The following is a 57671-nucleotide window of genomic DNA, read 5'->3' as shown; positions in this document are numbered from 1 at the left end:
GGCTGACGCCCACGTCCGGCGCTGGTCCGGCCTCTCCGTCCTTCAATCCGGGACAGACCTCGACGGAGTGGAGCCAGGATCGTCCTGGCTCCACTCCGTGGTGCGGGCGTGTCACTGGAACTGTGCGAAGAACCTCCAGATCTCCGCTTTGGTCCAGGTGGCGACACCGCTCTCGCCGGGGGAGCCGTCGACCGGACCGGGTATGTGGCCTCCGTCGAACGCCGCCCATTGGACCGGGTATCCGGCACGGCAGCCCGAGTAGACGGTGGTGATGTGCGTTCGACTGCCCGGTGCGGGCTCGCGCGGGCTCTGAGGGGTGCAGCCGTTGTTGCCGACGAATCTGTCGCGCAGGGACCGTCCTTGAGCGATGTCGAGGACGGAGTCGCTGACGCCGTGGATTCCGAAGTAGGCGATGGGCTGGGTGCCACCGCTGCACCCGCTGATCTGGGCGCCGGACATGACCGCGACGGCCCTGAAGGCGTTCGCCCGGCTGCATGCGAGTGCGTAGCTCATACCGCCGCCCCAGCTGAAGCCCGTGGCGAAACGCTGTGCCGGGTTGACACAGAGGCCGCCCTCGATTCGCCGGATCATGTCGTCGACGAAGGTGACGTCCTCACCGTTCGCATTGGACCAGCCGTTGCCCAGGCCCTGGGGGGCGACGAGGATGGCGCCGTTGTTCGACTGTTCCTGTTGGCCGTAGTAGGACCAGGCGTTCCCGCTCGTGCCGCCCGAGGCGACGTCGCCGGCGGTTCCGCCCCGCCAGTGGAACGCGAAGATCAGCCGGTAGGGGTGGCTGTTGTCGTAGTTGGCGGGAACCCTGAGGATGAAGCTGCGGCTCTTGCCGCCGCTCTGGATCGTGTGCGTACCGCTCGCCAGAGTCGGAGCGCCGCCGCATCCGGAGCCGCCGCCGGACGACAGCTTGACCAGCTGCCATTGCTGGTTGGCGCCGCCCCAGTCGGCGTACTGGACGACGTTGCCGCCGTCGGTGGTGGAGGCGCCCTGCACCTCCACCGCCTTGCCGCTGGTGCGGTTGATCAGCCGGACGTGGCCCGCGTCCGAGTCGGCCAGGCGGAACTGCTGGTTGGCCCCGTTGTGGTCGGCCCACTGCTGGATGGCGGCACCGTCCGCGGTCGAGGCGCCGGCGACGTCGAGAACCTTGTCCGAATGCCTGGCCTTGAGCCGGTAGAAGCCGTCGCCGGAGTCTACGAACTGCCACTGCTGGTTGGCTCCGTCGTTGCGCGTCCACTGGCCGGCCCGCGCGCCGTCGGCGGTGGAGGCGCCAGAGACGTCCAGCGCCTTGCCGCTGTTGCGATTGACCAGGACATACCAGGCATTGGTGTCCACCGTCGCCGCCTCGGCGGGCACCGGATTCACCGCGGCGAGCACGCCGATCGCAAGGGCCGCCGCCACCACGGCGGCGACCCGGGACCACCAGCGATGTTTGCGTGGAGGGGCGGGGGAAGCCGCACCGTGGGTCTTCATCGATTCACCCTTTCGTTCGCGGCAGGTCCCATCAGGTGCGGGTCCACCGTTGGTTGCTGCCGTTCGAGCACGAGTAGAGTTGGATCAGGGTGCCGTTGACGGTGCCGCCCGCGACGGCGTCGAGGCAGAGGCCGGACTGGACGCCGACGATGGATCCGTCGGAGTTGAGGCGCCATTTCTGGTTGTCGGCGCCCCAGCAGCTGTAGATCTGGACTTTGGCGCCGTTGCCGGTGCCGCCGGCGTCCAGGCACTTGTTGCCGTAGACCCTGAGCTCACCGGCGGCGGTGTACGTCCACTGCTGGTTGGTGCCGTTGTTGCAGTCCCACAGTTGGAGCTGGGTGCCGTCGGTGGTACTGCTGCTGGGCACGTCCAGGCAGCGAACCGACCCGACGCCCTTGATCGGTCCGGAATCCGAAGGGGGCGTGGAGGTACCGCCGTTGAGCGCGTTGAGGACGGCGGTGTAGGCGGGCTTCTTGCTCCCGTCGCCGTTGAACAGCAGCGGCGTCTGCTCCGATCGCCAGGAGTCGGTGTCGCGCACACCCCAGACGGTGATGCCGAGGCAGCGCGGGACGGCCAGGCAGTCGTTGGCCACATTGGCGTAGGTCGTGGCCGGGGCGCCCTGGATGTCGAGTTCGGTGACGGCCACGTCGACGCCGAGGGCGGCGAAGTTCTGCAGCGTGGTACGGAAGTTGCTGTTGTAGGGGCTGCCGCTGTTGAAGTGCGACTGGAAACCGACGCAGTCGATCGGCACGCCGCGCTGCTTGAAGTCTCGGACCATGGCGTACATGGCCTGGGTTTTGGCCCAGCTCCAGTCCTCGACGTTGTAGTCGTTGTAGCAGAGCTTGGCCGCCGGGTCGGCGGCGCGCGCGGTGCGGAAGGCGACCTCGATCCAGTCGTTGCCCGTGCGTTGCAGGTTGGAGTCGCGCCGGGCTCCCGAACTGCCGTCGGCGAAAGCCTCGTTCACGACGTCCCACTGGGCGATCTTGCCCTTGTAGTGGGCCATCACGCCGTTGATGTGGCCGATCATGGCCTGGCGCAGCGTGCTTCCGCTGAGGCTCTGCATCCAGCCGGGCTGCTGGGAGTGCCAGGCCAGGGTGTGGCCGCGCACCTGCTTGCCGTTCTGCACCGCCCAGTTGTAGACGCGGTCACCGGCGGTGAAGTTGAACTGGCCCCGCTGCGGTTCGGTGGCGTCGATCTTCATCTCGTTCTCGGCCGTCACCGAGTTGAACTCACGGCCCGCGATCGTCGTGTACGCCGAGTCGCCCAGCCTGCCCGAGGCGATGGCGGTGCCGAAGTAGCGGCCGCTCTGCGCCGCCGCGGCGCCGAGCGTGTTCTCGGCGGCGTGTGCGGTCGGCGGCTCCACCAGTGTGGCGGACGCACCGAGTACGCCGACGACCAGCGCCAACAGCACGCCGCGGATCTTCCGGCGGACGAAGGGTCCGGGAAGGGCATACGAGCCCATGACTGTGCCTCCAAGGTAGAAATCGCGGTAGGACCAAGCGCGGGGGAATGCGTCGTCCGCTCCCACTCGACAGACGGACGGGGCAGGCCGGAACCCGGGCAGCCCAACCCGAACGAGACGGGGTGGCGCAGGTGCTTCGGTGCCCGGATCTGCCGTACAGCCGTGCGCGGATCTGTCGTGCAGCTGTGCGGATCTGCCGTGCAGAACAGATTGCCCAGGGACGATGCGGTTCGACATCTCGAACCGTGGTCAGGTTCTCAGACAGGGATGATTGAGGTGTTGACGATGGTCGTCAATACTCCTCGCCGAACAAGTTTCGGTTCCTCACCCGAAACTTCCGGAATCCCCCGAGCCGGACGACGAACCCTCCGGCACCACCGTCGGCGGATGCCATAGGGCCAGGGCCGGGACGAGTACAGGGCCGCTGCTTGCTCGGCTTCTCCCCTCCGCGCGGACACTTTGACCGGCGAGCTGTATCCACCAGCTCCGGAGCGGTTCCGGTCGGCGCGACGGCGTGTCAGTCCAAGGGGAGGCGCTGTTTGTGGACAGATCGGCGACAGGCCTTGACCAGAGCGCCCCGCATTCCTAGCTTGTGGCGTCGAAGTATCCGGGAATTCTTCGAAACTTTCGAGGTTGCCCCTGTCCCCCGACACGTCCGCTCCGTGGTGCATCGGGGTCACCTCACCCGCCCCCCAAAGGAGGCCCACTGATGTGGTTCCGCCACCGGTCCCCGGTCCGTCCAGGACGCTTACTCGCCGTCCTCGCGCCCTTGCTGCTCGTGGCCACCTTCCTCGGCGCCCAGCCCGCCGCCGCCGCGACCGTAGACCCCAACGCCTCGTATGTGCTGGTCAACCGCAACAGCGGCAAGGCCCTGGACGTCTACAACCTGGCGACCGACGACGGCGCCCGCATCACCCAGTGGTCCAGGAACGATCAGGCCCAACAGCAGTGGCAGTTCGTCGATTCGGGGGGCGGCTACTACCGCATCAAGTCCCGCCACTCGGGCAAGGTGCTGGACATCTACAACTGGTCCACCGCGAACGGCGGCGCGATCGTCCAGTGGACCGACCTGAACGCCACCAACCAGCAGTGGCGGCTGGCCGACAGCTCGGACGGCTACGTGAGGCTCATCTCGCGCCACAGCAACAAGGCTCTCGAAGTGCAAGGCGCCTCCACCGCCGACAGCGCGAACGTCGTCCAGTACGACGACTGGGGCGGCACCAACCAGCAGTGGCAGCTCGTCAAGGTCGGCGGCGACACCTCCGGCCCGTGCGATCTTCCGTCGACCTATCGCTGGACATCGACGGGCGCGCTGGCGCAGCCCAAGCCCGGATGGGTCTCACTCAAGGACTTCACGGTCGTCCCTTACAACGGCAAGCAACTCGTCTATGCGACGACGCACGACACGGGGACGAGCTGGGGTTCGATGAACTTCGGCCTGTTCACCAATTGGTCGGAGATGGCCTCGGCCGGCCAGAACACGATGTCGGCTTCCACCGTCGCACCCACGCTCTTCTACTTCGCGCCGAAGAACATCTGGGTGCTCGCCTACCAGTGGGGGGGAACCGCCTTCTCCTACCGGACGTCGAGCGACCCGACCAACCCGAACGGCTGGTCGGCCCAGCAGGTGCTCTTCTCCGGAAGCATCCCCGGCTCCGGAACAGGACCCATCGACCAGACGCTCATCGGTGACGGGACGAACATGTACCTGTTCTTCGCCGGCGACAACGGCAAGATCTACCGGGCCAGTATGCCGATCGGGAACTTCCCGGGCAGCTTCGGTACGACCTCGACTGTGATCATGAGCGATACGACGAACAACCTGTTCGAAGCCCCGCAGGTCTACAAGCTCCAGGGCCAGAACCGCTACCTGATGATCGTCGAGGCGATCGGCTCCCAGGGCCGCTACTTCCGCTCGTTCACGGCCACCAGTCTGAACGGCTCATGGGCACCCCAGGCCGCGACCGAGAACAATCCCTTCGCCGGCAAGGCCAACAGTGGCGCCACGTGGACCAACGACATCAGCCATGGCGAACTGATCCGCACCAGCCCCGATCAGACCATGACCGTCGATCCCTGCAATCTGCAGTTGCTCTACCAGGGGCGCAGCCCCGACTCCGGCGGCGACTACGGCCTCCTGCCCTACCGTCCGGGTCTGCTGACGCTGCAGCGCTGACAGCGCGACACGAGCCCGGCTCCGGTAGGAAGCCGGCGTGGCGGGCTCGGCGGAAGGCCGAGCCCGCCGGGTCACGCGACCACGTCAGCGCTCATACGGCGACTGTGCGAGACGGTGAACACTGTGGAAGCCGACCTGGTCCGCCACACCGGCGACATCGCGGACGGCACGGCCGAACGCCGCCGCGCCCAGGCCGTCCCCCCGCCGCCCGGGCTGGGCATGGGGAACGCGCTGGTGGTGACGCTGGCTGGTGCAGCTCGGGGTGGTGGCGGTGACGGGGCTGCTGCATCTGCGGCTGCCCCGGTGGGTCGGCTGAGACGCGGGTGCTCGGCCGAGAGCTGAGCGGAGCAGGCCGCCCCGGTACGGCAGCAGGGCCCGAACCGCGGTGTCGCGGTCCGGGCCCTGCCCCCTGCGGTGGCGATGCGTCACCTCTGTGCGGTGTCGTCGCCCGTCTGTGCGGCGCCCTCGGCTGCGGCTGCTTTCTCGCGCATCTTGCGCACCAGCTCCGCCTTCTGGTCGGCGGCACCCTGGCGGTCGAGGTTGCGGTGCGGACCGTTGTTCTGCCGTTCGGCGCGGGACAGCTTCTTGCGCTTGCCGCCGCCCATGCCCACTGGGTTGTTGATGTTCTTGCTCACGGGTTCTCCCGGAATGATGTGAAGTGATCTACGGATTCATCGGTGGGGGACGGGCGCGGCTGCGTCGAAGGACGTCAGCAGGGGCCCATCACGCTCTCACTCGTAAATCTGCGTCTGGAAGAACATGACCAAGACGTTACCTGGTCCCGTCGGCTCCCCCTACCAAGTTTTCGCCGTCCCGGCAGCGCAGCCGGCGGGCGGTGTCCGACTCGGTCGTCGCAACCCGATGCCGGACACCCTCCCCTGACCTGGTTTCTCACCCGTCAGGCGCCTTTCGCTCGGCCCTTGCCCCGTCCCGGCGGCCCCTCCCCCCACCCCCGTCCCACACAAGCCGGCCGACAGCGCAGAGAACTGTCAGTTTCCACGCGGCGAGGGGCAGGACCGGCCGGAAGGCACCCCAGACAACTGGGATGTCCGAGGGCCGGGGGCCTCGTACAGAATCGGTCCGCGGGCGCCGCTCAGTTGTTCGACAGCGGGACGGTCCGGCAGTCCGACGGTTCGGTATCGCGCCGTCCGAGAGAGCCACCAGTGACCGGAAGGCTCCATTGACCACTACAGCGTTTCGTCGAGCAACGATCCGATTCGCCCACATGAACGCCGGGGAACTCGTCGACCGGTCGTTCGTCGCGGCCTCCACGGCGGTGGACCGGGAATGGGCCTGGGGTGGGTCGCGCGGTGCGGGAATCCGGATCTGCGTCATCGACAGCGGAGTCACGCCGGAACATCCCGAGATCGGCCCCCTGGAGGGGTCGTTCGCGGTGGAACGCGTCGAGCAGGACGCCGCGGGCGACGGCCCGCCGAGCTACCGGATCGTCCCGGACGGCGAGGGCGACGCCGCCGGTCACGGCACCGCGTGCGCGGCGATCATCCGGCGGATCGCGCCGGACGTGAGCCTGACGAGCGTACGGATCCTGGGGCCGCGGCTCGCGGGCGACGGCAACGCGCTGCTGGCGGCCCTGCGCTGGGCGGTGGCGGAGCGCTTCCACGTCGTCAACCTCAGCCTCTCCTCACGCAAGGGCGACTTCAAGGCCTCGCTGCACGACATCGCGGACGAGGCGTACTTCAACCGGGTGGCGATCGTGGCCTCGGCGCACAACAGCCCGGTCCGCAGCTATCCCTGGATCTTTCCCTCGGTGATTTCCGTCGGGTCGCACGAGGTCGCCGACGCCGAGCGCATCGAGGTCAGTCCACAGCCCCCGGTCGAATTCTTCGCGGCCGGTGTCGGCATCGAGGTCCCCTGGGTGGGCGGCGGCCGTTCGTTCCTCTCCGGGAACAGTTTCGCGACGCCGCATGTCAGCGGATTCGTGGCCCGCATCCTCGGAAAGCATCCGGATCTTCCGGTGAGCGAGGTCAAGCACGTCCTCGCCGCCCTCTCGGACAACTTCACCGACGCGTCCGACCCGCCCCGCGCTCCCACTCCCCCGGTCGCTCCGGTCGCTCCGGTCACCGCTTCCGCCGTACCCGTCTTGTCCGCCACATCCGACACATCCACCCCATCCGCCACATCCGCCGAAGGAGCCGGCCATGACGAATCCGGCGCATGACGCCCCCCTCAGCGGCCCTCCGTTGTCCCGGCGCGACGAGGTGCTGCGCTCGACCGTACGGCTGGCCCGACTGATCTTCAGCGCTCCCGCCTCGTCGGTCTTCCTGCACGACGCGGCGGGCGAGGCACTCGTCCTGGAGGCGATCTCCGACCCCCGGGAGGACAGCCTGGTGGGCTGGACGATCCCCGACTACAGCGGCATCGCCGGGTGGGTCTTCCAGAGCGGGGAGGCGGTGATCGCCGACGACCTCGACAACCACCCGCAGTTCAACCGGGACTTCGCGGCCTCCACCGGCCGGATACCGAAAGCCATCATCGCCGCGCCGCTGGACACCGGCGGGTCCGTGTTCGGCGTTCTGGAGGTGCTCGACCCGGTGCTGGGCCCGCGCAGCACGACCTCCGGCCTGGAGCTGGTCTCGGAGCTGGCGCGCCAGTGCGCGGCGGCCCTGGCGCTGGCGGGCCCGCTGCCCGGCCCGGCGGGACGGCACGCGGCCGCCGCCGAGCGGCTGACCACCCTGGTGGCCGACCTGGCCAGCACCGACGATCCGAACGCCGCGCGGACGCTCGCCTCGCTCGAGGAGATCGCCAGCGCCCTGTCATCGAGAAGGGGGTGATCCCGTGCACCTGCTGGAAATCGGCGCCATCCGCAACAAGCCCGCCGCCGGCCTCTATCTGGCCCTGACCCGCCGCTGCCCGCTGTCGTGCGCCCACTGCTCCACCGACTCCTCCAGCACCAGCGAACAGCATCCCGAGACGCCGTTCCGCCGCCTCGTGGAGTCCTTCGACCGAGAGACCCGTCCGGACCTGCTGCTGATGTCCGGAGGTGAGGCGCTGCTGCGGGCCGCGCTCGTCGCCGACCTGGCGCGCACCGCCCGGTCCGCGGGCTCCCGTTCATACGTCCTGTCGGGCATGTGGTTCGCCCGGGAGGACCGGCGGCTGCCGGCCCCGGTGGCCGCGGCGATCCGCGAGGTGGACCACTTCGCGGCCAGCCTCGACGAGTTCCACGAGCGCGAGGTGGGCCGGGCCGACGTCTTCCGGGCGATGCACCGCATCCGCCAGTTGGTGCCGCAGGTCAGTTTCCAGCTCACCGGGCGCGGGGACGACGACCCCTACCTCCAAGGCCTGATCGACGATGTGCGCCGTGAGTTCGACGACCAAGTGCCCATCCTGGTGGGCACCTTGAGTCCGATCGGCCGCGGCCGTCAGCTCGGCGGGCTGACCGCCACGCCCTCCTCCGGCGTCCCGGTCGCGCCCGTCGACCCGTGCGACCGGATCACCTGGCCGCTGGTCACCTACGACGGCACCGTCTACGCCTGCTGCAACCAGGACCTGGTGGAGCGGCGTGTGCCGGAGCACCTGATCCTCGGCCACGCGGCCCGCCAGTCGTGGCCCGAGCTGCGCGAGGAGTTCCTGCGCCGGGAGCTGTACCGGGCGCTGCGCGTCCTCGGGCCCAGCTTCGTGGCGAGCCGGTTCTCGGACGGACCGTGCGACAAGGGCATGTGCGGCAACTGCGTCGCGCTCTCCGGCGACGCCGAGGCCGAGCGGCGGGTGACGGAGTACCTGCGCACCGACTCCGGCCGGCAGGTGGAGGCCGCCGCCCGCCGTCTGGTCGAGCAGGTGGACGGGACCGCCTTCTCGGACCGACGCTCCGGCCGCTACGGGGGCCTGGTGTCCCTGGGATGGGAGGCGGGCCGTGAACAGCCGTCCTACGCCGGCTGACGCCGAGGCGGTGCGCGGCCGCCCCACGCTGGCCGACACCGAGGCGATGCGCCGTCGTCGCGGTGAGTCGGTCCTGCTGTACATCACCGACCAGTGCCCGGTCGGCTGTGCCCACTGCTCGGTGGACGCCCGCGCGGACGGCGGCAGGGTCACCGACTGGGAGGCCTTCCACGACGTCGTCGCCGGCATCGTCGCGCTGCCCGGTCTGCGGTCGGTGGCGGTCTCCGGCGGCGAGCCCTTCGCCGAGCAGCGGGCGCTGCCGTACGCGATCGGGGCGTTCGCCGACGCCGGGCTGGACACCATCGTCTTCACCAGCGGGTACTGGGCGCGCGAGAGCGGCTCCGCGCCCGGCTGGGTGCGGCGGCTGCTGCCGCGGATCTCCACGCTCTTCCTGAGCACGGACGGCTTCCACCAGGGCGGCGTGTCGAGCCAGCGGTTCGTCGGCGCGCTGCGCGCGGCCCACCGGGCGGGCTGCCGCATCGTCGTGCAGGAACTGGACACGGGCGACGGCGCGCGGGTGGCCGAGGGGCTGCTGCTGGAGGCGCTCGGCCCGCGGTGGGCCGACGAGGCGGAGACCAAGCTGATCACCCCCCTGCGGTACGGGCGGGGCTCGGGGGTCTTCGCCCTCCAGAGCCGGCACGAGGTGGGGGCGCTGGCGGCGTGCACGCTGCTCGGCTCGCCCACGGTCCGCTACGACGGGGTGGTGATCCCCTGCTGCAACGAGGGGCTGATCACGGGGCACGGGCCGTCCGCGCTGCGTGCCCCGACCCGGCGGCCCGAGGGCGTGGCGCGGGCGCTGACCGGGTTCCGGGACGACCCGCTGCTGAGGGTGGTGGGGCAGCTCGGCCCGGGGGCGGCGGCCGATCTGCCCGGCTTCGAGGCCCTGCGCGAGGAACGTTTCGAGAACGTCTGCGGCGGCTGCTGGAAGGCGTACGACATCGCGGGCCGCCCGGGGCGGGCCGCGGACTCCGTGACAGCACTGGGCGTGGCCCTGACGGAAGGCGGATGACGGTGGAGGAGCAGACGAGATCGCGGGCGCTGCGCCACAAGATCGGGCTGCTGATGCCGGCGGTGGACGCCGCGTCCCGGCAGATGTGGACCCATCCGCACAGCGACCAGGTCTACCTGGAGTGGCTCAAGGCGCTGCACGGGACGATCCGGGCCACGGTGCCGCTGATGCTGGCGGCCGTCGAGCAGTGCACGGTCCGTCAGGGCGACCCGGTGGCCGATCTGGTGGGCCGCTACCTGGCCAAGCACGTCCGTGAGGAGTACGGGCACGACCAGTGGGTGGCCGACGACTACGTGGTGGCCGGGGGTGATCCCGAGGCGCTGCACACGACCCTGCCGGGGGCGGCCATCGCCTCGCTGGTCGGCTCGCAGTACTACTGGCTGCGCCATGTGCATCCGGTGGCGCTCGTGGGGCACATCGCGGTGCTGGAGGGCAACCCGCCCAGTCCCGGTCTGGCCGGTGACCTGGCGGCCCGGACCGGGCTGCCGGACGAGTCGTTCCGCACCATAGCCCGGCACGCCCAGCTGGACGTGCAGCACCGCGACGACGTGCACCGGCTGATCGACCGGCTGCCGCTCGACCCGGCGCAGGAGGAACTGCTCGGGGTGAGCGCGCTGCACTCCCTGAGGGGGCTGATCGAGGTGATGGAGGACGTCCTCGGCCGGGTCCACCGGCGCTCCCCGGTGGCCCTGGCCGGATGAGCCGCGCGCGGGTTCCGGGCCCGCTGGCGGGCCGCGACTTCCGGCTGCTGTACACCAGCACGGTGGTCTCCGGTCTGGGCGACTGGCTGGACCAGGTGGCGCTGTTGGTGCTGGTCACCACGGTCTGGCACGGTGGCGCGGGCGACCTGGCGCTGGTGGTGGCCGCGAGCATGCTGCCGCTGCTGGCGACCCCGTTCCTGGCGGTGCTGGTGGACCGTCGGCAGTCGCGCCGGGTGCTGATCCTCACCGACCTCGTGCAGGCAGGGCTCACCCTGGGCCTGGTGGTCGCCCCCGGGGTGTACTGGGCGGCCGGGCTGGTGCTGGTCCGTTCGGCGCTGGGCTCGGTCGGCGGGCTCGCGGGCCAGATCCAGCTACGGGTCTCGGTGCCGCCCGGCGGGGTCCAGGCCGCCACCGTGCTGCTCCAGACCGCGATGCAGTCGGTCAAGATCCTCGGTCCCGCGCTCGGTGGGCTGCTGGTCGCCCTCATGTCGCCCCGGGCCGTGTTCGCGGCCAACGCGTGCACGTTTCTCGCCGGGGTGATCGCCGCCCGCGCCCTGCGCACCACGTCGTCGCCTTCCCGGAATACGGATCTGCACTATGCAAAAGAGCTGAGAGAAGGATTCCAGCACGTTTTCGGATCACGCCTTCTGCGGTCCCTGCTGTTCGTCATGTGCAGCCTGATGTTCGTCGTCTTCCTTTACGATTCGATGGCCGCTCTGATCGTGCCGGCACTCGGAATGGGCACGTCCTACATCGGCTACATGGTGTCCGCCGTCGGGTTGGGCGGGGTGGCGGGTTCGCTGCTCATGGGCCGTTTCGCGGCACGACTGCGGCCTTTCCTCACCATGGCGGGGTCGGTCCTGGTGATCGGCTGCATCATCGTCGTCATCGGATTCACCATTGTCCAAGAAATACGTATTGACTCCGCCATATGGCTGTGTGTTATTTTCCTTCTGGGAATCGCGAGTGCCGGAATTCTGGTGACTTTCCCCAGCGTCGTACATTCCGAGACGCCGGTCGAACTGACCGGCCGGGTATGGGCGCTCATGAATTCGGTGCCGGCCGTGCTGAACGTGCTGGCCCCCGCGCTGGCGGCGGCCCTGGTCATGTGGACCGGGCTCGGAAGCCTGCTGCTGATGGCGGGTGCCGCCCTGCTGCTCACCGCTGTCGTGGTCGCCGTCCGGCTCGGCGGCGTACCGCACACCGATCCGTCGTCCGGCGCGGACGACGGTGCCGGCCGGGCCGAGGAACCGACGCCCGGCCCGGCCCCCCTGAACTCCGGTGCGCCGCACCGGGAAAGCAGAGCCCCGTGCGTGGAACGCGCAGGCTCGTCAACCGAGGAGATCACCATGGCAGACAAGATCGACAAGCTGGCCGAGGCCGGTTTCTCCCTGACCGACGCCAACGACGCCCAGCAGGCGGTGCTCAAGTCCCTCACCGAGGACGAGGTCAACGTCCTGCTGAGCGTCAAGTCCCGGGTCGAGGCCGCGGGTTCGGACGTGGAGGGCCACTCCGTCTCCGACCCCAGCGGCGGCTACCTCTGGTAGTGCCGACCCTCGTCCGGGAATCGGCCCCGGGCCGGGTCACCCACCCGGACCGGTGACGTCCGGGCCGTAGCACAGACCGGGTGGTTCACGACGGGGCAAGCGTCGTGAACCACCCGGCTGCCGCTCAGTGAACGGGGAGGACAGCATGAGCAAGCCCACCGGTCCCATCGTAACCACCGCGAGCCTGTGCACCGGCTGCGGTGTCGACAACCCGTCGGCTGCCCGCTTCTGCATGGCCTGCGGGGCCGAGATCGGCCCACCCGGCACTCCCGCCAGCGGTCTGCGCTTCGTCTCCGTCATCTTCTGCGACGTGGTCGGCTCCACCGCACTGGCCACCTCGCTCGCACCCGACCGGTGGGCCGCCGTCCTGGACGGCTACTTCTCCCTGGTCGGCTCACTGGTCGAGCAGTACGGCGGCAAGGTGGAGAAGTTCATCGGCGACGCGGTCGTCGCCGTGTTCGGCGTCGAGGGGCACGGCGAGTCGGCCGCCGCCACCGCCGTCTCCGCCGCCACCGCCATCGCGCACCGGACCGGCGAGTACGCGCGGGGCTTGGGCGAGCTCCTGCTGGACGACTTCCCGGTGCGGTGCGCGGTCGCCTCCGGCCATGTCGCGGTCAGCGGGCGGACGTCGAGCTTCGTGATCGGCTCGGTGCTCAACCGGGCCGCCCGGCTCCAGCAGTACGCCCCCGACGACGGGGTGATCGTGGATCTGGCCACCCGGCTCCAACTCCAGGACCATTTCCCGCTGCGGGCGATCGAGCCGGTCACGGCCAAGGGCTTCGCCCGGTCCGTCCCGGCCTGGATCGTCGGTCCGGCCGGCCCCCCGGCCCCCGGGACGGGCACCGTCGGACGGGCCGACCTGGTCGGTGAGCTGGCCGCCCGGATCGGCGCGGCCGCCACCGCCACCGGCCCGACCCTGATCCTGATCGGGGGTCCCTCCGGGGTGGGCAAGTCCCGGCTGGTCGCCGAGGCGCTCGACCACTGCACGGGCCTGGCCACAGCCGTCCTGCGCTGCCCGCCCGCCGGGACCGGACTCGGCCTGCTGGCCTGCTGTCTGTTCCTGGAGGAGATCGAGAACGCCGCACGGCAGGGCCGCGACACGGTGGACGTGACGGTGCAGCTGACCGGCGCCTCCACCCGCGCCGAGCAGGCCCCGGCCCAGGACCGCGGCGAGCTGGGCCGCGCGCTCACCGCGGCACTGGACCGCCTGCGGGGCCCGCGGCCCCTGCTGCTGGTGGTCGAGCACAGCGAGTGGACCCCGGGGGCACTGGCCGACCTGCTGGACGAGCTGACCGCCGCACCGGGACGGCCGGTGGTGGTGCTGCTGGTCGGGGTCTCCGCCCCCGAGGCGCTGGCCGACCGGGGGGACCACCGGCTCACCGTGCCGCCGCTCGGACGGCCCGACGCGCGGCGGCTGGCCCACCGGCTGCTCACCGCGCAGCACGACCCGTCCGCCGCCGACCCCTCCCGGTCCCGGCCCGCCGACACCGCGGCCCCTGGGCACGACCCGGCCCCTCCCGCCCCTCCCGCCCCCCTCGCTCCCGACTCCGCCGCCGAGGAGATCGCCCTGCGGGCCGGCGGCATCCCCCGCTACATCGAACAGATGGTCGTCCTGCGGCGCTTCGCCCAGCCCGGCGACGACTGGGCGCCGCCCAGCGCGCACGCCGCGCTCGGTGCCCGGCTGGACCGGCTGGACTCCGACTCACGGGAACTGCTGGTGCTGCTCGCCGCCGCCGGCCGGGACCTGTCCCTGGAGGACCTGGGCGCCCTGATGCCCGCCGACAGGGTCGCCGTGGCCGCGGCCGACCTCCTCGAAGCCGGGCTGGTGGAGTCGGCCGACGCCCACAAGGGCCGCCTGGCCCCCGCCTTCCCGGTGGTGGCCGAGGTGGCACTGCGGCGGCTGACGCTCTCCGAGACCGCCGACGTGCACGCCAGGCTCGCGCGCTCCCTGGAACCGGTGGCCGAACGGCGCCCCGCCGTCGCCGAGTTGCTGGCCGGGCACTGGGAGGCGGCGCACAGCGCGTTGCGCGGGGTGGAGCCCGGCTCCGACCGGACGGCCCGGGCCGCCGGGTCCGCGGTCACCGCGTTCGGCGTCGCCGCCCGCTTCGCCCTCTCCCGCGGGCGACCCGAACTGGTGCTGACGCACACCGGACGCGCCCGCGCACTGGCGGAGGCGGACCGCGCGCAGGGCCACGACCTGGACGTCCTGGAGGCGTACGCCCTCGGCGGCCAGGGAATGCCGCAGGCCGCCCTCGAACGCGTCGAACGCGTGCTGTCGGACCCGGACCGGGCCGCCCCGGCCGCCCGGATCCACGCCCGCCTCAACTCGCTCTACTCCCGTACCTATCTGACCGGCGACGCGCCCGCCGTACCCGACGATCCGCACTACCTCGCCGCGGTCGCCTCCCCGGAGCCCGAGGCCCGGGTCGGGGCGCACCTGTACGCCGGGCTCCAGTCCCTGCGGGCGGGCGACCACCCCGCCGCCGAGCGGGCACTGCGCTCCGCGCTGCGGTCGGCCGCCGGCGCCGGGACCTGTCTGGGCCTGACCGAGGTCTACGCCAACCTGGCGATGGCCCTGGTCAACGGCGACACCCCGGTCCCCGCCGCACTCGCCGACTGCGAGCGGCTGCACCAGGAGGTCGCCGGATCCCGGCTGCTGAGCTCGGCCACCGGAGTCGCGCTGGCGCTGGTGCGCCACATGTCCGGCGACCGGGCGGCGGCCGACTCCGCGATGGACAGGGCCGAGGGGGTACTGCGCGATCTGGGGCAGGGCACCGGGGCCGCGACCATCGCGGGCTGGCGTGCCGTCCTGGCGGCCCGGTCCGGCGACTGGGGTGCCGCGGCCGACTGGTGGACCACCCAGGGCGACCGCTGCGCCGCGCTCGGCATGGTCCGCCAGGCGTCGCTGTCCGGCCTCCAGGCCGAGCTGGCCCGGGAGGCGTCCGGCGAGGGGCGGTCCGGCGGCGCGCGGGGCGGGCCGGCGCTCGACGAGGTGGCCGTTCCACCGTCCGAGGCCTGGGCGGAGCACACCGTCGCCCTGCAGGCCCGCGCCGTACGGGCGTTGCGGGCCGACGACCCGGAGCTGGCCGCGACGCACCTGGACGCCGTGGTCCGTCATCTGGGCACGGTGCGCGGCAGCGGCGCGGTGATCACACCGCTGCTGTGCAGCGCCGTCCTCGCCCGCCGTACCGGCCTCCCGGTGGCCGGGCGGGCGCTGACCGCGCTGGGGCGGGCGATCGAGGCCAAGCAGGACCTGGGCGTGCGCGCCCCGCAGACATAGCGGTACACACCGCGCCGCACCACCGCCGCACCGCCCCACCGCACGACCCGTCCCCCGCGAGCGAACTCCGAGAAAGCAGTCACCCGTGCGCGTCCTCCTGCTCTACGCCAACCCCCACCAGGTCCTGCCGGTCGGCCCGTACGGCCTGGAGATCCTGCGGGCCGCGGTCGCCGAAAGCGGACTGCCGGTCGAGGTGTCCGTGTGCAACCCGTTCCTCGAATCGCTCGACCACACCGGCCTGTTGACCGAGGTGCTCGACCGGACCAGGCCCGACCTCGTCGCCCTGTCGATCCGCAACATCGACAACGCCGTGGTCGCCTGCGACACGGCGCCCGGCGCGGACGGGCGGTGGATCGACGTGGTGGACTACCTGGCGCCGATCGCCGAGCTGACCGGGACGCTGCGCGCCTGGGACCCGGGACTGCCGGTGGTGGCGGGCGGCGCGGCGTTCACCGCCTGCCCGGTGGAGGTGATGGACCGGCTCGGCCTGGACCTCGGCCTCGCCGGTCCCGGTGAGGCCGCGTTCACCGCCCTGCTGGCGCGCGTGGTCGCCGACGGAGGCGTCCGGGGCGTGCGGCAGGTGGTCGCCGAGACGCTGTCCACGCTCCCCGGCGGGCTGGTGCGCTCCGCCGACGGCGTTCTGGGACCCGGCCTGCGGCCGCGGCCCGACGTGGTGTCCCGGCCCACCACCGCGCTGCCGCGGATCGCACCGGAGTACGTGCTGTTCGCCAAGGCCCGGGGCATCCCCACCGCGCTGCGCAGCCACGCGGGCTGCCCGCTGCGCTGCTCGTACTGCGTCGATCCGCTGAACGTCGGCAGGGTGGACGCGCGTCCCGCCCGGGCCGTCGCCGCCGAGGCGGAGCACTACGTCGAGCGGTACGGGCTGACCCACTTCCACCTGGCGGCCCCGGAGGTCAACCTGCCCTACGAGGGGGCGCTGACCGAGGTGTGCGAGGCACTGGCCACAAGCCGCCACGGGGAGAAGATCAGCTGGCACGGCTACTTCAACGTCAGGCCGTTCTCCGAGCGGCTGATGGACGCCCTGATCCGGTCCCGCTGCGTGCGTCCGAGTTTCTCGGTGGACGCGTTCGACGACCGGATGCTGCGCGGGCACCGCAAGAACTACCGGATGTCCGACGTCGAGGACACCTTCGGTCTGCTGCTGCGCCGTCGGCCGGAGTGGATGGACGTGCAGATCGGGGTGCTGTTCGGCCAGCCCGGCGAGACGGCCGCCACCCTGGAGAACGCGATCCGCCACATCCGCCGGCTGGCCGACCGGGGCGTGTCGGTGGGCTACTCCTGCGGGCTGCGGGTCTACCCGCACACCCCGCTGGCCCGCACCCCCCTCGACCCCCGGCACCTGTACCGGGCGGACGGGCCGCTCTCCACGACCGGCGGCGCCGCACCCCGCACCGTCCCCGCGGCCGACCTGCTGGCACCGCTGGTGTACTGCGAGCCGATGCCGCCCCGGGAGCTGGCGGCCCACCTCGCCGACCGGCTGTCCGACTGCCCCCGAGTGACCTTCATCGACGAGGGGCCGGTGAAGGAGGCCCGGCAGCCGGACTGGTTGCGCCCCCTCAACGTGGCCACCGTGCACCTCGCGCACGGGCGTTCGGCGCCCGCGGCCGAGATGCTGCGGCTGGTGCTGGGCTCGGACGACAGGCGGGCGGCGGGCATGACGCGGCGGCTGCTCCAGGAGGCGGCCGCGCGGCCACCCGTGCCGGTGGGCGCCGGGGGCGTCCGGACCGCCACCGTCTGACCGGGCCCCGCCCCGCCTTCGCACCCCGTCCCCTCCCCTGCCGTACCGCCTTCCCCGTCCACGGAGGACACCATGGAACTCACCTGGAGCACGGACGACTTCGCCGTCTTCGACGACTTCCTCGCCCCCGGGGCCGCGGCCTCGCTGTGGGAGGGACTGCGCACCGAGGACTACCACTTCGTGCACGGCCGCCGGGACGGCTCGTGGAACAAGGTCTACGGGCTGCTGGACGGCAGTCCCCTCAGCGGGCCCGGCACGCTGAACGACCCGGAAGGCCACTTCACGGGACGCTTCGCCGACCACGCTCCGCACCCGTCCGGCGGGGCGACCGACGCCGTGGTGAAGCAGCTGGCCGAGGAGGCGACCCGCATCGAGCCGTGGACGGGGCGGTTCGGAACGGACTGGCACGCCTTCACCTGCCGCCCCTTCCTCTACCCGCAGGGCTCCGGACTGGCCTGGCACGACGACTCCGGCGACCGGGCCGCCTCGTTCGTGCTGTACGCGCACCCCGAGTGGCAGGCGTCCTGGGGCGCCGAGCTGCTCGTCTCCGGCGGAACGCCCGGGGCGCGGCCGGCCGACCAGAACGCCCACCTGACCTCGCGGGTCGGACACTACGTCGCCCCGCACCCCAACCGGCTGGTCGTCCTGCGGTCGGGCGTACCGCACATGATCAAGAAGGTGGAGCCGCACGCCGGGGACCGGGTCCGGGGCTCCGTCGCGGGTTTCTTCCTGCGCCGCCCCGCCGAGCGGCCGCACTGACCGGGGCCGTACCGGCATCCGTCCGCCGCCGGGACGGGCCGTCCCGCACGGTGCGGTCGTCCCTCAGTCCCGGTCGTCCCTCAGGCCCGGTCCTCGCCGGGTTCCGCCGTGGACCGGTCCTCCCCCGCGCCCCGGGCGCGCCGGGCGGCCGCCTCACGGACGGCGATCACGTCGATGAGGTCGCTGACGGTGCCGAGCGCCTCGGAGGAGAGCCCCACCGCGCGCAGGGCCACACTGCGCACCCCGGCGTCCCGCAGGGCGCCGAGGAGTTCGATCTCCGCGGCGATCTTCGCGCCGTGCTCGTCGTCGAAGAAGTAGGCGACCGGGACCTCGAAGTAGTCGGCGAGGGCCTCCAGATGACGCTTGGTCGGGTTGTTCCTGCGCCCGGTGCGCAGCTGCCACAGGTACGTGGTCGAGAAGGACACCCCGGTGGTCTCCCGACAGGCGGCGGCGACCTCCTCATTGCTGAACGGCGTGCCGTCGGGCCTGCGGGCGAGTCGGAGGAGTCCGTCGATCTTCCGGCTCAGTGACGACGGCGTGGGTTCCGTTTCGGCCACCGCCTACCCCCTTCTGTCGCCGCCCTCCAGTACGCCTACCCGCACAGGTGAGAGCAAGTCCGTTGATTTTCACTGTAGTTGACACCCCCGAAGTCGGTAGCCATGCTGAGGTGGTCAACGGATATGAAAACCGCGAAACGGTGGTTCATCTCAGCTGAACCGCCTGGCCGTCCCCGCCCGCCTGGGTCCACCTCCCGGAGCCGTCCTTGACGATGCCCGTGCCCTTACCCGTGAAGAACGCCCGCCCGTCCGCTCCGCGCCCGCCCACCGCGTTCCCCGCGGACATGGTCGGACGGAACGGCGAGATGGCCGCGCTGTCGGCCCTGCTGACGGACCCGTCGACCCCCGGAGTGCTGCTGACCGGGGTACCCGGTGCGGGCAAGACGCGGCTCGCGGCCGAGACGGCCGCCGCGTACAGCGCGTCGACCGGCGCCACCACCGTACGCGTGGAGGCCGCGGACGAGCCGTCCGCGGACGGCACGGACAGCGTGCTCGACCTCCTCGCCGCCCTCACCGCCGGCCGGGACGCGGGAGAGGCCCGGCCGCTCCTGCTCGTCGACGACCTCGACCGCTCGGACCACCACCGGCTGCTGCGGGCCTGCGCGGTCGCGTCCGTCGTGGTCCTCGGCACGGCCCGCCAGCCTCCCGCGGCCCACGGCCTCGTCCCCTTCCCGGTGGACCCGCTGCCCGTGCCGCTCGACTGCTCGGCGCTGGATCTCGGCGCACTGGCGCGCGTTCCCTCGGTGCAGCTGTACCTCGCCTGCCTGCGCACCATCAACCCCGCGTTCTCCCTCCAACTGCACAACCAGCAGGTCATCGCCCGGACCTGCGTCGAGGTGGGCGGCAACCCCGGCGCGCTCTGCCGCACCGCGCGGGTCGCCGCGCTGGAGAGCCCCGAGGTGGCGTGGGCCTCTCTGGGCGGGAGGACCGTCCCGTACCCGGTCCGCGCCGAGGACGGCGACCCCCGCGAGGCACCGGACGGCGACCCGCAGAGCGCCTCTTCCCGGTCCGCCGACGGCGCGCCGATCCGGCTGCTGGCGCACTGCCAGGTGTTCAGCGGCGGCTTCGGCCCCGAGGCGCTGCGCCACATCACCGCCGTCGCGCCGGAGGAATTCTCCTCGGCGCTGGAGACCCTGCTGCGCGGCCATCTGCTCACCGCCTCCACCGTGCCGTCCGGCCGCCTGGACGGCACGGCCCGGTTCCGGCTCCGGCTGCCGCCGGACGGCCCCGCGCGCCGCCTCCCGCCACCCGAGGACACCGCGGCCCGGCTGGCGCACGCCCGCTACTACGCGGACCTGGCCCGCGCCGCCGCCGACCGGATCGTCTCGGGGCACCAGCGCTCGGGCCTGATCGCCTTCTGGAGCGAGGAACGCAACCTGCGCACGGCACTCGAGACGCTGCTCTGCCACGGGCGAACCGGCGCGGCGCTCGACCTCGTCGACGGCCTCCGCGTCTACTGGCGGGCCACGGGCGGCTGGAGCACCTGGGCCGAGGGGCGCCTCCTCCCCGACCCGTCATGGACCGCGGCCGGCCACCGCGACCGGCTCCGCACCGACCTGCTGCTCGCCGAGGCGGGCATTCTGGCGGGCCAGCCCGAGGCCGCGACGGACCTGCTGGACCGGATCACGGCGGACGCCGCCCGGGCCGCGGGGCTGTCCGCGCGGGTGACGCGGCTGCGCGGCCTGTGCGTCCTGGCCGCGGACCCCGGCCGCGGCGCCGCCCTGCTCGTCGGGGCGGCCGACCGACATCGGTCCGACGGCGACCGCCACGAGGCCCGCCACGTGTCGCTGGAGGCCGCACTCGCGAGATTCCGTCTCGGCGACGCGGTGGCCGCGGCGACCACCGCGCTGGAGGTGCTGGCCGCGGCCCAGCAGGGACGCGACACGCTCGTCGCCGGTGCGGCCCTGCTCCACCTGGCCGTCTTCGCGGCCGCGGAGGGACGCGCGCAGGCCACGGTCCACTACTGCGAGCGGGCCCTGTCGGCCCTGCGCGCCCTGGGCCCGACGGCCGTCCTGGGCGCCATCGCCACCACGCTGGGCAGCCCCGCCCTGCCCGACGTCGTCGAACGCGCCACCGGCACCGCCCGCGGCCTGGGGGCCTTCCACACCTGGCGCGGCGCGTTCCCGGAGGACGCGGGCACGCCCGACTTCGCCATGGCCCGACTGGAGGAGCCGGTGCGGGAGTTGCTGGGCGAGGCCGCCTTCGCCCGCGCCCTGGTCGAGGGCACCAGGGCGTCGCTCCCGGACCTCCTGGCCTCCCTCGTCCCGGCACCCGCCCCCTCCGCCGCCACGCCCGCGGACCCCTCACCCCCGGACACCCGCACCCGGATCGGGCCGCTGACGCCGCGTCAGACCGAGGTCTCGCGCCTGGTGGCGGCCGGTCTGAGCAACCGGCAGATCGCCCACCGGCTGGCGATCTCGGAGTGGACCGTGGTCAACCACATCCGGGACACGATGAAGAAGCTGGGCTGTTCCTCACGAGTGGAGATAGCGGGCTGGATGCACCACTGCGGCCTGCGCCCGTCACCGGAACCACCCCTGTTCCTCCGCACGGCCCTTCCTCCGTCCGCCCCCGCCTTGTCCGGGCCGACGCTCATCCCGTCCTAGGGGGTGTCCGACTACGCGCCCGGCGGGAATCGTCAGGGACCGCCTGGCGCGCCACCCGGTGGCGCATGTGCTCCACCAGCCCGGCCACGGTGAACGCCTCGGCCACCTGGACCAGCCACGCCGCCTCCTCCTCGACCGAGCAGTCGGCCGGGTAGGCGAGCGCGACATCCTGGTCGCCGGGGCCGGCGGGACCGCCAGGGCCGCCAGGGCCTGCGGTGAGGCGCGCGCCGCCGGGGCCGATCCTGGCGGACTCCAGTGCGGCGGCGATGACGGCGGCCTCGGCCATCGCCGCGCGGCCCGCGGCCGGCACGGGGAACCGGTCCAGCGCCGCGGCCGACAGCGCGCGGGCGTCGGGGGGAACGAAGGAACGGAGTTCCAGGTAGCCGTCCCGGATCTCTATCACCCGGCGATAGAGGGCGAACTCGGCGCGGTGCAGGGAGAACAGACGCACCGAAGGCCAGCCCAGGTCCAGGGCCGTGCCGGGAGAGACGGCCCGCAACGCCGACCACAGCGGCTCCAGGGCACGGTAGGTCCGATAGGCCCGTAGCCGCCGCCCGACCGCGGTGGTGAGGGAGATCCAGCTCGCGGCGGTGCCGCCCAGGACGCCCAGCACCAGACAGCACAGACCGAGCACCCGGCCCACCGGGTCCAGCCCGGCGCCCTGCCGGTGGTCCACGGCCATGGTGACGATCGACGACACACCCCACAGGGCCCAGACGAGACCCACCGTGACACTGGCCGTGATCAGCCGCAGGCCCGTGCGCAGCGCGCCCGGACCCAGCCCCCGGGCGAACCGGTGGACCGGGACCAGGAACGCGGCCAGGCACCACAGGCTGTAGCCGGTGAAGACCGTGTCGCAGGAGGCGAGGAGCACCGCTCCGCCTCCCTCCGCGAGAAGCGAGCCGTGCCGGGCTCGTACGCCGGAGGAGAGGAACAGCACCGCGCACAGCGTGAGGGCCGAGAGGGTGACGCCGATGTGCAGCCGTCCGGTCAGCAGGCGGGGCCGGGGCAGGCCGATCTCGATGACGGCCAGCGGGAGGAAGGCGAGGGCGGCCATCTCCGTCTCGCGGCCCAGGAGGTGGGTCAGCCGCGGGAACCACGGCCACAGCCACTCCAGGTACGTCGTCGGAGCGGCCAGCAGGGCCATCGCCGCGGCCATGCAGAATCCGAAGCGGCACAGGCAGCGCACCGCGAAGGGCGAGTCGCTCCCGGAGCGCAGCAGACGCAGTTCGTAGCAGCCCAGCCACAGCGCGGCGACGGCCGGGAGGTACGCGAGCAGGTCAGACACGTGGCCGCTCGGGGCGGCGGGAGGGCGCCCCGACGAGGGTTCCGGCCCGTCCGTGATCCCGTCCCGGCAGGGGCCCCTGCCTCAGCACGCGGTGCAGGATGAGAGAGGCGAGCAGTTCCGCCTCCCGCTCGGCGGGCTCGGCGTACACGGTGCGGCCCAGGACCCGGCGCACCAGGTCGGGAGAGAGTCCGGGCAGCAGTGCGCGTACGCCCGGCGACTCGGGGGCGGGCGACCGGTCGTGCCCGCAGAGCAGGTGGGCCGCCTCGTGCACGAGGATGTGCTGGCGGTGCAGTGCGCTGGTCCCCGGGGTGCACAGGATGTAGTCGGCGTGGTCGGTCGTCACCAGCAGACCGCACGGGACGCCCGCGTCCACCGCGACCGGCAGGACCTCGATCGGGCGGCCACGCCGTTCGGCCAGGAGGGCCAGGAAGCTCTCGGCGTCGAAGGGGTGCGGCAGTTCGAGCCCCTCCGAGAGGGCGCGAACCCTCCGCCACAGGCGTCTGTGCGACCGATCGGTGAGCATCAGGGACCCCTCCCACCGGAACGGCGCCGCCGCTCCGCGTCTGCTGCCGTCGAGCGGCCCGGCGTCCCTCCCCTGGACCGCTCCGACATCCGCTCTGAAGGATCAGCTCAATGATCAAAGCATATTTTTTGATAGTACAGCCGTACTGTCGTGCGTCGACAGAGCGCATATCGCGCGCCCCGTTGCGCGCCTCCCGCCCACCCGAATGACACCGCGTGCGCCCCACGAGATCCAGCCGACGGACAGGCTCCGCGCGGTAACGCGAAGGGAACTGACGCGTCATCAGGCAACCGCCTCGGTCGCCTCGACCACCTCAATCGCCACGGTCGCCCGGACCGCGACGGCGCCCTCCCCTTCTACGGCGTCCGGGTCCGCATCGGCCTGTAGCCGGCACGCCCCCCGGGGCCTCGCGCCCTGGAGTGGTCTTGAGCACCCGCTGACCTGGCGTACTGTGAGAACCACGACGCGGGGTGGAGCAGCTCGGTAGCTCGCTGGGCTCATAACCCAGAGGTCGCAGGTTCAAATCCTGTCCCCGCTACTGCTGAAGAGGGCCCGGATCCAGCCGATCCGGGCCCTCTCGCATTCCTGGAAGTCCAGCTCGATACCGCTCGCGCGACAGAAGTCGTCGACCGGGAGCCCGCGTTCGGCGGTCACCGCCGACCACCGATCGCCGCGCCGAAGCGCCGTCGGGGCCCGTCCGAACCAGCGCCTGCGGGCGCGCGCCAGGGCCGAGTAGGCCGGTGGAATTGTGAAGGCCGGGTGTGCGTCCAGGGCAGGCGCACGGTGGTCCTCCGCTGACGCGCACTCATTTCGGCGTCGAGACAGGGCCCGTCACCGCCGTACCGCACGCCATGCCACGCACGCGCCACGGCATGCACCCCGGCCCGGAAGAGTACACGCGCGGACGGCAAGCGCTTGCCCAACCAGCCTCGTTCGACGGCCCGTTGCGGTTCGCCTATCGGTTTCGCGCAGCGGCCGCACCCAGGGGGCCGGGCGAGCCGTTGGAGTGCGCGGTGGCGTCGAGGCACCCGTTCCGGCCACTGATCCAGGACTGCCCCAAAGCTTCAGCACAAATTACACACATCCCTCTCTTCATACTGGCCCCGATGGTCTAGATTGACCGTGCTTCAGCTGTTTGGGCACGAGGCGAACAACAGTGATCTCCAGGTCCGGCGCTATGGAATGCCAGCAGTCGCGTCCCCGGCGCCAGACGTGGGGGTGATCGGTTCTTCGAGTCCGAAAGGGCGCTCGGGTGCGGGGAGCACCCGGGGTATCGACGATTTCCCGCCCACTTCGAGAGTCCGGCAGGACAAGCAAGTCCGGTGCCGCCAGGGTGGGTTGTTCAAGCAGCGCTGAAGTAATCGGGGATGTCATGCGCGGGGGGCGGGGGCCTCCCGAGGGGGGAACAGTACGGGGGGCGGGGGCCTCCCGGGGGGAGGAACAGTGTTGGGCGAACACGTCGAGCCACTGGGAACCTGGGGGGTTCTGTGCGGCAAGGGGGACTAGTCAGCCCGTTTCCGTCAGCGCGCGAGCGCATGGCGAACGGCGCGATCAGACAGCCCGCTATCGAATGGGAGCAACGGTACCGTCGTGCCGTGGTCACCAGCGATACCGTGGCCACCGCCATAGTCGTGGCGGGGATCGGCAACTTCTTCGGAGCCCGGGACGCGGCCAACTGGCATGAGAAATGGGGCATTCTCGCCTTCGGCACCGAGCTGCTGGTGCTGGGGTCGCTCGCGGTGAGCCGTTCGTGGGCTCCGGCCGTGCTCGGCCAGGGCGCCGAGGAATTCCGCCGGCTCGGACGCTCGCTGTTCACGGCGACCGTCGTGCTGGCGCTCGGCGGGATCGCCCTCACCTCGCGCAACATCAAGCTCTGGATCTTCGTAGCGATCCCCGCGATCGCGCTCGTCACCATGACCGCGCGGTATCTGCTGCGCCTCTGGCTGCACAAACAGCGCAAGGAAGGACAGTGCCTGCGACCGGTGCTCGCCGCCGGGAGCCTGGCCACCGTGCGCGACCTGATCACCCGGACCCGCAAGTTCCCGCACCTCGGCTGGCGGGTGGACGCGGTGTGCACGACGGACGGTCTCGGGTTCGACGGTGACCAACTGGACGGAGTACGGGTCGTCGGACGACTGACGGACGTCGCCCATCACGTCCGCCGCGACGGCTACCGTGTCGTCGCGGTCACACCGGACCCGCACTGGTCACCGGACCGGCTGCAGCGGCTGGCCTGGAACCTCGAAGGCAGCGACGCCGAGATGATCGTGGCCCCTGTGCTGATGGAGGTGGCCGGCCCGCGGCTGCACATCGACGCGGTGCTCGGGATCCCGCTGCTGCGGGTCAGCATGCCGACCTTCACCGGCGGCCGCCGGGCGGTCAAAGGGGTGGTCGACCGGATAGGCGCAACGATTCTGCTGATGGTGTTCGCGCCGCTGATGGTGCTCGTCGGGCTGCTCGTGCTGATGGACAGTCGAGGCGGGGCGTTCTACCGCCAGCGCCGGGTCGGCAAGGACGGCCGCGAGTTCACCATTCTCAAGTTCCGCACCATGGTCGCCGGGGCCGACGGGGCACGTGCCGAGCTGGCCGACCGCAACGAGGGCGCCGGCCTGCTGTTCAAGCTCCGCCGGGATCCGCGGGTGACGCGGGTGGGGGCGGTGCTGCGCCGGTACTCGATCGACGAGCTCCCGCAGCTCTTCAACGTACTCACCGGATCGATGTCGCTCGTCGGTCCGCGGCCTCCGTTACCGGAGGAGTCCGCCGCGTACGGCCCGGACATCCGGCGGCGGCTGCTGGTCAAGCCCGGACTCACCGGCCTGTGGCAGATCAGCGGACGCAGCGACCTGTCCTGGGAGGAGGCGATCCGGCTGGACCTGCGGTACGTGGAGGACTGGTCGCTCGCCCTGGACACAGTGATCTTGTGGAAGACGCTACGCGCGGTGCTCTACGGCCAGGGGGCCTACTGATGCGCGCAAGGCCGCAACTCAACGGTCCCGCCGACGCGCGGACCGCAGGCCGGGACGGCCTGCCTGGGGGGAGGAACGAGTCATGAGAGTCAGCGTTTTCGGGCTCGGCTACGTGGGCTGCGTGTCGGCCGCGTGCCTGGCCAGCATGGGTCACCAGGTCATCGGGGTGGACGTCAACCAGGTAAAGGTCGACCTGGTCAACGACGGCAAGGCCCCGGTGGTCGAGGAGCGGATCGGCGAGCTCATCGCCGACGTCGTGCGGAGCGGAGCGTTACGCGCCACCGGCGACGTCCGCGAGGCGATCATGGACAGCGAGGTGTCGCTCGTCTGCGTGGGCACGCCGTCGGAGCCCAACGGCAGCCTGTGCACCACGTACCTGGAGCGGGTCACCGAGCAGATCGGCGCCGCACTGGCCGAGCGGGGCGGGCGGCACACCGTCGTGTTCCGCAGCACCATGCTCCCGGGCACCTGCCTGAACCTGCTGGTACCGATCCTGGAGAAGTACGTCGGCGGCACGGCCGGGGTGGACATCGGGGTCGCGGTCAACCCGGAGTTCCTGCGCGAGGGCACGAGCGTGCGGGACTTCTTCGACCCGCCCAAGACCGTCGTCGGCGAGCTCGACCCGGCCAGCGGTGATGCGGTGACGGCGCTGTACGACGGCTTGCCCGGCGAGGTGTTCCGGGTGCCGATCCCGACGGCCGAGGCGATCAAATACGCGGACAACGCGTTCCACGGCCTCAAGATCGGCTTCGCCAACGAGCTGGGCGCGGTGTGCCAGGCGCTCGGGGTGGACTCGCACCAGGTGATGGACGTGTTCCTGGCCGACCGCAAGCTGAACATCAGCCCCGCCTACCTGCGGCCCGGCTTCGCCTTCGGTGGCTCCTGCCTGCCCAAGGATCTGCGCAGCCTGGTCCACGCGGCGCAGCGGGCCGACGTCTCGGTGCCCATCCTCTCCCACGTGCTGCCCTCCAACTCCGACCATCTGCAGCGCGCGGTGGACCTGGTCGAGCGCACCGGCAAGCGCCGGGTCGGCCTGTTCGGGTTGTCCTTCAAACCCGGCACCGACGACCTCCGTGAGAGCCCGCTCGTCGAACTGGCGGAGAGGCTCTTCGGCAAGGGTTACGACCTGCGGATCCACGATGCCAACGTGAGCCTCTCCCGGCTGATCGGCGCGAACCGCGAGTACATCGAGACCCGGCTGCCGCACCTCGCGCAGCTCCTCGCGGATTCCGTCGAGGAGGTGCTCGAGCACGCCGAGGTCTGCCTGGTCGGGACCAGGGATCCGGCCGTGCTGGCGGCGCTGCCCCATGGCGCCGACGGCCCGGTGATCGTCGACCTCATCCACCTTCCCGATGCCGAAGCGCGCCGGGCCGAACCGGGGTACGTGGGCCTTGCTTGGTGACACATCGTTGGGTGACAGAGCCGGCGGCGACCGGCCGAACCGGCGCGCGCTGATCCTGGTGGAGAACCTGTCGGTGCCGTTCGACCGGCGGGTGTGGCAGGAGTGCACGACGCTGCGCGACGCGGGCTGGGAGGTGCACGTCATCTGCCCCCGGGGGAGCAAGCGGGACACGGAGCCGGAGGTCGAGATCGACGGGGTGCGGATCCACCGCTATCCGTTGCGCGCGGCCACCGGAGGGCCGGCCGGCTACCTGCGGGAGTACGGAGCGGCGTTGTGGCACACGGTCCGGCTGGCCCGGAAGGTCGGCCCGGTCGACGTGGTCCACGCCTGCAACCCGCCCGACCTGCTGTTCCTGCCGGCACTGTGGCTGAAGCGACGCGGAGCGCGGTTCGTCTTCGACCAGCACGACCTGGTACCCGAGCTGTACCTCTCCCGGTTCGACCGCGGTGAGGATCTGCTCTACCGCGGCGTGTGCGCGCTGGAACGGCTGACCTACCGGGCCGCGGACGTCGTGCTCGCCACGAACGAGAGTTACCGTGACGTCGCGATGCGCCGTGGCGGCCGACGGCCGGAGGACGTCTTCGTGGTGCGCAGCGCGCCCCAGGTCGACAGGTTCCAACCGGTGCCGCCCGAACCGGAGTTGAAGCGCGGCAAGCCTCATCTGCTGTGCTACCTCGGCGTCATGGGCCCGCAGGACGGCGTCGACTACGCCTTGCGGGCCCTGGCGAAGCTGCGCGACGAACTCGGGCGGACCGACTGGCACGCGGTGTTCGTCGGCTCCGGCGACGCCTTCGACGCGATGGTGGAGCTGTCCGGGCGGCTCGGGCTCTCGGACCAGGTGGAGTTCACCGGGCGTATTCCGGACGCCGATCTGGTGCGCTACCTGTCCACCGCGGACGTGTGCCTCTCCCCCGACCCGCGCAATCCGCTCAACGACGTGTCGACCATGAACAAGGTCCTGGAGTACATGGCGATGGGCCGGCCGATCGTCTCGTTCGACCTCCGGGAGGCGCGGGTCTCCGCCGGTGACGCCGCCGTCTACGCGGCCGCCGACGACGAGGCCGAGTTCGCCGAGCTCATCGCGCTGCTGCTGGACGATCCGGAGAAGCGGGCCTGGATGGGCAAGATCGGCCAGGAGCGGATCAGCGGGCCGCTGTCCTGGCGGAACTCGCAAGCGTCGCTGCTCGCCGCCTACGCCGCCGCCTGCCGGGACCATGCCCCGGTGTCGGCGGGCGGGCCGGTCCGTACGGGGAAGAGGCCGCACCATTGAATGACGACACGATCCGCCTGGTCACGATCGGACGGATTCTCCGTCGGCGGTGGCGGCTACTCGCCGTCCTCGCCGTAGTGGGCGCGCTCTTCGGCTACGGCACCTCGGTGCTGCTGCTTCCGCCGCGGTACACGGCAGAGGCATCGGTACTGCTGCCGGGGCAGTGGGAGGAGCGCGAGCTGCTGACTCAGGCGGAGATCGCGACCAGTTCGGCGGTGGTCGACCGCGCGGCCGCCAGGCTCGCCTGGAAGGGCGTCGACGGCACCGAACTGCGGGATCGGGTGAGCGCCAAGGCGGACGACGGGAACATCATCAAGATCTCGGGTACGGCCGACACCCCGGAGCGCGCCCAGCGGCTCTCCGACCAGCTGGCCCAGCAGTTCGTCACCTTCGCCACCCGCGTCGCGGGCGGCAGCACCGACCCCGAGGCGGACACGGCGACAGAGACGCTGCGCAAGCAGGTGGCGGAGACCAACCGCCGCATCACCGACCTGGCCAACTCGGCGGATCCGGGGCAGACCGTGGAGGCCGTGCAGGCCCGCACCGAGCTCGAGGGTCTGCGCACCGGGCTGCAGGACGCCATGAAGAAGCTGGAGGAGGCCGATCCGGCGACCACCAAGGCCGGCATGGTCGTCATGGGGCCGGCGCCCCGGCCCACCGGCGCGGCGGCGCCGACGAGGATGCAGCTCATCGTCGCCGGGGCGCTGCTGTTCGTCCTGCTCGCGGTCATCGGCCATCTCGCCGCCGCACGGGTGAGCCGCCGGCTGCGCACCGAACCGGAGATCGCCGCGGCGCTCGGCTCCCCGTTCCTCGGCACCGTCGACGTGCCCGGTGAACAGGGCGGGCACCGGCCCGAAAGCCGTGGCTCACGGGCCCGGCTCCGCCGGCTCCTCGGCATCGACACCCGGTGGGACATACCTGCCCCGCAGAGATCCGGCGACGAGGCCGACAGGCGGATCCGCTACCGGCGGGTGTGCGCTCGCCTCCGGGACCGACTGCCCGCCCCCCGGCGGCTGCTGGTCGTCGTACCGGAAGGCGACGAGGTCGCCCGACTGGCCGCCGGACAGCTCGTCGCCGAGGCCACCGGTGATCCGCAGCTGCGGGTGGTGGAGGTCTCGGTGGACCGGCCGATCGTGCCGGACCGCGACACCGAGTCCGGTGCCCTGGCCGTCCTCAGCGCGGGCAGCTGGACCGCCGAGGAACTCGCAGGCATCGCCGAGGCGTGCGCGGACGGCGGGCACGAGGTCGTCGGCGTCGTCGTCGCCGGCACGGTCCGCACCCGCCCGGAGCGGACTGCCGACCGCCCTTCTGACGAGGCCACCCTGGCGCTCGCAGTTCCCGGCCATGCGACTGGAGGTTCAGCGTGACGACGAGCACGACTTCGGAGTCGTCGGCCGCCGCTCCGCTCCTCGACCTGCAGGCGCTGGTGGTCGCGGTCCGCAGACGCCGCCGCCTGTGGAGCGCCATGGCGCTGCTCGGACTGCTGATCGGCGCGGCTGTGGCGGTCCTGCTGCCGCCGGCACCGGCCGCCGTGACCAAGGTGCTGGTCGCGCATCAGGAGGACCAGCCGAACGACACCGGAACGCTGATCCGCACCGACGCCCAGCTGCTGGCGACCTCGCGGATCGCCGGCCAGGCCCTGCGGATCCTCGAGTCCCCGGAAAAACCGGAGGACCTCATGCGGGACTACCGGGGCACCGGACTGACCAACAACGTCCTCCAGATCGATGTGACAGGCAAGACCGACGCGGAAGCGGTGGCCCGGGCCAGGGCATTGGCCGAAGCGTTCGTCGCGGACCACGCCAAGCGCATCCAGGCCATCGCCGACGCCAACGCCAAGGGCCTGCTCGACCAGCGTGACCGCATGCGGGTGGAGCTCGCCGACGTCAACAAGGCGATCGGCGGCCGGTCGCCCGACACCGACCCGAAGGACGCGGCGAACCTCGAGTCGCTCTTCGCCCGGCGGGCCGAACTCACCTCACAGATCTCCGACTTCGGCCAACGTGCCGAGGAGGCGCGCGTCGGCGCGCCCCAGCTCGTCGCCGGCACACAGATCGTGGACGCCCCGCGCGCGGTGCGGCACTCCCTGCCCAAGGCCGCCGTCACCAACGCCGTGATCGGACTCGTCCTCGGGCTCTTCCTCGGGCTCGCGCTCGCCGCGGTCGGCGCGGTGGTGGCGGACCGCCCCGTGCTGCGCCGGGACATCGCGGCGAACGTCGGCGCCTCGGTCATCGCGGAACTGCCCCGCAGCTCGGGCAGGCTGTGGCAGCGCCGACGGACCCGGGTGGCACGCGAACGGCTCACCACGACCCTTGCCCGCACCGCGCGCGGCTCCGCGGAACCGCTGTCTCTGCTGGAACTGGGCTGCGCGCGCAGCACGAGCGTGATCGCCCTGGGCCTCGCCCGGGCGCTGGCGGAGGACGGGCCAGTGGTCGTCATCGACGGTCTCCCCCGCCCACAGCTCGCGGGCCGCCGCCCGAAGCCAGGAGACCCCACCGTGGTCAGCGGCGAACGCGCCGCGGCCGTCCCGCCTCAGGAGCAGCGGATAGGCGTCGGCTCGGTGGCGCCCGGCACGGCGTGGACCGACCTCCAGTACCTCGGCGCCCGGACCGTGCTCGTCGTGCGTGCCGGGCACGGCAGCGTCGCATGGCTGCACACAGTGGCGCGGCAACTCGCGGACCAGCGCATCCCGGTGATCGGTGTGGTGCTGATCGACCCCGATCGGCGCGACCGGACCGACGGCACGCTGTGGGACGGCCTGGCCAACGCGCTGCGCGGCCGGACCCAGCGGCCGACCTGGCAGAACGGTGGGGGGACCTCCCACGCCGTTCAGGCGGTGGGGGAAGGCCGGCGGCTCACCGAACGCCAGCCGATACGGGCCGCACGGGTCCCGGACAACGACCAGGAGGTGCGGTAGGACGTGTGTGGCATCGCAGGCACTTACCGATGGCCGGACGGAAAGGCGGTGACCGACCGGCTCACCGACACCCTCGCCCACCGCGGCCCGGACGGCTCGGGCCGCTACGGCCACCCCCTGGGTGACGGCGAGGTGCAGCTCGGGCACCGCAGGCTGGCCATCGTCGACCTGTCGGAGACCGGCGCCCAGCCGATGGTCTCGGACGGCCTCGCCCTGACGTACAACGGCGAGCTGTACAACGCGCCCGAGCTGCGTGCCGAGCTGGCGGCCACCGGGGTGCGCTTCCGCGGTACCTCCGACACCGAGGTACTCCTGGAGGCCTGGCGGCGCTGGGGCACGGACTGCCTGCCCCGACTGCGCGGCATGTTCGCGTTCGGGATCTTCGACGAGCGCACCGGTGACCTGGTGCTCGCCCGCGACCAGCTCGGCATCAAACCGCTGTTCCTGCTGCGGCGCGGCGAGGGCCTGATGTTCGCCTCCGAGCTCAAGGCGCTCGCCGCCGTGACCGGCAGGTCGCTGGAGGTGGACCACGCGGCGCTGGTGGCGTCCCTGCTCTACTACTGGGTGCCGGACTCGCGGTGCGCGTTCCGCGAGGCGGAGAAGCTCCCGCCGGGGAGCTGGCTGAGGTGCCGGCCCGACGGCCGGGTGGAGCGCGGCCAGTACTGGAACCTCCGGGACATCGCCGCCGAGGGCCGGGAGCGGGCCCGGGCCGGCGACCGGCCGGACCTGGCCGCCATCGTCGAGGAGTCGACCCGGCGCCACCTGCTCTCCGACGTACCCGTGGCGACCTTCCTCTCCGGCGGCCTCGACTCCAGCTACCTGACCGCGCTGGCGGCCCGCCACCAACCCGGGATCTCCGCCTACACGATCGGCTTCCGCGCCGAGGACGCCAAGTTCGAGGCGATGCCGGACGACCTGCGCTATGCCCGGCAGGTGGCCGAGCGGTTCGGCGTCGACCTGCACGAGATCGAGATCGCCCCGAACGTGCTCGACCTGCTGCCGCAGATGACGTACCACCTGGACGAGCCGATCGGCGATCCCGCCGCGATCAACACGTACCTGATCTGCATGGCCGCCCGCGAGGCCGGGGTCAAGGTGATGCTCTCGGGGATGGGTGCCGACGAGCTGTTCGCCGGGTACCGCAAGCACCTGGCCAACCTGCTCGCGCTGCGCTACCAGCGCGTCCCGCGGCCCCTGCGGCGCGGGGTGTCCGGGGTCGTGGACCGGCTGCCGGTCGCCACGTCCCGCCGGGGGTACCGGTCGGTGCGCTTCGCGAAGCGGTTCCTCTCCTTCGCCGATCTGCCCGAGGAGACCGCGTTCCGGCGCAGCTACACCATGTACGACCAGGACGAGCTGCTCGCCCTGCTCGATCCGGACCTGGCCGGGACGGTCGACGACGTGGTGACCGAACACGCGGACGTCTACCAGGACAACGACCTCGACGACTTCGTCAACCGCATGTGCCTCACCGACGCCCGGATGTTCCTGCCGGGCCTGAACCTCGCTTACACGGACCGGTCGAGCATGGCCGCCTCGACCGAGGTACGGGTGCCGTACGTGGACGTCGAAGTGGTGAAGGCGGCGTTCGCCGTGCCCGGTGATCGCAAGATCGTCGGACGGCAGGGCAAGGCCGTCCTCAAGGAGGCGGCCACCTCGGTCCTGCCCCGGGAGATCGTCTACCGGCCCAAGGGCCTGTTCAGCGCCCCGCTGCGCGCCTGGATGAGCCGGGACCTGGCACCGCTGGTGCGCGAGGTCGTCAACGACGGCGAGCTCGTCCGTTCCGGGCTCCTGCGCCGCGACGCGCTGGCGCGCATGGTCGCCGAGGACGCCGCCGGGCAGCGGGACTTCTCCAAGCATCTGTGGCACGTACTGACCCTCGAGTACTGGTATCGCGACGCGACCTCCGGGTCCGGCCAGAGCGCTCGGTTGACGGCTTAGGAATCAGGAGTTCGGGTGAAGCAGGTCGTACAGAACTACAAGAGCGGCGAGCTGGCGGTGCTCGACGTTCCGGTGCCGGGGTGCAAGCCGGGCGGTGTGCTGGTCCGCAGCGCCTTCTCGCTGATATCCACCGGTACCGAGCTCATGAAGGTCTCCGAGGCCGGCATGTCGATGCTGGGCAAGGCCCGCTCCCGGCCGGACCAGGTGGCCAAGGTCATGCAGAGCGTGGCCACCAACGGGGTGCCCGCCACCTACCGCAAGGTGATGGGCAAGCTGGACTCCTACACGCCGCTGGGCTACTCGCTGTGCGGGGTGGTCGAGCAGGTCGGCGCCGGGATCGACGATGTGAAGGTCGGCGACCTCGTGGCCTGCGCCGGCAACGAGCACGCGCTGCACGCCGAGCTGAACTGGGTGCCGAGGAACCTCTACGCGCCGGTCCCCGACGGCCTCGCGCCGCGGCACGCCGCCTTCGGCACCGTCGGGTCGATCGCGATGCAGGGCGTCCGCCAGGGCGAGCCGCAGCTCGGCGAGGTGGCGCTGGTCATCGGCCTCGGGCTGATCGGGCAACTGGTGGTGCAGCTCCTCGCCGCCGCGGGAGTCCGCGTGGTCGGAGCCGACCCCGACCCGGTGCGCTGCGAGCTCGCCGAGCGCCTGGGCGCCGCGGCCTGCGGCGATCCCGCGTCCGCGGCCGTCGAGGCCGCCGTCGCCGAACTCACCGGCGGTCACGGCGTGGACCAGGTGTACCTGGCTGCCGGCGGGGGCAGCAACCAGCCCGTCGAGCTGGCCGCCCGGCTCTGTCGGGACCGCGGCCGGGTCGTCGACATCGGCAAGTGCCGTCTGGACCTGCCGTGGAACGCGTACTACGAGAAGGAGCTCGACGTCCGCTTCTCGCGCTCGTACGGCCCCGGGCGCTACGACCCGGAGTACGAGCTCGAAGGGCGGGACTACCCGATCGGCTACGTGCGCTGGACCGAGCGCCGCAACCTGGCGTGCTTCCTCGACCTCGTCGCCCGCGGCAGCGTCGACGTGGAGCCCCTGGTCTCCCACATCGCCGACTTCGACGACGCGGTCGAGACGTACCAGCGCCTGAAGGACGGCGAGTTGAAGGCCGTGGCCGTGCTGTTCCGGTACCCCGAGCACGCGGGGGAGGCGGCGGAAGCGGGGGCCCCGGCGGTGACCGTGCCCGCGGTGAAGCGACCCGGCGGCGGAGTCTCCACGCCGGCCCGGGCCGCCAAGACGCCGGTGCGTCTCGCGTTCATCGGCGCGGGAAACTACGCGACGTCGATGCTGCTGCCGCACCTGGCGCAGCGCGAAGGCGTCGAGCTGTCGGCCGTCGTCACCACGACGGCGCTGTCGGCGGCCAACGCACAGCGGAAGTTCGGCTTCGCCCAGGCGACCACCGACCTCGACGCCGTGCTGGGCGACACGTCGATCGACGCGGTGTTCGTGGCCACCCGGCACAGCTCGCACGCCGAACTGACCCGGAAGGCACTCCTCACCGGCAAGACGGTGTTCGTGGAGAAGCCCCTGGCGCTCACCGAGGAGGAGCTGGCCGACGTACTCGCGGCGGTGGAGGAGTCCGGCAACGACCGGCTGCAGGTGGGCTTCAACCGCCGGTTCGCGCCGCTCCTCCAGGAGGCCAGGACACGGTTCGGCGCCCGGACCGGTCCGGCGAGCCTGCGCTACCTGGTCAACGCGGGCAAGCTGCAGCAGGGCAGTTGGTACCTCCAACAGGGCGCCGAGGGCTCGCGGTTCGCCGGCGAGGGCGGACACTTCATCGACACGGCGAGCTGGCTGCTCGAAGCCGACCCGGTCTCCGTGTACGCGACGGCCGCGCCCGGCAACGAGGACCTCCAGGTCGTCCTGCGCTACCCGGACGGCTCCACCGCCGCCATCACCTACGTCACCACCGGCGCGCCCGGCTTCCCCAAGGAGACGCTGGACCTCATCGCGGACGGCAAGGTGCTGCGGCTCGACGACTTCGTCCGTGCCTCGGTGTTTGCAGAAGGGGGGGCCGGCCGCAAGAAGTGGGTCAGTTCACGGCTGCCCAAGGCCCGGGACAAGGGCCAGAACGCCGAGCTGGCCGCGTTCATCAAGGCCGTGCGGACCGGCGGGCCGATGCCGGTGCCGCTGGAGTCGCTGGTCGCCACCACGGCGGCCACCCTCGCCGTGCAGACCGGCCTGGCCGGCGGCGCGCCGGTGACGTTGGCGAGGGCGCGATGACGGTGAACGCGGGGAGTCCGGGCTGGTACCTGCGGCGGTTGTCCCGGATGGGGCCGCGGGAGGTCGGCGGCCGGGTGGGCGACGCGGTGCGCAGACGGCGGTGGCGGTCGGCGCGGCCGGACTGCCCGAGCGTGACCGGCGCCCGGTTCACCGCGGTACTGCCCGCGGGGACGATCGCCGCGGTGCCACCGGACGCCGCGAAACGTCTCATCGCCGAGGCCGACCGGCTGATGGCCGGGCACGCCGAGTTCTTCGGGGTGGACCGCGACGACCTGACCGACCCGGACTGGTGGCTCGACCCGAAGACCGGGCGCCGGGCGCCGTGGGGCTACGCCTTCGACGTGCCGTACCGGGACGAGGACGCGGTCGGGGACATCAAGCAGATCTGGGAGCCGTCCCGGCACCAGTACCTCACCGTCCTCGCCGGCGCCTACGCGATCACCGGGGACGAGCGGTACGCCGAGCGAGTGGCCGAGCACCTGCGGTCGTGGTGGGCGGCCAACGCGCCGCTGCGCGGAGTGCACTGGACCAGCGGCATCGAGCTGGGGATCCGGCTGCTGTCCTGGGTGTGGATCCGCCGGCTGCTCGACGGCTGGCCGGGCGTGGCCGATCTGTTCGAGGACAACCCGGTGGCGCTGAACCAGATCTGGCACCACCAGCGCTGGCTGGCCGCCTTCCCCAGCCGGGGGTCCTCGGCGAACAACCACGTCATCGCCGAGGCCGCCGGGCAGTTCGCCGCAGCCTGCGCGTTCGGGTGGTTTCCCTCCTCGACGCGCCTGCGCACCGACGCGCTGCGGTCGCTGGAGCGGCAGCTGCGAAGCAACACCTTCGACTCCGGCCTCAACCGCGAGCTGGCGACCGAGTATCACGGACTGGTGCTGGAGCTCGGCCTGGCCGCGGTGGCCGAGGCGGACGCCGCCGGTGTGCCGGTCCCCGAGTCGATCCGGCTGACGCTGCTGCGGATGACCGACGCGCTCGCGGCCATCGTCGACAACCGGTTACGGCCGCCCCGGCAGGGGGACGCGGACGACGGGCACGGCCTGGTCGTCGACGGCGCGGGCACCGACCGCTGGGCCTCGCTGCTGGCCACCGGGGACGCCGTGTTCGGACGGCTCGACTGGTGGCCGACGGTGACCGGCACCGATGTGCGCACCCCGCTGCTGGCCGCGCTCATCCGGCCGTACCCGAAGGACGGAACAGCACCGGCCGTGACCCGCCCGGCAAGCCGACCGGGCCACTTCGCCGACGCGGGGATGACCATCCTGCGTGGCCCGGGAGAGATCTGGTGCCGCTGCGACGGTGGTCCGCACGGCTTCCTGTCCATCGCCGCGCATGCTCACGCGGACGCGCTGTCCGTGGAGGTCCGGCACGACGGCGTCGACGTGCTCGCCGACCCGGGGACGTTCTGCTACCACGGGCAGCCCGAGTGGCGGCAGTACTTCCGGTCGACCCTCGGCCACAACACCCTGCGGCTGGACGGCGGTGACCAGTCCGTCTCCGGCGGCCCGTTCCTGTGGACCCGGCATGCCCGCAGCCGCGTCCTGGTCGCGGACCCCGCCGGCGTCGCCGAAGGGGGGACGGCCCGCTGGTGTGCCGAACACGACGGCTATCAGGGCTCCGTGCACCGCCGCCGGGTGGAACTGACGGCCGCGAGCCGGGAGCTGCGGGTGGTCGACGAGGTGCGCGGCCCGCGCCGGACCGTGCACCTGGCGTTCCACCTCGGCCCGGCGATCGCCGCGGACCTGGCGGACAACCGGGCGGTGCTCACCTGGACCCGGGACGGCGTGGATCGCTCCGCGGTGCTCGACCTGCCCGGGGAGCTGTCCTGGCGGGCGCATCGCGGCGAGAGCGACCCGCCGTTGGGCTGGTACTCCGCCGGCTTCGGGCGCAAGGAACCCACCACCACGCTGGTCGGCACCGGTTTCGCCGACGGCGCCGAGGGGTTCACCACCGTCCTCAGGTTCCGCGGCTAGGGGGACGCGTGGGGATCAAGAGTCGGCACTGGGCGTTGGCGGCGGCACCGCTGACGCTGGCCCTGCTGACGGCCACCGGCTGCGACAGCACGTCGAGCGCCCCGGCCGCGACGAAGCCGACCGCCGCGCCGTCCACGGCCACGTCCGCCGCCCGGTCCGTGGCCCGGGTGTGCGCCAACCCCGCCGCCGGACCGGCGAAGGCGCCGGCGGGCGCGGTGACCGTGGACCCCGCGGTGGTGGGCGATCTGGCGGCGAAGACCAAGAGCAGCCCTCCGAACACCACGTTCTGGCTCCGGCCGGGCACGCACCGACTTGAGCGGGACCGCTACGCCCAGGTCATCCCCAAGAAGGGGGACCGCTACCTCGGCGCGCCGGGCGCGGTGCTCGACGGCAGGAAGGTCAACCAGTACGCCTTCACCGGCAACGCCGCCGATGTCACCATCCGCTATCTGACCGTGCGGGGCTTTGTCGCGCCGCAGGACGAGGGCGTCGTCAACCATGACTCGGCCGACGGGTGGGTGATCGAACACACGACGATCAAGGACAACTCCGGCGCCGGGCTGATGGCCGGCGCCCGTCAGCAGGTCCGTGCCGACTGCCTGCGCGACAACGGCCAGTACGGCATGAACGCGTACAAGGCCAACGGCCCCATCACCGGCCTGGTGGTCGAGGGCAACGAGATCGTGGGCAACAACACCGGCGACTGGGAGCGGCGGCACAAGGGCTGCGGCTGCACCGGAGGCATCAAGTTCTGGGCCGTCAACGGCGCCGACGTACGCGGCAACTGGGTGCACGACAACCGCGGAACCGGGTTGTGGGCGGACACCAACAACAACGACTTCCGCATCGAGAACAACGTGATCGAGGACAACGACGGTGCCGCACTGATCTACGAGATCAGCTACAACGCGGTCATCCGGGACAACATGATCCGGCGGAACAACTGGGTCGAGGGCCGAAAGGGAGCCGACAGCGGCGACACCTTTCCGTTCGCGACCGTCTACCTGTCCGAGTCCGGCGGCGAACCACGGATCCGAGCCCGCACCGACAAGATCGAGATCTACGGGAACGTGCTGGAGAACAACTGGTCCGGGATCACCCTGTGGGAGAACGCCGACCGGTTCTGCAACAGCCCGGCCAACACCTCGTCCGGTGACTGCACCCTGCTGGTGAAGAAGACCGGCAGCTGCGTGAGACCGGCGATCGCCAAGGCACCGCTGTACTCCGACTGTCGGTGGAAGACCCAGCGGGTGGACATCCACGACAACCGCTTCGTGCTCGACGAGTCCGTAGTCAAGTGCACGGAGATGTGCGACCGCATGGCGGTGCTGTCCAATTACGGGACCTATCCGGACTGGTCGCCCTACCACGGCGAAGGGGTGGCCGACGCCATCACCGAGGATCAGCACAACCGCTGGCACGACAACGTCTACGTCGGGCCGTGGAAGTTCGTCGCCGAGGACCAGAGCCGGGTGCTCGACTTCGGACAGTGGCAGGGGACGCCGTACCAGCAGGACAAGGGCAGCACCCTCGGCCTCCAGGCTGGTGGTTGAGATGGGTGAGAAACTGACACGCGGACCGGACACGGCGGGGACACTGCCCGGCGCCGATCCGCGCCCCGCCGGCACACCGAGGATCGTCGGGATCGTCTGGGGGCTGCTGGTCCTCAACACGCTCGGTTCCGCCGGGGCGAAGACCATCGTCCCGCTGCCCCGCTCCCTCATCCAGATGGTCACCATGGGCTCGCTGGTCGCCGCGTTCGCGCTGGCGCTCGCGGTCAACCAGCGGCTGCGCATCCGGTCCAGCGCCTACGTGCTGCTGCTGAGCCTGCTGCTGGTGTCGAGCGTGATCTCCAGCGCGAGCCTGGAGTCCGGGATGGGCGCGCTGTTCCGCTGCTTCCGGCTGACTCTCTTCGTCGGCACACTGTGGCTGCTCAGCCGCTGGTGGGACGGCAGCCTGACGTTCGTCCGCCACCACATCCGGGCGTACTTCGCGGTGCTCGGATCGGTGGCCGTCGGCCTGCTCGTCTCACCGGGCAAGGCCCTGCCCGACCTGTACGGCGGGCGCCTGGTCGGTGCGCTGTGGCCACTCACCCCGCCGCAGATCGGGCAGTACGCGGCGGTGATCACCGGGCTCACGGTGCTGCTCGTCATCGGCAAGCGGACCGACCGGACCAGCGCGGTGCTGGTCATCGTGCCGTCGTTGGTGCTGCTCGCGCTGACCCACACCCGGACGGCGACGCTCGGCCTGCTTCTCGGGCTGTCGCTGGCGATCGGCTCGCTCGTCCTGACCAGCGCCGCGGCCCGCCGGTTCTTCACCTGGGCGGTGCTCTGCTCCGTGGTGGCCGCGGTGGGCTTCGCCTCCGCGCTGCAGACGTGGTTCCTGCGCGGACAGAGCCAGGAGAACTTCTCCAGTCTCACCGGACGGGCCAAGGTCTGGAACGCCCTGCTGGCCGCGCCCCGGTCGACCTCGGAGAAGCTGTTCGGCCTGGGCCTGGGCGACAAGTCGTACGGCGGACTGCCGATCGACAACAGCTGGCTGGCCGTCTACAACGAGCAGGGTCTGATCGGCGTCATCCTCGTCGCGGTGATCATCATCGTGCTGGGCGGCGTCGCGCTGCTGCGGCCACCGTCGCTGCAGAGGGCCTGCGCGATCTTCCTGATCAGCTACTGCGCGATCGCGTCGTACACCGAGGCCGGGCTCGGCGACGCCTCGCCGTATCTGCTGCATCTGGCCCTGGCCGCCGCACTGCTGGCGGCACCCGCCACGGCCACTCCGCTGCCGACGCCCACAGTCCCTCGACGAGGCATCCCGCGATGGGCCCAGAGATCGGAGGTGACCTGACCGTGCACGTCCTCGTGGTGCACAACCGCTACGCCTCGGCGCAGCCGAGCGGGGAGAACAAGGTCGTCGACCAGGAGGTGGCGCTGCTGCGCGAAGCCGGCCACCGGGTCGACGTGTTCGAGCGGCGCAGCGACGACATCGCCGCCCGGTCCCTGCCGGGCAAGGTCGCGGTACCGCTCCTGGTGCCGTGGAACCCGGCGGTGCGCGCGGAGCTCGCCGCCCGGCTGCGCGCCGAGCGGCCGGACGTGGTGCACGTCCACAACGTCTTCCCGCTGCTGTCGCCGGCGGTGCTGGCCGCCTGCGCCGACGCCGGCGTGCCCGCCGTCGCCACGCTGCACAACTACACCCAGGTCTGCCCGCCCGGCACGCTGCAGCGGGACGGCCGGCCGTGCACCGAGTGCGTCGGGACCGCACCGCTGCCCGCCGTCCGGCACGGCTGCTACCGCGGCTCCCGGCTGGCGACGGTGCCGCTCGCGGTCAGCCTGTCGGTCAACCGGCGGCGGTGGTGGTCCGGCGTGGAGCGGTTCTTCTGCATCTCCGGGGCGCAGCGCGACGTCCTGGAACGGGCCGGCATGCCGGCCGAGCGGCTGGCGGTGAAGCACAACTTCGTGCCGGAGCCCGACATTCGCCGGGAGGGCGGAGGCGAGCAGCTGCTCTACCTCGGCCGGCTCGCCGAGGCCAAGGGTGTACGGCTGCTGATGGCCGCGTGGGACGAGGTCGCGGCGAGCGGAGGTGTGGGCGTCCCGCTGGTGATCGCCGGCACCGGGCCGCTGGAGAAGGAGGTCACCGCCTGGGCGGCCGGCCGGGACGACGTGCGCTACGTCGGCCTGCTGGACCCGGCGGAGTGCCGGAAGGCCATCGCGCGGTCCGTCGCCGTGGTCGCGCCCTCGACCTGGCTGGAGGCGTTCGGCCTGGTGGTCGTGGAGGCGATGGCGGCCGGGGTGCCGACCGTCGCCGCCGGTCACGGCGCCTTCGTCGAACTCGTCGAGGACGGCGTCACCGGGCTGCTGCACCGGCCGGGCGAGGCCGCCTCGCTCGCGTCCGGCATCCGCCGGATCGCGGCGGACCCGGACCGCAACCGGGAGATGGGCCGGGCGGCCCGGCACCGTTACGAGCAGGGATTCAGCCCGGCCGTCGGCCTGGAGCGCCTGCTGGAGGAGTACCGCACCGCGATCGCGGGTCGGTCAGCACTGACTCGCGGTGGGGACACCCACCGCGAGCAGGGGGGATGGGGACAGTAGATGACACGATGCCGACTCTGCGGCTCGGCGACGCTGGCGAGCGTCGTCGATCTGGGGGCGACCCCGCCGTGCGAGAGCTTTCTCGCCACGGAGCAACTGGACCGGCCGGAGCCGGCGTACCCGCTGCACCTGCGGGTCTGCACCGAGTGCTGGCTCGCGCAGATCCCACCGCTGATCACGCCGGAGGAGACGTTCAAGGAGTACGCGTACTTCTCCTCCTACTCGACCTCCTGGGTGGAGCACGCGCGCACGTTCGTCGCCGACGCCGCTGAGCGGTTGGGTCTCGGCACCGACGCCTTCGTGGTCGAGGTCGCGAGCAACGACGGGTACCTGCTCAGGCATGTGGTGGACCGCGGGATCCGCTGCCACGGCATCGAGCCGTCGGTGAACGTCGGCGCCGCCGCGCGGGACGCGGGTGTGCCCACGCTCACGGAGTTCCTCGACCCGGACACCGGCGCGGCCGTCCGCGCCGAGCACGGCCCGGCGGACCTGGTCGTGGCCAACAACGTGTACGCGCACATCCCCGACGTCGTCGGGTTCACCCGGGGACTGCGCGCCCTGGTCGCCGACGACGGCTGGGTCTCCATCGAGGTGCAGCACCTGCTGACCCTGATCGAGGAGAACCAGTACGACACGATCTACCACGAGCACTTCCAGTACTACACGGTCGCCTCCGCGACCCGGGCGCTGGCGAGCGGCGGACTCACGCTCGTGGACGTCGAGTTGCTGCCCACGCACGGCGGCTCCATCCGGCTGTGGGCCCGGCCGGCCGAGGTGGCCGGTGAGCCGTCCCGGCGGGTGACCGACGTGCTGGACCGGGAGAAGGCCGCCGGGCTGCGGGAGCTGTCCGGGTACACCGAGTTCTCCGCCCGGGTGGCCAAGGTGCGCCGGGACCTGCTGCGGTTCCTCATCGAGGCGGCCGAGCGCGGCGAGACGGTCGTCGGCTACGGCGCCCCCGGCAAGGGCAACACCCTGCTCAACCACTGCGGCATCCGGCCCGACCTGCTCCCGTACACGGTCGACCGCAACCCCTACAAGCACGGCAGGTTCACCCCGGGCACCCGCATCCCGATCCTGCCGCCCGAGCGGATAGCCGCCGACAAACCGGACTACGTGCTCGTCCTCCCGTGGAACCTGCGGGCCGAACTGGTCGAGCAGCTGTCCTTCGTGCACGACTGGGGCGGCCGACTGGTCTTCCCCATCCCGGAACTGAGCATTGTCGAGGTCAAGCGATGAAGGTCGTTCTGTTCTGCGGCGGTTACGGGATGCGGATGCGCAACGGCGCCTCCGACGACGTGCCCAAGCCGATGGCGATGGTCGGCCCGCGGCCGCTGATCTGGCACGTCATGCGCTACTACGCGCACTTCGGGCACACGGAGTTCATCCTGTGCCTCGGGTACGGGGCTCACCACATCAAGGACTTCTTCCTCAGCTACGAGGAGACGACGTCCAACGACTTCGTGCTGCGGGGCGGACGGACCGAGCTGCTGTCCACCGACATCTCGGACTGGACGATCACGTTCGTGCAGACCGGCATCGAGTCGCCGATCGGGGAGCGGCTGCGCCGGGTGCGCCACCACCTGGACGGCGACGAGATGTTCCTCGCCAACTACGCCGACGTCCTCACCGACGCCCCGCTGCCGGAGATGATCGACCGGTTCGCCCGGCGCGACGCCGGTGCCTCGATGATGGTGGTGCCGCCGCAGTCGTCGTTCCACTGCGTGGAGTTGGGCGAGGACGGCCTGGTGGGGGGCATCACCGCGGTGAGCGAACTGCCGCTGTGGGAGAACGGCGGCTACTTCGTGCTCCGCCAGGAGATCTTCGACCACATCCCGGAGAACGGGGACCTGGTCGCCGACGGATGCGCCCAACTGGCCAAGCGAGGACGGTTGGTGGCGCACCAGCACCGCGGTTTCTGGAAACCGACCGACACCGTGAAGGAGCGCGCCGCGCTCGACGACGCCTATGCCCGGGGCGAGCGCCCCTGGGCCGTGTGGGAACGGGACGGCGGCGCGCTGGCGAGCGCGGCCGGCGGCCGAAACGGCTCCGGGGCAAACGCGTGATCCGACTCGGGGCCGGGCGCCCCTTGGACCGGATCGTCGCGGTGGGCGCGCACTGCGACGACATCGCCATCGGCGCCGGCGGCACGCTGCTGACGCTGTGCCTCGCGCGGCCGGGCATCCGCGTCGACGTGCTGGTGCTCTCCGGCGGTGGCAGCGAGCGGGAGCAGGAGGAGCAGGCCGCGCTCGCCGCCTTCTGCCCCGGCGCCGACCTGCGGCTGACGGTGCACAAGCTGCCGGACGGCCGGATGCCCGCGCACTGGGAGGAGGCCAAGGCCGCGGTCGAGGAGCTGCGCGCGCGGACCGAGCCGGATCTCGTGCTGGCCCCGCGTACCGACGACGCGCACCAGGATCACCGCGGCCTGGCGAAGCTGATGACCACCGCGTACCGCGACCACCTCGTGCTCGGCTACGAGATCGTCAAGTGGGACGGCGATCTCGGCCGTCCGGCGGCGTACCAGCCGCTCTCGCCGGAGATCGCCGAACAGAAGGTGCGGCTGCTGCAGGAGCACTACCCCTCGCAGCGGCACCGGCCCTGGTACGACCGGGAGGCCTTCCTCGGCCTCGCCCGGATCCGCGGGATCGAATGCCACGCGCGCTACGCCGAGGCGTTCGCCGTCACCAAACTCACTCTCGACCTGGGGGAATGAACCTTGCGCGTACTGCTGACCGGACACCAGGGCTATCTGGGCACCGTGATGGCCCCGGTGCTCACGGCCGCCGGGCACGAGGTCGTCGGGCTGGACTCCGGCCTGTTCGCCGACTGCGTGCTCGGCCCGCCGCCCGCGGACCCGCAGGGGCATCGGGTCGACCTGCGCGACGTCACGGCCGAACACGTGGCCGGGGTGGACGCCGTGATCCACCTGGCCGCGCTGTCCAACGACCCGCTGGGCGCGCTGGCGCCGGATCTCACCTACGACATCAACCACCACGCGTCCGTGCGGCTGGCCCGGCTGGCCCGCGACGCCGGAGTGCGGCGCTTCCTGTACGCGTCGACCTGCTCCGTCTACGGCGCCGCCGGCGGCGACGACCTGGTGGCCGAGGACGCCCCGCTGCGCCCGGTGACGCCGTACGCGGAGTCGAAGGTGCGGGTGGAGGACGACCTGCACGCGCTCTCCGACGGCGACTTCAGCCCGGTGTTCCTGCGCAACGCCACCGCCTTCGGCTACTCCCCCAGGCTGCGCGCCGACATCGTGCTGAACAACCTGGTGGGCCACGCACTTCTGTCCGGCGAGGTCCTGGTGCTCTCCGACGGCACCCCCTGGCGCCCGCTGGTGCACGCCGCCGACATCGCACGGGCCTTCGCGGCCGCGCTGACCGCGCCGCGGGAAGCGGTGCACGACCGGGCGTTCAACATCGGCAGCGAGATCAACAACGTCACGGTCGCCGAGATCGCCGAGCAGGTCGCCGAGGCGGTGTCCGGCTCGAAGGTGGTGATCACCGGGGAGAACGGCGCCGATCCGCGGTCGTACCGGGTGGACTTCTCCCGGTTCCGCGCCGCGGTGCCCGGCTTCGACTGCGAGTGGACGGTGAAGCGGGGCGCGCTCGAACTCGCCGACGCCTACCGGGAACACGGGCTGACCCGGGAGGACTTCGAACGACGCTTCACCCGGCTGGCCGTGCTGCGCGCGGGGCGCGACGCCGGCGCCGTCGACGACACCCTGCGGTGGCGCCGATGACCGCGGCCGGCGAAGAGATGCACGCACTGGTGGAGCGGCTGTACCCGCTGTGCCGGAGCATCACCGGCGACGGGGTGCGCGCCACCCTGGAGATCGTCGGCGAGTACCTGCCGCTCCAGGTGCACGAGGTGCCGACCGGGACGCAGGTGCTCGACTGGACGGTGCCGCAGGAGTGGAACATCCGGGACGCGTACATCGCCGACGCCACCGGCCGCCGGGTCGTCGACTTCGCCGCGTCCAGCCTGCACGTGCTCGGCTACAGCGTGCCGGTGTCGGCGACCATGCCGCTGACCGAGCTCCGCGCGCACCTGCACACCCTGCCGGACCACCCGGCCTGGGTGCCGTACCGCACCAGCTACTACCAGCCGGAATGGGGGTTCTGCCTGGCCCAGGACACCTTGGACGCGCTGCCGGACGGCGAGTACGAGGTGTGCGTCGACTCCACGCTCGCCGACGGCCACCTCACCTACGCCGAGCACGTGGTCCCGGGGCAGGTCGCCGACGAGGTGATCGTCTCCTGCCACACCTGCCACCCGTCGCTGGCCAACGACAACCTGGCCGGCATCGCGGTGGCGACGTTCCTGGCCCGAACGCTGGCGGAGCGGACGCCGTACTACACCTACCGGTTCCTCTTCGCGCCCGGCACCATCGGGGCGATCACCTGGCTGGCCCGCAACGCCGAGCGGGTGGACCGGGTCAAGCACGGCCTGGTGCTGGCCTGCGCCGGCGACCCGGGCCGGCTGACGTACAAGCAGAGCAGGCGCGGCGACGCGGAGATCGACCGGGTGCTGCGCCATGTGCTGGCCGCCTCCGAACGCCCGCACCACATCACCGAGTTCACTCCGTACGGCTACGACGAGCGGCAGTTCTGCTCGCCCGGGTTCGATCTCGGCGTGGGCTCGCTCAGCCGGACCCCGTACGCCGGCTACCCCGAGTACCACACCTCGGCGGACAATCCGGACTTCGTCTCCCCGGAGGCGATGGCGGACACCCTCGCCCTGTGCGGTGAGGCGTTCGCCGTGCTCGACCGCAACCGGCGGTACGTCAACCTCAGTCCCTACGGCGAACCGCAGCTGGGCCGCCGGGGGTTGTACGACTCGCTCGGCGGCCGCAGCGACGCCAAGCAGGCCCAGATGGCCATGCTCTGGGTGCTCAGCCTCTCCGACGGCGAGCACAGTCTGCTGGACGTCGCCGAGCGGTCCGGGCTGCCGTTCGACACCGTCGCCGCCGCCGCCGACGCCCTGCGAGGCGCCGAGCTGATCAAGGCATGACGCGGATGACCACCGAGGGGGAGAAGACGACAGCGCCGGCCGGATCCGCCAAGCGGGCCCTCCTCGGCCGACTGTCCTGGGGGCTGGCCGACCAGGCGGCCTCCAGCATGTCCAACTTCGCGGTGGGCATCTACGTGGCCCGCTCGCTGGGGGTGACCGCGTTCGGCGTGTTCAGCCTGGCCTGGGTGACCTACGGCGTCGTGCTCAACGTCTCCCGCGGGCTGGCCACCGATCCGCTCGTGGTGCGCTTCAGCGGCGCGTCGGACGCGTCCTGGCGCGGGGCGGTGGCCCGGTCGTCGGGCACCGCGCTCGGCGTCGGCGCCGTCCTCGGCGCGGCGTGTCTGGTGGTCGGCCTCGCTCTCGGCGGCCGTGTGGGGCCCGCGTTCGCCTGCCTCGGCGTCATGCTGCCCGGGCTGCTGCTGCAGGACGCCTGGCGGTTCTCGTTCTTCGCCGCCGGCGCCGGGCGGAAGGCGTTCGTCAACGACCTGGTGTGGGGCGTCGCGCTCGTCCCGGCCATGGTCGTGGCGGCCCACGTGGGCAGCGTGGCCGCTTTCGTGCTCGCCTGGGGCGCGTCCGCCGCGGTCGCCGCCGCGTACGGCTGCCTCCAGTCCGGCATCCGGCCCCGCATGACCGGCGCGCGCGGGTGGCTTCGCGAGCAGCGCGACCTCGGCTACCGGTACCTGGTCGAGAACGTCAGCCTCAGCGGCGCGAGCCAGCTGCGGGCGTACGGGCTCGGCGCGCTCGTCGGCGTCGGCGCGGTGGGCGCGGTGCGGGGCGCCGAGCTCCTGATGGGCCCGTTCCTCGCCCTGCTGATGGGGCTGTCCCTGGTCACCGTCCCGGAGGCGGCACGGGTGCTGCGGCAGGCCCCGCGTCAACTGGGCAGATTCTGCCTCCTCCTCGGCGGCGGGCAGGCCGCCGCCGCGCTGCTCTGGGGCGGGGCGCTGCTGCTGATGCCGGACCGGCTCGGCGAACTCGCGCTCGGCGACGTCTGGCACTCCGCCGCGCAGCTCATCCTGCCGATCACCCTCGGCGTCGCGGGGGCGGGCCTGGGCACCGGCGCGGCGGCCGGGCTGCGCGCGCTCGGCGCGGCCCGGCGCAGCCTGCGCTCCCAACTGTTCGCCTCCGCCTGCTACGTCAGCGGCGGACTCGGCGGGGCGGTCCTGGCCGGCACGGTCGGCTCGGCCTGGGGCGCCGCCGCCGCGACCGTCAGCGGCTCGGCCGTGTGGTGGCTGCAACTGCGCGCCGCCCTGCGCGAGCGGCACCACGAATCCGTTCCCGAAGTGAGGACCTCATGACCGACCGACCCAGGCTGAGCATCGGCCTGCCCGTGTACAACGGCGAGGAGTACCTGGCCGAGTCGTTCGACGCCCTGCTCGGCCAGACGTACGAGGACTTCGAGCTGGTCGTCTCCGACAACGCCTCGACCGACGGGACCGAGGACATCTGCCGCCGGTACGCGGCCAAGGACTCGCGCATCCGGTACCTGCGGCTGCCCCGGAACATCGGCGCCACGCCGAACCACAACCATGTCCTCGCCGAGTCCCGCGGCGAGCTGTTCAAGTGGGCCTCGCACGACGACCTGTACGGCCGGGACCTGCTGCGGCGCTGCGTGGAGGCGCTGGACGAGCGGCCGGACGTGATCCTCGCGCACACCGGCCAGGCGGTCATCGACGGCGCCGGCCGGGTGACGGTCCCCTACGACTACACGCTCACCACCGACTCGCCGCACGCGCCGGAACGCTTCCGCAGCCTGCTCTTCGAGCCCGGTGGCGACGACTTCTACGGGGTGATGCGGGCCGACGTGCTGCGCCGGATGAAGCCGATGGACAGCTACCACCACGCGGATCGCACGTACGTCGCCGAGATCACCCTGCACGGGCGCTTCCACCAGGTGCCGGAGCTGCTGTACTTCCGCCGCGACCACCCCACCCGGGCCGAGCGGGCGAACCCGAGCAAGCGTTCCCGGTGCGTCAACCTGGACCCGCGCCGGGCGGGCCCGCTGCACCCGACGCCCCGGCTGCTCGCCGAGTACGTCTGGGGCTTCGTCTCGGCGATCCGGCGGGCGCCGTTGTCCCCGGCCGACCGGCGCGCCTGCTTCCGCCACCTGGCCGCGTGGGCGACCAGCCGGGTCCGGCCGGGCTCCGGCGAACGGGTCGAGGACCGCGCCCCGGTCGATCCGGCCAAGCTCACCGTCTCCGTCGACGCCCTGGTCGCCGGCCGTGAGGGGAGGCAGGCATGACCCCGGCGCACGAGACTCCGGTGCGCGTCGGGGTGTTCGGCCTGCTCGGCTCCGGCAACCTCGGCAACGACGGGTCGCTCGAGGCCGTGCTCGGCTACCTCCGCGCCGAGCACCCGAAGGCGGTCGTGGACGCGCTGTGCGGTGGACCCGAGGTCGTCTCGGCCCGGTACGGGATCCCCGCGACGCGGCTGCACTGGTACCGCGGGGAGTACCGGACCGCGTCGCGCGCGGGCGCGGTCGCGGGCAAGGGCCTGGGCAAACTGGTCGACGTCTTCCGCACCGCCGCCTGGGTGCGCCGGCACGACATCGTGATCGTGCCGGGCATGGGCGTCCTGGAGGCCACGCTGCCGCTGCGGCCGTGGGGCTTCCCGTACTCGCTGTTCCTGCTCTGCGCGAGCGGCCGGCTGTTCGGCACCCGGGTCGCCCTGGTCGGCGTCGGCGCCGCCGCGATCGGCAACCGGGCCACCCGGACGCTGGTGCGCTGGTCGGCGCGGCTGGCCGCCTACCGGTCGTACCGGGACGCCCCGTCCCGTGACGCGATGCGGGCGATGGGCGTGGACACCGCGCGCGACGAGGTCCACCCGGACCTCGCGTTCGCCCTGCCGACGCCGCCGGCGAGCGCGCCCTCGGAACAGACGCCGCGCCCGCCGGGCCCGGTCTGCGTCGGCGTCATGGCCTTCCACGGCGGCGACGACGACCGCGCCCGGGCCGAGGAGATCCACCGGCGCTATCTCGACGGGACGACCCGCTTCGTCCGCGCGCTGGCCGAGGACGGCAGGCCGGTCCGGCTGCTCACCGGCGACGGGGTCGACGTGCCGGTGGTCGCCGCGATCCTCGACGCGGTGGACTCGCCGCTGGTCACCGCCGCCGACGTGTCCTCGCTGGCCGACCTGATGAAGGAGATGGCTGCTGCCGACGCCGTGGTGGCGGCCCGCTACCACAACCTGATCTGCGCGCTGAAGGTCGGCACGCCGACGCTCGCGGTCAGCTACGCGGCGAAGAGCGACGCGCTCATGGCTCAGATGGGGCTGGGCGCGTACTGCCACCCGGCACGCGAGGTCGACGCCGACCGGCTGCTCGAGCAGTTCCGGGAGCTGGAGCAGAGAGCGGAGGAGCTGCGGCGGACCCTCACGGAGCGGAACCAAGTCGCCGCCCGGCGCCTCCAGGACCAGTTCACCGCCTTGACCGCGGCCCTGTTCCCGGCGACCGACCACCCCCACGCCCACACCCTGCGGGAGACTCCGTGAAAGCGACCGGAACGAAAGCGACCGGAATGAAGGCGACCGAAGTCCCGGCGATCGCCGGCGCCTACCTGTTCGAGCCGACGCCGTACGCCGACGAGCGCGGCTTCTTCTGCCGCACCTTCGACGCCGACGTGGTCCGCTCGGTGGGCCTCGACCCGAACGCCTTCGTCCAGGACAGCCTGTCCCGCTCGGTCCGGGGCGTGCTGCGCGGCCTGCACCTGCGCTCCGGCGCCGGCGAGGCCAAGCTGGTGCGGTGCTCGTACGGGAGGATCTTCGACGTCGTCGCGGACCTGCGGGCGGACTCGCCGACCTACCGCGGCCTGGGCTTCTTCGAGCTGTCCGACGAGACGCAGGTGACGCTGTACATCCCGGCGGGGTGCGCGCACGGCTTCCAGGCGCTGACCGAGACCGCCGACGTCTCGTACCGGATCGACCGCCCGCACGATCCGGCCGAGGACGTGACGATCGCCTTCGACGACCCGGAACTCGCCATTCCCTGGCCGCTGCCGGCCACATCGATGTCCCAACGGGACCGAGAGGCGCCAAGCCTCGCCGAGGTCCTGAAGCAACAATAGAAAGTTGAGGTCGGTGTGGACACAGTAGACACCGCGGAACTCCTCCTGCCCCGGTCGCGGATGGCGAACGAGCGGCTGCACGCCATGATCCCCGGGGGCGCGCACACCTACGCCAAGGGCGACGACCAGTACCCCGAGAACCTGGCCCCGGTCATCAGCCACGGCCGCGGTGCCCATGTGTGGGACATCGACGGCAACCGCTACATCGAGTACGGCTCCGGCCTGCGGTCGGTCAGCCTCGGCCACGCCCACCCCCGCGTGCTCGAGGCGGTGCGGCGGGAACTCGACCGCGGCGGCAACTTCGTCCGGCCGTCCATCGTGGAGGTCGAGGCCGCGGAACGTTTCCTGGCCACCGTGCCGACCGCCGAGATGGTGAAGTTCGCGAAGAACGGCTCCGACGCCACCACCGCCGCGGTGCGCCTCGCCCGCGCCGTCACCGGGCGTCCGCGGGTGGCCATCTGCGGCGACCATCCGTTCTTCTCCGTCGACGACTGGTTCATCGGCACCACACCGATGTCCGCCGGCATTCCGGCGGCGACCAACGAGCTGACCGTGGCGTTCCCCTACGGCGACCTGGCCGCCACGGAGGAGCTGCTCACCCGGTACCAGGACGAGATCGCCTGTCTGATCCTCGAGCCCGCCGGCCACACCGAGCCGCCGCCCGGGTACCTTGCCGGCCTGCGCGAGCTGGCCCACCGGCACGGCTGCGTACTGGTCTTCGATGAGATGATCACCGGCTTCCGCTGGTCGGAGGCGGGCGCCCAGGGCCTGTACGGCGTCGTCCCCGACCTCTCCACGTTCGGCAAGGCGCTGGGCAACGGGTTCGCCGTCTCCGCGCTGGCCGGGCGCCGCGACCTGATGGAGCGGGGCGGGCTGCGTCACTCCGGCGACCGGGTGTTCCTGCTGTCCACCACGCACGGGGCGGAAACGCACTCCCTCGCGGCCGCGATGGCCGTGCAGACCATCTACGCCGAGGAGGGCGTCACGGCGCGGCTGCACGCCCTCGGCGAGCGGCTGGCCGCCGGTGTCCGCGAGGCCGCGGACACCATGGGCGTCGGCGACCACCTCGTCGTCCGGGGCCGGGCCAGCAACCTGGTCTTCGCCACCCTCGACGAGAACCGGCAGCCGTCGCAGCGGTACCGCACCCTGTTCCTGCGCCGGCTCCTCGCGGGCGGGGTGCTGGCCCCGTCGTTCGTGGTGAGCAGCGCGCTCGACGACGCCGACATCGATCACACCGTCGACGTGGTGGCCCAGGCATGTGCGGTGTACCGCAGGGCACTGGACGCCGCCGACCCCACCCCCTGGCTGGCCGGACGACCCGTGAAGCCCGTGTTCCGCCGCCTGGCGTGACATGACGTGACATGACGCGCCTGCCATGACGTGACGTCAGCGACGCTGCCGCCGACCGGCGTCGGCCATTCGATCGACAGGCCGGTCGGTCATCCGATCGGCCGTCCGGTCGACCAGCCACCCGGTCGCCGGCATCACGGCCAGCGCGGTGCACCAGCCGCCGAGGACGTCGGTCGGGTAGTGCGCGCCCAGGGCGACCTGCGCCCAGCCCATGGCGGCACCGGCAGCCAGCGCCGCGGCGAGCACGAGCCACGTGCCGGCCGTCCTGCCGAGGCCGAGCCGGCCGGTCGCGAGCAGCGCCACCACGAGGGCGAGCGCGGTGGCGAAGGCGGTGTGCCCGCTCGGGTAGGACAGGTTCTCGCCGTGGATGGTGCGCCCCACCACGGACTTGAGCAGCGTCGCCGTCCCCACGGTCAGACCGACGCCGGCGACGACGAGCACCGCCGCGCGAGGACTGCGAAGCAGCAGGCAGACCGCCATGATGGCGATGACGAGCGGCGCCGCTCCCCCGGGCTCCCCCAAGAAGTCCGTGGCCAGGGCGATGTGCCGCCACGGCGGCCCGACCCCGTACAGCGCCGATCCGATCCGCGCGTCCACCGTGCCGGGCTCGCTGTCGTCGGCGAACAGGACCCCGAGCACGACGACCACCAGCGCGGCGAGGGCCGCGATCAGCCCGAGCCACGCGCGCAACGACGGGGGCACCACCGCGGGCGCCGACCGGCGGGTCACCCGCCCACCGCGTCAGGTCGGCCTACGGTGCTTCGCCGTGTCCGGCAGATGCGACGCACCTCCCCCTCGGCCTGTTCATCGCCTTGGCCAACGACCCCCGAATCAGGTGCTGTTCGCCACTCTGCCCAACAATGCCATGGCACTGCCCCACCCGCGACACCATCGAGGAGGGACGTGGCAGCTTTCGGGGCTCATCCGGCGGCCGCCATGAACACGCACGACATCGGCCGCGGCTGAACGCGCGCCGGAGTGCGCTCGGATCGGGGTGGCGCAGGTCGCCGCGCTCGTTCGCGAACTCGTCGGCCAGCGGCGGCCGTTCGGGCTCGTCGGCGCCGATCCTGTCGCTGAGCAGCAGGTCTTGCCCTTGACGCGTACGTCAGGGGTTAGCGTCTGCGCGCCGACAGCGGGGCCGGTCCGGCTGTCGGCGTCCACGCGCTCACCCCCTCGAACCCGTTGAGGAGTCCCGACATGGCCGCTGTCCTGCCCGCCACGACCCGCGAGATCCTGCTGACCGAGCTACCCGGCGGGCTGCCGGGGCCCGAGCACTTCACGCTCTCGCGGAAGGCGGTGCCCGTCCCCGGTCCGGGACAAGTCGTCGTCCGCAACCGGTACTTCCTCGTGTTCCCCGGCCTGCGCACGCTGATCGGCGGCCAGGCCGACGGCGTACCGCTGCCCCGCGTCCACGTCGGTGACGCGCTGTTCGGTCCCGCGGTCGGTGAGGTGGTCGCGGCCGGGCCCGGTGGCCCGTTGCGTCCGGGGGACACGGTCACGCATCTGCTCGGCTGGCGTGAGCACGCGCTGGTGGCGGCGGCCGACTGCGCTCCGCTGGGCGATGCGCTGCCCGACCCGGTGGCCCATCTGTCGTCCGGGTCGGCCGCCTACGGAGCACTGACCCGGCTCGTCCAAGTCCGCCCCGGGGACACCGTGTTCGTCACCGGCGCGGCGGGATCCGTGGGGACGCTGGCGGGGCCCGTCGCGCGGCTGCTGGGCGCGGGGCGGGTCATCGGGAGCACCCGGTCGCCGGACAAGGCCGAGCGGCTGCGGGCCGAACTGGGCTACGACGCGGTCGTGGTCGCCGGGACCCGGCCGATCGACGGGCAACTGGCCGCGGCGGCGCCGGACGGCATCGACGTGCTGCTCGACAACGTCGGCGGTGACCAACTGGCCGCGGCTGTCCGCGCCGGCCGCCGGGGTGCCCGGTTCGCGCTGGTCGGCGCACTGTCGGGACAGTTGTCGGCGGGCCGGGACGGGGGCAGCGCGCCCGCGGAGATCGACACCTTCCGGCTCGTCAACCAGGGCATCTCGCTGCACGGTTACAGCGGCCAGGACCATCCCGAGGTGGCGGAGGAATGGACCAGGCGCTTCGGGGTCTGGCTGCGCGCCGGCGAGATCGCCTTCCCGCACGTACGGATCCCGGGCATGGATGACGCGCCGCGGGCGTTGCAGGAACTGTTCGAGGGGCGCCACTTCGGGACCGTGGTCGTGGAGTTGCCGCCGACGTGAGGCGTCGTCGCGCGCGGTCGCGGCGACCGGGACCGAGGGCGCGAGGTTCGGACATGCGGATCGGAGACGCGGCGGCAGCCGCGGGGACCACCCCGCGGGCACTGCGGTTCTACGAGGAGCGGGGCCTGCTGCCACCACCGCGGCGCACCGCCACCGGGCAACGTGAGTACGGGCCGGACGAGGTGGCGAGAGTCCGCGTCATCCGTGAGCTGCTGGCGCTCGGGCTCACCGTCGAGGACCTGCGCGGTTTCGCCGACCGGATCGGCCTGCTGGTGGCGGATCCCCGGCGGCGATGCGGGCCCCCCGACTCCGGCGGGCCCGGCGCCGGGGTCGTCGACCGCAGGATCGCGGCCCTCGACGCCGAGATCGACCGCCTGAGCCGGCTGCGCGCCGGGCTGGCCCTGCTCGCCTACGAACGTCCCTGACGACACGTCTCGCGAGGTGAACGGCTCACCGAGGCCGCCGCCGGGAACGCCTCGACGGCGCCCCGGCCGCGCCCCGCCCCGCGCCCCGCGCCGGTGACGACCACGCCCCTGCCTTGGGGTCTCCCCCGACGCGGCTCGGTCACGGCCGCTCCCGGGTTCGGCGGCGGGCGGCGGGGATCGGCACCGGGTCGGCGCCCGTCACCACCGTGTTGGACACCGTGCCGATGCCCTCGACGGTGAGCGTGACCGTGTCGCCGGGCTTCAGCGGCGGCGGCGACTGCTCTGCGCGCACCCCCCACAGTTCGGCCAGGCAGCCTCCGTTGCCGCAGGTGCCCGAGCCGAGCACGTCGCCGGGGCGGACGACGGCGCCCCGCGAGGCGTAGGCGACCATCTCCTCGAAGGTCCAGCTCATGTTGGACAGCAGATCCTCGCCGACGACCTCGCCGTTCACGGAGGCGGTCAGCGCCAGGCGCAGGAAGCCGTCGGCGTCCCGGTACGGCTCCAGCTCGTCCGAGGTGACCAGGTACGGCCCGAGGGTGGCGGCCGTGTCCTTGCCCTTGCACGGGCCGAGGCGGACCTGCATCTCACGGGACTGGAGGTCCCGGGCCGACCAGTCGTTGAGGATCGTGTAGCCGATGATGTGGTCGCGGGCCTGCTCCGGGGTGAGGTCCCGGCCCTCGCGCCCGATCACGGCGGCGACCTCGAGTTCGAAGTCGAGGGCCTGGGAGCCGGGGGGCACGGGCACGTCGTCGTACGGCCCGATCACCGCGTAGGGGTTGGTGAAGTAGAACGTCGGCGCGTCGTACCAGGCCTCCGGTACCCCGCCGGAGCCGTCGATGGAGCGCCGTACGCCCTCGACGTGCTCCTCGAAGGTGACGAAGTCCCGGAGCGTCGCCGGCTCCAGAGGGGCCAGCAGCCGGACGTCGGCGAGCGGGACGGCCGGTTGCTCGGGGCGCGCCCCGAGGGCCGCCTCCAGCGGCGAGACGCCGTCCGGCAGGTGGCGTACGACGGTGTCCTCGACGATCCCGCAGCGGCGGCGGCCCGCGTGGAGGTAGGTGGCTATGCGCATGCGTCGCTCCTCACACCGGCGGGGCGACGAACACACCGCGGTCGACGTCGTTGAAGGACTCCTTGGCGACGAGTTCGTTCATGGGGTTGGCGGTGCCCCACTGGTCGGCGATCTCGGGCCGGGAGAAGTCGTAGACGTGCGGGTGCCAGGTGTCCTCGTCCAGCAGTTCCAGCTCCGTCGTGTACTCGACCGTGTTGCCCTGCGGGTCCAGGAAGTAGGTGAAGGTGTTGTCGCCGGCCGTGTGCCGGCCCGGGCCCCAGAGCTTGCGGGCCCCCGAGCGGATCACCCGGCCGGAGCCGCGCAGGTACTCGTCGATACCGCGCATCTCGAAGGAGACGTGGTGCAGCGAGGTGTGCGGGCCCTTGGCGATCGCCATGGAGTGGTGCTGGTTGCTGATCCGCATGAAGTGCATGGCCTCGCCCATGCGCGGGTGCATGAGGGTGTCGGAGAGCCGGAAGCCCAGGTGGCGCTCGTACCACTCCCGGGTGACGTTCAGGTCGGGGGAGTTGAGGACGACGTGCGAGAGCTTGACCGGGATGGCCTCCTTCTCCTCGATCCTGCGGTGCCGCCGTACCTCGACGTCCGCCGAGACCTCGACGGTGCGGCCGTCGACGTCGAAGAAGCGGAAGCCGTAGCCGCCGCCGGGGGTCTCGACCTTGCCCGGCCGCGAGACCAGCCGGACGCCCCCGGCGAGGAGGCGCTCGGCGAGGGTGTCCACGTCCGCCGCGCTCGCGGCGCCGTAGGAGACCAGGTCGAGGCGCTTCTCGTCGGCCTTGCGCAGCCGGACGACGTAACTCTCGGGGCTGCCCTCGGCGGCCAGGAAGGAGATCCCGGAGTCCTCGGCGACCTTGGTCAGGCCCCAGACGCCGGCGTAGAAGTCGAGCTGCCTGTCGTAGTCGGGCACGGCGAGGTCGACGTGCCGCAGGTGGGTGAGCAGACGCATGGGGTCAGTCCTTCCGGAGGAGGGCGGCGGCGTTGCCGCCTCGTACGGCGTGGAAGTCGGCGTCGGGGAGCCGGGCCGCGCGGAGCGCGCCGACGGGGTCCTCGGTGCCCATGTCGAAGGGGAAGTCCGAGCCGAGGAGTACGCGGTCGGCGCCGACGGCGCGGACCAACTCCCGTAGGACGTGCGGGTCGTGGACGAGGGAGTCGAAGTAGAGCCGCCTGAGGTAGCTGCTGGGCGGGTGGGCGCAGCCGGCTCCGGCGTCGGCGCGCGCCGACCAGGCGTGGTCGGAGCGGCCGATGTGGGTGGGCAGGTAACCGCCGCCGTGCGCGGCGATCAGCTTCAGCCCGGGGTGCCGGTCCAGTACCCCGGAGAAGACGAGGTGGGAGAGCGCGACGGCGTTCTCGGTGGGCTGGCCCACGGTGTTGGACAGGTACCAGCGGTCCAGGCGCTCGTCGAGCGTGCAGCCGAAGGGGTGCAGGAAGAGGATCGCGCCCCGCTCCTCGGCCCGTGCCCAGAAGGGCTCGTACGCCGGGTCGGACAGCTCCCGACCCGGGGCGTGCGAGGAGATCTCGACCCCCGACAGGCCCTGTTCCAGAGCATGTTCGAGGGCGCGGACGGCCAGGTCCGGGTGCTGGAGCGGAACGAGGCCGAGCCCCTTCAGCCGGTGGGGCGCCCGGGCGCAGTGCGCGGCCGTCGCCTCGTTCGCGAGCCGGTACACCTTCTCGGCGCTCTCCTCGTCCGCCCAGTAGTGGTAGTGCGAGGGC

43 protein-coding genes, 1 tRNA gene and 1 pseudogene (1 of these 45 running past the window's edge) are annotated in these 57671 nt (G+C 72.2%); 35 read left to right on the top strand and 10 right to left on the bottom strand.

Annotated elements, in window-relative coordinates:
- Positions 1-111: 111 nt before the first annotated feature.
- Both ACIRPU_RS06260 and ACIRPU_RS06255 read right to left on the bottom strand, forming a co-directional pair.
- Complete coding sequence (locus tag ACIRPU_RS06260) at positions 112-1413, bottom strand: RICIN domain-containing protein (protein WP_403863545.1); 1302 nt, start codon at positions 1411-1413, stop codon at positions 112-114.
- Between the two features lie 100 nt (positions 1414-1513).
- A complete protein-coding gene (locus ACIRPU_RS06255) occupies positions 1514-2944 on the bottom strand; it encodes an endo-1,4-beta-xylanase (protein WP_403862386.1) in 1431 nt (476 codons plus the stop codon).
- Positions 2945-3653: 709 nt separating this feature from the next.
- Between ACIRPU_RS06255 and ACIRPU_RS06250 the strand changes: the two genes are divergently transcribed.
- Positions 3654-5120: a non-reducing end alpha-L-arabinofuranosidase family hydrolase gene (locus ACIRPU_RS06250; RefSeq protein ID WP_403862383.1), complete on the top strand. Its 1467-nt coding sequence runs from the start codon at positions 3654-3656 to the stop codon at positions 5118-5120.
- A gap of 425 nt (positions 5121-5545) precedes the next feature.
- Here ACIRPU_RS06250 and ACIRPU_RS06245 read toward each other — a convergent pair whose 3' ends face one another.
- A complete protein-coding gene (locus ACIRPU_RS06245; RefSeq protein WP_403862380.1) occupies positions 5546-5755 on the bottom strand; it encodes a DUF6243 family protein in 210 nt (69 codons plus the stop codon).
- A gap of 590 nt (positions 5756-6345) precedes the next feature.
- On the opposite strand from ACIRPU_RS06245, the gene ACIRPU_RS06240 reads away from it, so the two are divergent.
- The 9 genes from ACIRPU_RS06240 (at position 6346) to ACIRPU_RS06200 (ending at position 18072) form a co-directional block, all read left to right on the top strand.
- A complete protein-coding gene (locus ACIRPU_RS06240) occupies positions 6346-7299 on the top strand; it encodes a S8 family serine peptidase (protein WP_403862377.1) in 954 nt (317 codons plus the stop codon).
- A complete protein-coding gene (locus ACIRPU_RS06235) occupies positions 7280-7912 on the top strand; it encodes a GAF domain-containing protein (protein ID WP_384115267.1) in 633 nt (210 codons plus the stop codon). The genes ACIRPU_RS06240 and ACIRPU_RS06235 overlap by 20 nt, the downstream gene beginning before the upstream one ends.
- A gap of 4 nt (positions 7913-7916) precedes the next feature.
- Positions 7917-9017 (top strand): radical SAM protein, encoded by a 1101-nt coding sequence (locus ACIRPU_RS06230; RefSeq protein ID WP_403862374.1) that lies wholly within the window; start codon positions 7917-7919, stop codon positions 9015-9017.
- Entirely contained in the window at positions 8992-10026 is a 1035-nt protein-coding gene (locus ACIRPU_RS06225; RefSeq protein WP_403862371.1) for a hypothetical protein, read from the top strand. Before ACIRPU_RS06230 ends, ACIRPU_RS06225 begins: the two co-directional genes overlap by 26 nt.
- The gene (locus tag ACIRPU_RS06220) at positions 10023-10727 is read left to right on the top strand and encodes an iron-containing redox enzyme family protein (protein ID WP_403862368.1); all 705 of its coding nucleotides are present in this window, start codon (positions 10023-10025) and stop codon (positions 10725-10727) included. The genes ACIRPU_RS06225 and ACIRPU_RS06220 overlap by 4 nt, the downstream gene beginning before the upstream one ends.
- The gene (locus tag ACIRPU_RS06215; RefSeq protein WP_403862365.1) at positions 10724-12274 is read left to right on the top strand and encodes an MFS transporter; all 1551 of its coding nucleotides are present in this window, start codon (positions 10724-10726) and stop codon (positions 12272-12274) included. The genes ACIRPU_RS06220 and ACIRPU_RS06215 overlap by 4 nt, the downstream gene beginning before the upstream one ends.
- Before the next feature lie 145 nt (positions 12275-12419).
- The gene (locus ACIRPU_RS06210; protein ID WP_403862362.1) at positions 12420-15554 is read left to right on the top strand and encodes an AAA family ATPase; all 3135 of its coding nucleotides are present in this window, start codon (positions 12420-12422) and stop codon (positions 15552-15554) included.
- Positions 15555-15639: 85 nt separating this feature from the next.
- On the top strand, positions 15640-17313 hold the full coding sequence (locus ACIRPU_RS06205; RefSeq protein ID WP_403862359.1) for a B12-binding domain-containing radical SAM protein: 1674 nt from the start codon (positions 15640-15642) through the stop codon (positions 17311-17313).
- 72 nt (positions 17314-17385) lie between these two features.
- On the top strand, positions 17386-18072 hold the full coding sequence (locus ACIRPU_RS06200; RefSeq protein WP_385556467.1) for a 2OG-Fe(II) oxygenase: 687 nt from the start codon (positions 17386-17388) through the stop codon (positions 18070-18072).
- An 80-nt stretch (positions 18073-18152) separates the two neighbouring features.
- Here ACIRPU_RS06200 and ACIRPU_RS06195 read toward each other — a convergent pair whose 3' ends face one another.
- Entirely contained in the window at positions 18153-18629 is a 477-nt protein-coding gene (locus tag ACIRPU_RS06195; RefSeq protein ID WP_403862355.1) for a helix-turn-helix domain-containing protein, read from the bottom strand.
- A 212-nt stretch (positions 18630-18841) separates the two neighbouring features.
- Between ACIRPU_RS06195 and ACIRPU_RS06190 the strand changes: the two genes are divergently transcribed.
- Positions 18842-21235: a LuxR C-terminal-related transcriptional regulator gene (locus ACIRPU_RS06190; protein WP_403862352.1), complete on the top strand. Its 2394-nt coding sequence runs from the start codon at positions 18842-18844 to the stop codon at positions 21233-21235.
- Here ACIRPU_RS06190 and ACIRPU_RS06185 read toward each other — a convergent pair.
- Together ACIRPU_RS06185 and ACIRPU_RS06180 are read right to left on the bottom strand one after the other, a co-directional pair.
- Positions 21222-22523, bottom strand: a complete 1302-nt coding sequence (locus tag ACIRPU_RS06185) for an MAB_1171c family putative transporter (protein ID WP_403862349.1) — start codon at positions 22521-22523, stop codon at positions 21222-21224. The genes ACIRPU_RS06190 and ACIRPU_RS06185 overlap by 14 nt on opposite strands.
- Positions 22516-23046 carry a ParH-like protein gene (locus ACIRPU_RS06180; RefSeq protein ID WP_403862346.1) on the bottom strand — a complete coding sequence of 177 codons (531 nt, stop codon included), beginning with the start codon at positions 23044-23046 and terminating at the stop codon, positions 22516-22518. The genes ACIRPU_RS06185 and ACIRPU_RS06180 overlap by 8 nt, the downstream gene beginning before the upstream one ends.
- A gap of 464 nt (positions 23047-23510) precedes the next feature.
- Between ACIRPU_RS06180 and ACIRPU_RS06175 the strand changes: the two genes are divergently transcribed.
- From ACIRPU_RS06175 to ACIRPU_RS06070, 22 genes and pseudogenes are all read left to right on the top strand, one after another.
- Positions 23511-23584 (top strand) — tRNA-Met (locus tag ACIRPU_RS06175).
- 949 nt (positions 23585-24533) lie between these two features.
- On the top strand, positions 24534-26012 hold the full coding sequence (locus ACIRPU_RS06170; RefSeq protein ID WP_403862343.1) for a sugar transferase: 1479 nt from the start codon (positions 24534-24536) through the stop codon (positions 26010-26012).
- Positions 26013-26094: 82 nt separating this feature from the next.
- Positions 26095-27414 (top strand): nucleotide sugar dehydrogenase, encoded by a 1320-nt coding sequence (locus ACIRPU_RS06165; RefSeq protein ID WP_403862340.1) that lies wholly within the window; start codon positions 26095-26097, stop codon positions 27412-27414.
- A complete protein-coding gene (locus ACIRPU_RS06160; protein ID WP_403862337.1) occupies positions 27404-28684 on the top strand; it encodes a glycosyltransferase family 4 protein in 1281 nt (426 codons plus the stop codon). The genes ACIRPU_RS06165 and ACIRPU_RS06160 overlap by 11 nt, the downstream gene beginning before the upstream one ends.
- Positions 28681-30051, top strand: a complete 1371-nt coding sequence (locus ACIRPU_RS06155; RefSeq protein ID WP_403862334.1) for a Wzz/FepE/Etk N-terminal domain-containing protein — start codon at positions 28681-28683, stop codon at positions 30049-30051. The genes ACIRPU_RS06160 and ACIRPU_RS06155 overlap by 4 nt, the downstream gene beginning before the upstream one ends.
- Positions 30048-31601 (top strand): Wzz/FepE/Etk N-terminal domain-containing protein, encoded by a 1554-nt coding sequence (locus ACIRPU_RS06150; protein WP_403862331.1) that lies wholly within the window; start codon positions 30048-30050, stop codon positions 31599-31601. Before ACIRPU_RS06155 ends, ACIRPU_RS06150 begins: the two co-directional genes overlap by 4 nt.
- A gap of 3 nt (positions 31602-31604) precedes the next feature.
- Positions 31605-33539, top strand: coding sequence for an asparagine synthase (glutamine-hydrolyzing) (gene asnB, locus ACIRPU_RS06145; protein ID WP_403862328.1), 1935 nt, complete (start codon positions 31605-31607; stop codon positions 33537-33539).
- A 15-nt stretch (positions 33540-33554) separates the two neighbouring features.
- Positions 33555-35762 carry a bi-domain-containing oxidoreductase gene (locus tag ACIRPU_RS06140; RefSeq protein ID WP_403862325.1) on the top strand — a complete coding sequence of 736 codons (2208 nt, stop codon included), beginning with the start codon at positions 33555-33557 and terminating at the stop codon, positions 35760-35762.
- Positions 35759-37735: an alginate lyase family protein gene (locus tag ACIRPU_RS06135; protein ID WP_403862322.1), complete on the top strand. Its 1977-nt coding sequence runs from the start codon at positions 35759-35761 to the stop codon at positions 37733-37735. Before ACIRPU_RS06140 ends, ACIRPU_RS06135 begins: the two co-directional genes overlap by 4 nt.
- 8 nt (positions 37736-37743) lie before the next feature.
- The gene (locus tag ACIRPU_RS06130; RefSeq protein ID WP_403862319.1) at positions 37744-39288 is read left to right on the top strand and encodes a right-handed parallel beta-helix repeat-containing protein; all 1545 of its coding nucleotides are present in this window, start codon (positions 37744-37746) and stop codon (positions 39286-39288) included.
- 1 nt (position 39289) lies between these two features.
- A complete protein-coding gene (locus tag ACIRPU_RS06125) occupies positions 39290-40579 on the top strand; it encodes an O-antigen ligase domain-containing protein (protein WP_403862316.1) in 1290 nt (429 codons plus the stop codon).
- A gap of 2 nt (positions 40580-40581) precedes the next feature.
- Positions 40582-41824 (top strand): annotated as a pseudogene (locus ACIRPU_RS06120) (glycosyltransferase family 4 protein).
- Complete coding sequence (locus ACIRPU_RS06115; RefSeq protein ID WP_403862313.1) at positions 41821-43056, top strand: class I SAM-dependent methyltransferase; 1236 nt, start codon at positions 41821-41823, stop codon at positions 43054-43056. The pseudogene ACIRPU_RS06120 and the gene ACIRPU_RS06115 overlap by 4 nt, the downstream one beginning before the upstream one ends.
- Positions 43053-43883, top strand: a complete 831-nt coding sequence (locus ACIRPU_RS06110; RefSeq protein WP_403862310.1) for a glucose-1-phosphate cytidylyltransferase — start codon at positions 43053-43055, stop codon at positions 43881-43883. The genes ACIRPU_RS06115 and ACIRPU_RS06110 overlap by 4 nt, the downstream gene beginning before the upstream one ends.
- Entirely contained in the window at positions 43880-44530 is a 651-nt protein-coding gene (locus tag ACIRPU_RS06105) for a PIG-L deacetylase family protein (RefSeq protein WP_403862307.1), read from the top strand. Before ACIRPU_RS06110 ends, ACIRPU_RS06105 begins: the two co-directional genes overlap by 4 nt.
- Positions 44531-44533: 3 nt before the next feature.
- Complete coding sequence (locus ACIRPU_RS06100; RefSeq protein WP_403862304.1) at positions 44534-45559, top strand: NAD-dependent epimerase/dehydratase family protein; 1026 nt, start codon at positions 44534-44536, stop codon at positions 45557-45559.
- Positions 45547-46830 (top strand): DUF4910 domain-containing protein, encoded by a 1284-nt coding sequence (locus tag ACIRPU_RS06095; protein WP_403862301.1) that lies wholly within the window; start codon positions 45547-45549, stop codon positions 46828-46830. The genes ACIRPU_RS06100 and ACIRPU_RS06095 overlap by 13 nt, the downstream gene beginning before the upstream one ends.
- Positions 46831-46835: 5 nt before the next feature.
- The gene (locus ACIRPU_RS06090; protein ID WP_403863542.1) at positions 46836-48125 is read left to right on the top strand and encodes a hypothetical protein; all 1290 of its coding nucleotides are present in this window, start codon (positions 46836-46838) and stop codon (positions 48123-48125) included.
- A complete protein-coding gene (locus ACIRPU_RS06085) occupies positions 48122-49069 on the top strand; it encodes a glycosyltransferase family 2 protein (protein WP_403862298.1) in 948 nt (315 codons plus the stop codon). Before ACIRPU_RS06090 ends, ACIRPU_RS06085 begins: the two co-directional genes overlap by 4 nt.
- Entirely contained in the window at positions 49066-50316 is a 1251-nt protein-coding gene (locus ACIRPU_RS06080; protein ID WP_403862295.1) for a polysaccharide pyruvyl transferase family protein, read from the top strand. The genes ACIRPU_RS06085 and ACIRPU_RS06080 overlap by 4 nt, the downstream gene beginning before the upstream one ends.
- A gap of 26 nt (positions 50317-50342) precedes the next feature.
- Positions 50343-50888 carry a dTDP-4-dehydrorhamnose 3,5-epimerase gene (gene rfbC, locus ACIRPU_RS06075; protein WP_403862292.1) on the top strand — a complete coding sequence of 182 codons (546 nt, stop codon included), beginning with the start codon at positions 50343-50345 and terminating at the stop codon, positions 50886-50888.
- A 15-nt stretch (positions 50889-50903) separates the two neighbouring features.
- Positions 50904-52238 (top strand): glutamate-1-semialdehyde 2,1-aminomutase, encoded by a 1335-nt coding sequence (locus ACIRPU_RS06070; RefSeq protein WP_403862288.1) that lies wholly within the window; start codon positions 50904-50906, stop codon positions 52236-52238.
- 36 nt (positions 52239-52274) lie between these two features.
- Here the strand turns inward: ACIRPU_RS06070 and ACIRPU_RS06065 are convergent, their stop codons facing one another.
- Complete coding sequence (locus tag ACIRPU_RS06065) at positions 52275-52967, bottom strand: phosphatase PAP2 family protein (protein ID WP_403862285.1); 693 nt, start codon at positions 52965-52967, stop codon at positions 52275-52277.
- Between the two features lie 468 nt (positions 52968-53435).
- Between ACIRPU_RS06065 and ACIRPU_RS06060 the strand changes: the two genes are divergently transcribed.
- Both ACIRPU_RS06060 and ACIRPU_RS06055 read left to right on the top strand, forming a co-directional pair.
- The gene (locus ACIRPU_RS06060; protein ID WP_403862282.1) at positions 53436-54470 is read left to right on the top strand and encodes an MDR family NADP-dependent oxidoreductase; all 1035 of its coding nucleotides are present in this window, start codon (positions 53436-53438) and stop codon (positions 54468-54470) included.
- Positions 54471-54523: 53 nt separating this feature from the next.
- Positions 54524-54895 (top strand): MerR family transcriptional regulator, encoded by a 372-nt coding sequence (locus ACIRPU_RS06055; RefSeq protein ID WP_403862279.1) that lies wholly within the window; start codon positions 54524-54526, stop codon positions 54893-54895.
- A gap of 139 nt (positions 54896-55034) precedes the next feature.
- Here the strand turns inward: ACIRPU_RS06055 and ACIRPU_RS06050 are convergent, their stop codons facing one another.
- The 3 genes in view from ACIRPU_RS06050 to ACIRPU_RS06040 are tightly spaced (at most 10 nt apart) and all read right to left on the bottom strand, a layout consistent with a single transcriptional unit that may run on beyond the window.
- Positions 55035-55964, bottom strand: a complete 930-nt coding sequence (locus tag ACIRPU_RS06050; RefSeq protein ID WP_403862275.1) for a fumarylacetoacetate hydrolase family protein — start codon at positions 55962-55964, stop codon at positions 55035-55037.
- A gap of 10 nt (positions 55965-55974) precedes the next feature.
- A complete protein-coding gene (locus ACIRPU_RS06045) occupies positions 55975-56907 on the bottom strand; it encodes a VOC family protein (RefSeq protein ID WP_403862273.1) in 933 nt (310 codons plus the stop codon).
- 4 nt (positions 56908-56911) lie between these two features.
- Positions 56912-57671, bottom strand: partial view of an amidohydrolase family protein gene (locus ACIRPU_RS06040; RefSeq protein ID WP_403862270.1) — the 3' portion only. Its footprint extends 248 nt past the window's final position; 760 of the gene's 1008 nt are visible here — the last part of the coding sequence; its start codon lies off the right edge, out of view; its stop codon occupies positions 56912-56914.

This window comes from Streptomyces sp. NPDC102259 (assembly GCF_044766465.1).
Classification (GTDB): Bacteria; Actinomycetota; Actinomycetes; order Streptomycetales; family Streptomycetaceae; genus Streptomyces.
This window is presented reverse-complemented; position numbering and strand designations above follow the sequence as displayed.

Excerpts from the sequence above, each read along its gene's own strand:
- ACIRPU_RS06050 (WP_403862275.1), bottom strand. The coding sequence starts at position 55,964 with ATGCGCATAGCCACCTACCTCCACGCGGGCCGCCGCCGCTGCGGGATC.
- ACIRPU_RS06115 (WP_403862313.1), top strand. The coding sequence starts at position 41,821 with ATGACACGATGCCGACTCTGCGGCTCGGCGACGCTGGCGAGCGTCGTC.
- ACIRPU_RS06235 (WP_384115267.1), top strand. The coding sequence starts at position 7,280 with ATGACGAATCCGGCGCATGACGCCCCCCTCAGCGGCCCTCCGTTGTCC.
- ACIRPU_RS06255 (WP_403862386.1), bottom strand. The coding sequence starts at position 2,944 with ATGGGCTCGTATGCCCTTCCCGGACCCTTCGTCCGCCGGAAGATCCGC.
- ACIRPU_RS06045 (WP_403862273.1), bottom strand. The coding sequence starts at position 56,907 with ATGCGTCTGCTCACCCACCTGCGGCACGTCGACCTCGCCGTGCCCGAC.
- ACIRPU_RS06060 (WP_403862282.1), top strand. The coding sequence starts at position 53,436 with ATGGCCGCTGTCCTGCCCGCCACGACCCGCGAGATCCTGCTGACCGAG.
- ACIRPU_RS06190 (WP_403862352.1), top strand. The coding sequence starts at position 18,842 with ATGCCCGTGCCCTTACCCGTGAAGAACGCCCGCCCGTCCGCTCCGCGC.
- ACIRPU_RS06200 (WP_385556467.1), top strand. The coding sequence starts at position 17,386 with ATGGAACTCACCTGGAGCACGGACGACTTCGCCGTCTTCGACGACTTC.
- ACIRPU_RS06215 (WP_403862365.1), top strand. The coding sequence starts at position 10,724 with ATGAGCCGCGCGCGGGTTCCGGGCCCGCTGGCGGGCCGCGACTTCCGG.
- ACIRPU_RS06240 (WP_403862377.1), top strand. The coding sequence starts at position 6,346 with ATGAACGCCGGGGAACTCGTCGACCGGTCGTTCGTCGCGGCCTCCACG.
- rfbC (WP_403862292.1), top strand. The coding sequence starts at position 50,343 with ATGAAGGCGACCGAAGTCCCGGCGATCGCCGGCGCCTACCTGTTCGAG.
- ACIRPU_RS06220 (WP_403862368.1), top strand. The coding sequence starts at position 10,023 with ATGACGGTGGAGGAGCAGACGAGATCGCGGGCGCTGCGCCACAAGATC.
- ACIRPU_RS06085 (WP_403862298.1), top strand. The coding sequence starts at position 48,122 with ATGACCGACCGACCCAGGCTGAGCATCGGCCTGCCCGTGTACAACGGC.
- ACIRPU_RS06055 (WP_403862279.1), top strand. The coding sequence starts at position 54,524 with ATGCGGATCGGAGACGCGGCGGCAGCCGCGGGGACCACCCCGCGGGCA.
- ACIRPU_RS06125 (WP_403862316.1), top strand. The coding sequence starts at position 39,290 with ATGGGTGAGAAACTGACACGCGGACCGGACACGGCGGGGACACTGCCC.
- ACIRPU_RS06165 (WP_403862340.1), top strand. The coding sequence starts at position 26,095 with ATGAGAGTCAGCGTTTTCGGGCTCGGCTACGTGGGCTGCGTGTCGGCC.
- ACIRPU_RS06110 (WP_403862310.1), top strand. The coding sequence starts at position 43,053 with ATGAAGGTCGTTCTGTTCTGCGGCGGTTACGGGATGCGGATGCGCAAC.
- ACIRPU_RS06090 (WP_403863542.1), top strand. The coding sequence starts at position 46,836 with ATGACCACCGAGGGGGAGAAGACGACAGCGCCGGCCGGATCCGCCAAG.
- ACIRPU_RS06135 (WP_403862322.1), top strand. The coding sequence starts at position 35,759 with ATGACGGTGAACGCGGGGAGTCCGGGCTGGTACCTGCGGCGGTTGTCC.
- ACIRPU_RS06080 (WP_403862295.1), top strand. The coding sequence starts at position 49,066 with ATGACCCCGGCGCACGAGACTCCGGTGCGCGTCGGGGTGTTCGGCCTG.
- ACIRPU_RS06210 (WP_403862362.1), top strand. The coding sequence starts at position 12,420 with ATGAGCAAGCCCACCGGTCCCATCGTAACCACCGCGAGCCTGTGCACC.
- ACIRPU_RS06180 (WP_403862346.1), bottom strand. The coding sequence starts at position 23,046 with ATGCTCACCGATCGGTCGCACAGACGCCTGTGGCGGAGGGTTCGCGCC.
- ACIRPU_RS06250 (WP_403862383.1), top strand. The coding sequence starts at position 3,654 with ATGTGGTTCCGCCACCGGTCCCCGGTCCGTCCAGGACGCTTACTCGCC.